The 57671-nt window shown below is 34.8% G+C and carries 54 protein-coding genes and 1 pseudogene (2 of these 55 cut by a window edge); 24 read left to right on the top strand and 31 right to left on the bottom strand.

Going from position 1 to position 57671, the window contains the following annotated elements; all coding sequences use genetic code 11:
* From QMG60_RS14770 to QMG60_RS14760, 3 genes are all read right to left on the bottom strand, one after another.
* Positions 1–943 carry the 5' portion of a RagB/SusD family nutrient uptake outer membrane protein gene (locus tag QMG60_RS14770; protein WP_281865432.1) on the bottom strand. The gene continues 998 nt to the left of window position 1, outside the view, so the window shows 943 of its 1941 coding nt (coding positions 1–943); the start codon lies at positions 941–943; its stop codon lies beyond the left edge, outside the window.
* 12 nt (positions 944–955) lie between these two features.
* The gene (locus QMG60_RS14765; protein WP_281865431.1) at positions 956–4045 is read right to left on the bottom strand and encodes a TonB-dependent receptor; all 3090 of its coding nucleotides are present in this window, start codon (positions 4043–4045) and stop codon (positions 956–958) included.
* Between the two features lie 680 nt (positions 4046–4725).
* Positions 4726–5757, bottom strand: a complete 1032-nt coding sequence (locus tag QMG60_RS14760; protein ID WP_281865430.1) for a LacI family DNA-binding transcriptional regulator — start codon at positions 5755–5757, stop codon at positions 4726–4728.
* A gap of 189 nt (positions 5758–5946) precedes the next feature.
* On the opposite strand from QMG60_RS14760, the gene QMG60_RS14755 reads away from it, so the two are divergent.
* Both QMG60_RS14755 and QMG60_RS14750 read left to right on the top strand, forming a co-directional pair.
* Positions 5947–6534 (top strand): TetR/AcrR family transcriptional regulator, encoded by a 588-nt coding sequence (locus tag QMG60_RS14755; RefSeq protein WP_281865429.1) that lies wholly within the window; start codon positions 5947–5949, stop codon positions 6532–6534.
* 91 nt (positions 6535–6625) lie between these two features.
* A complete protein-coding gene (locus tag QMG60_RS14750) occupies positions 6626–7372 on the top strand; it encodes an SDR family oxidoreductase (protein WP_281865428.1) in 747 nt (248 codons plus the stop codon).
* A 108-nt stretch (positions 7373–7480) separates the two neighbouring features.
* Here the strand turns inward: QMG60_RS14750 and QMG60_RS14745 are convergent, their stop codons facing one another.
* A complete protein-coding gene (locus tag QMG60_RS14745) occupies positions 7481–8269 on the bottom strand; it encodes a polysaccharide lyase (RefSeq protein WP_134141455.1) in 789 nt (262 codons plus the stop codon).
* Between the two features lie 462 nt (positions 8270–8731).
* Between QMG60_RS14745 and QMG60_RS14740 the strand changes: the two genes are divergently transcribed.
* On the top strand, positions 8732–8923 hold the full coding sequence (locus QMG60_RS14740) for a cold-shock protein (RefSeq protein ID WP_057118174.1): 192 nt from the start codon (positions 8732–8734) through the stop codon (positions 8921–8923).
* Positions 8924–9010: 87 nt separating this feature from the next.
* Here the strand turns inward: QMG60_RS14740 and QMG60_RS14735 are convergent, their stop codons facing one another.
* The 4 genes from QMG60_RS14735 to QMG60_RS14720 form a co-directional block, all read right to left on the bottom strand.
* Positions 9011–10423, bottom strand: coding sequence for an SDR family oxidoreductase (locus QMG60_RS14735; protein WP_281865427.1), 1413 nt, complete (start codon positions 10421–10423; stop codon positions 9011–9013).
* Positions 10424–10437: 14 nt separating this feature from the next.
* Complete coding sequence (locus tag QMG60_RS14730; protein WP_281865426.1) at positions 10438–11121, bottom strand: SDR family oxidoreductase; 684 nt, start codon at positions 11119–11121, stop codon at positions 10438–10440.
* Positions 11122–11358: 237 nt separating this feature from the next.
* Positions 11359–11535 (bottom strand): hypothetical protein, encoded by a 177-nt coding sequence (locus tag QMG60_RS14725; protein WP_281865425.1) that lies wholly within the window; start codon positions 11533–11535, stop codon positions 11359–11361.
* 60 nt (positions 11536–11595) lie between these two features.
* Positions 11596–12255 carry a LysR family transcriptional regulator gene (locus tag QMG60_RS14720; RefSeq protein WP_281865424.1) on the bottom strand — a complete coding sequence of 220 codons (660 nt, stop codon included), beginning with the start codon at positions 12253–12255 and terminating at the stop codon, positions 11596–11598.
* 129 nt (positions 12256–12384) lie between these two features.
* On the opposite strand from QMG60_RS14720, the gene QMG60_RS14715 reads away from it, so the two are divergent.
* Positions 12385–12942 (top strand): hypothetical protein, encoded by a 558-nt coding sequence (locus QMG60_RS14715; protein WP_134141463.1) that lies wholly within the window; start codon positions 12385–12387, stop codon positions 12940–12942.
* 12 nt (positions 12943–12954) lie between these two features.
* Complete coding sequence (locus QMG60_RS14710; RefSeq protein WP_281865423.1) at positions 12955–13929, top strand: NAD(P)H-quinone oxidoreductase; 975 nt, start codon at positions 12955–12957, stop codon at positions 13927–13929.
* A 112-nt stretch (positions 13930–14041) separates the two neighbouring features.
* Here the strand turns inward: QMG60_RS14710 and QMG60_RS14705 are convergent, their stop codons facing one another.
* Positions 14042–15760 (bottom strand): amidohydrolase, encoded by a 1719-nt coding sequence (locus QMG60_RS14705; RefSeq protein WP_281865422.1) that lies wholly within the window; start codon positions 15758–15760, stop codon positions 14042–14044.
* 368 nt (positions 15761–16128) lie between these two features.
* Between QMG60_RS14705 and QMG60_RS14700 the strand changes: the two genes are divergently transcribed.
* Entirely contained in the window at positions 16129–16416 is a 288-nt protein-coding gene (locus tag QMG60_RS14700; protein WP_057118188.1) for a hypothetical protein, read from the top strand.
* 20 nt (positions 16417–16436) lie between these two features.
* Here QMG60_RS14700 and QMG60_RS14695 read toward each other — a convergent pair whose 3' ends face one another.
* Both QMG60_RS14695 and QMG60_RS14690 read right to left on the bottom strand, forming a co-directional pair.
* Entirely contained in the window at positions 16437–17135 is a 699-nt protein-coding gene (locus tag QMG60_RS14695) for a DUF1826 domain-containing protein (RefSeq protein ID WP_281865421.1), read from the bottom strand.
* A 153-nt stretch (positions 17136–17288) separates the two neighbouring features.
* The gene (locus QMG60_RS14690) at positions 17289–18221 is read right to left on the bottom strand and encodes a bifunctional helix-turn-helix transcriptional regulator/GNAT family N-acetyltransferase (protein ID WP_281865420.1); all 933 of its coding nucleotides are present in this window, start codon (positions 18219–18221) and stop codon (positions 17289–17291) included.
* 305 nt (positions 18222–18526) lie between these two features.
* On the opposite strand from QMG60_RS14690, the gene QMG60_RS14685 reads away from it, so the two are divergent.
* The 8 genes from QMG60_RS14685 (at position 18527) to QMG60_RS14650 (ending at position 24494) form a co-directional block, all read left to right on the top strand.
* Positions 18527–18817 (top strand): GNAT family N-acetyltransferase, encoded by a 291-nt coding sequence (locus tag QMG60_RS14685; protein WP_281865419.1) that lies wholly within the window; start codon positions 18527–18529, stop codon positions 18815–18817.
* Between the two features lie 29 nt (positions 18818–18846).
* Positions 18847–19467 (top strand): dienelactone hydrolase family protein, encoded by a 621-nt coding sequence (locus tag QMG60_RS14680; protein WP_281865418.1) that lies wholly within the window; start codon positions 18847–18849, stop codon positions 19465–19467.
* Positions 19467–19817 carry a hypothetical protein gene (locus QMG60_RS14675; protein WP_134141475.1) on the top strand — a complete coding sequence of 117 codons (351 nt, stop codon included), beginning with the start codon at positions 19467–19469 and terminating at the stop codon, positions 19815–19817. Before QMG60_RS14680 ends, QMG60_RS14675 begins: the two co-directional genes overlap by 1 nt.
* Before the next feature lie 244 nt (positions 19818–20061).
* Entirely contained in the window at positions 20062–21000 is a 939-nt protein-coding gene (locus QMG60_RS14670) for a ring-cleaving dioxygenase (RefSeq protein WP_281865417.1), read from the top strand.
* A 218-nt stretch (positions 21001–21218) separates the two neighbouring features.
* Positions 21219–22052 carry an SDR family NAD(P)-dependent oxidoreductase gene (locus QMG60_RS14665; RefSeq protein ID WP_281865416.1) on the top strand — a complete coding sequence of 278 codons (834 nt, stop codon included), beginning with the start codon at positions 21219–21221 and terminating at the stop codon, positions 22050–22052.
* Between the two features lie 17 nt (positions 22053–22069).
* Positions 22070–22984: an AraC family transcriptional regulator gene (locus QMG60_RS14660; RefSeq protein ID WP_281865415.1), complete on the top strand. Its 915-nt coding sequence runs from the start codon at positions 22070–22072 to the stop codon at positions 22982–22984.
* Between the two features lie 79 nt (positions 22985–23063).
* Complete coding sequence (locus QMG60_RS14655) at positions 23064–23645, top strand: TetR/AcrR family transcriptional regulator (protein WP_281865414.1); 582 nt, start codon at positions 23064–23066, stop codon at positions 23643–23645.
* 45 nt (positions 23646–23690) lie between these two features.
* The gene (locus tag QMG60_RS14650; RefSeq protein ID WP_281865413.1) at positions 23691–24494 is read left to right on the top strand and encodes an SDR family oxidoreductase; all 804 of its coding nucleotides are present in this window, start codon (positions 23691–23693) and stop codon (positions 24492–24494) included.
* Positions 24495–24566: 72 nt separating this feature from the next.
* Here the strand turns inward: QMG60_RS14650 and QMG60_RS14645 are convergent, their stop codons facing one another.
* The 7 genes and pseudogenes from QMG60_RS14645 to QMG60_RS14615 all read right to left on the bottom strand — a co-directional run bounded on the left by QMG60_RS14645 (position 24567) and on the right by QMG60_RS14615 (position 31715).
* The gene (locus QMG60_RS14645) at positions 24567–25556 is read right to left on the bottom strand and encodes a VOC family protein (RefSeq protein WP_281865412.1); all 990 of its coding nucleotides are present in this window, start codon (positions 25554–25556) and stop codon (positions 24567–24569) included.
* A 46-nt stretch (positions 25557–25602) separates the two neighbouring features.
* Positions 25603–26460, bottom strand: coding sequence for an SDR family oxidoreductase (locus QMG60_RS14640; RefSeq protein ID WP_281865411.1), 858 nt, complete (start codon positions 26458–26460; stop codon positions 25603–25605).
* Between the two features lie 166 nt (positions 26461–26626).
* A complete protein-coding gene (locus QMG60_RS14635; protein ID WP_057118204.1) occupies positions 26627–27205 on the bottom strand; it encodes a Crp/Fnr family transcriptional regulator in 579 nt (192 codons plus the stop codon).
* 178 nt (positions 27206–27383) lie between these two features.
* Positions 27384–28406, bottom strand: a complete 1023-nt coding sequence (locus QMG60_RS14630) for an LLM class flavin-dependent oxidoreductase (RefSeq protein WP_134141481.1) — start codon at positions 28404–28406, stop codon at positions 27384–27386.
* A gap of 125 nt (positions 28407–28531) precedes the next feature.
* Positions 28532–29459 (bottom strand): annotated as a pseudogene (locus tag QMG60_RS14625) (NAD-dependent epimerase/dehydratase family protein).
* 24 nt (positions 29460–29483) lie between these two features.
* The gene (locus QMG60_RS14620; RefSeq protein WP_281865410.1) at positions 29484–30197 is read right to left on the bottom strand and encodes a type 1 glutamine amidotransferase domain-containing protein; all 714 of its coding nucleotides are present in this window, start codon (positions 30195–30197) and stop codon (positions 29484–29486) included.
* A 123-nt stretch (positions 30198–30320) separates the two neighbouring features.
* Positions 30321–31715, bottom strand: coding sequence for an MFS transporter (locus QMG60_RS14615; protein ID WP_281865409.1), 1395 nt, complete (start codon positions 31713–31715; stop codon positions 30321–30323).
* 254 nt (positions 31716–31969) lie between these two features.
* On the opposite strand from QMG60_RS14615, the gene QMG60_RS14610 reads away from it, so the two are divergent.
* The 4 genes from QMG60_RS14610 (at position 31970) to QMG60_RS14595 (ending at position 34238) form a co-directional block, all read left to right on the top strand.
* Positions 31970–32197, top strand: coding sequence for a hypothetical protein (locus QMG60_RS14610; protein WP_134141489.1), 228 nt, complete (start codon positions 31970–31972; stop codon positions 32195–32197).
* A 27-nt stretch (positions 32198–32224) separates the two neighbouring features.
* A complete protein-coding gene (locus tag QMG60_RS14605) occupies positions 32225–32611 on the top strand; it encodes a hypothetical protein (protein ID WP_281865408.1) in 387 nt (128 codons plus the stop codon).
* Between the two features lie 209 nt (positions 32612–32820).
* Positions 32821–33489 (top strand): SRPBCC family protein, encoded by a 669-nt coding sequence (locus tag QMG60_RS14600; RefSeq protein WP_057118211.1) that lies wholly within the window; start codon positions 32821–32823, stop codon positions 33487–33489.
* 8 nt (positions 33490–33497) lie between these two features.
* Positions 33498–34238, top strand: coding sequence for a transporter (locus QMG60_RS14595; RefSeq protein ID WP_281865407.1), 741 nt, complete (start codon positions 33498–33500; stop codon positions 34236–34238).
* Between the two features lie 166 nt (positions 34239–34404).
* Here the strand turns inward: QMG60_RS14595 and QMG60_RS14590 are convergent, their stop codons facing one another.
* The gene (locus tag QMG60_RS14590; protein WP_281865406.1) at positions 34405–34983 is read right to left on the bottom strand and encodes an NAD(P)H-dependent oxidoreductase; all 579 of its coding nucleotides are present in this window, start codon (positions 34981–34983) and stop codon (positions 34405–34407) included.
* Between the two features lie 298 nt (positions 34984–35281).
* Between QMG60_RS14590 and QMG60_RS14585 the strand changes: the two genes are divergently transcribed.
* The 3 genes from QMG60_RS14585 to QMG60_RS14575 all read left to right on the top strand — a co-directional run bounded on the left by QMG60_RS14585 (position 35282) and on the right by QMG60_RS14575 (position 37376).
* Positions 35282–36286, top strand: a complete 1005-nt coding sequence (locus QMG60_RS14585) for an SDR family oxidoreductase (RefSeq protein ID WP_281865405.1) — start codon at positions 35282–35284, stop codon at positions 36284–36286.
* A 136-nt stretch (positions 36287–36422) separates the two neighbouring features.
* Positions 36423–36935, top strand: a complete 513-nt coding sequence (locus tag QMG60_RS14580) for a YetF domain-containing protein (RefSeq protein ID WP_281865404.1) — start codon at positions 36423–36425, stop codon at positions 36933–36935.
* A 165-nt stretch (positions 36936–37100) separates the two neighbouring features.
* Complete coding sequence (locus tag QMG60_RS14575) at positions 37101–37376, top strand: hypothetical protein (RefSeq protein ID WP_281865403.1); 276 nt, start codon at positions 37101–37103, stop codon at positions 37374–37376.
* A gap of 79 nt (positions 37377–37455) precedes the next feature.
* Here QMG60_RS14575 and QMG60_RS14570 read toward each other — a convergent pair whose 3' ends face one another.
* From QMG60_RS14570 to QMG60_RS14555, 4 genes are all read right to left on the bottom strand, one after another.
* On the bottom strand, positions 37456–38850 hold the full coding sequence (locus QMG60_RS14570) for an aldehyde dehydrogenase family protein (RefSeq protein WP_281865402.1): 1395 nt from the start codon (positions 38848–38850) through the stop codon (positions 37456–37458).
* A 128-nt stretch (positions 38851–38978) separates the two neighbouring features.
* The gene (locus QMG60_RS14565) at positions 38979–39284 is read right to left on the bottom strand and encodes a putative quinol monooxygenase (protein ID WP_281865401.1); all 306 of its coding nucleotides are present in this window, start codon (positions 39282–39284) and stop codon (positions 38979–38981) included.
* A gap of 90 nt (positions 39285–39374) precedes the next feature.
* A complete protein-coding gene (locus tag QMG60_RS14560) occupies positions 39375–40145 on the bottom strand; it encodes a type 1 glutamine amidotransferase domain-containing protein (protein ID WP_208326197.1) in 771 nt (256 codons plus the stop codon).
* A 128-nt stretch (positions 40146–40273) separates the two neighbouring features.
* Entirely contained in the window at positions 40274–40843 is a 570-nt protein-coding gene (locus tag QMG60_RS14555) for a Crp/Fnr family transcriptional regulator (RefSeq protein WP_281865400.1), read from the bottom strand.
* 258 nt (positions 40844–41101) lie between these two features.
* On the opposite strand from QMG60_RS14555, the gene QMG60_RS14550 reads away from it, so the two are divergent.
* Positions 41102–41782, top strand: a complete 681-nt coding sequence (locus QMG60_RS14550; RefSeq protein WP_281865399.1) for a metal-dependent hydrolase — start codon at positions 41102–41104, stop codon at positions 41780–41782.
* A gap of 194 nt (positions 41783–41976) precedes the next feature.
* On the top strand, positions 41977–44754 hold the full coding sequence (gene acnA, locus QMG60_RS14545; RefSeq protein WP_281865398.1) for an aconitate hydratase AcnA: 2778 nt from the start codon (positions 41977–41979) through the stop codon (positions 44752–44754).
* Positions 44755–44866: 112 nt separating this feature from the next.
* Here acnA and QMG60_RS14540 read toward each other — a convergent pair whose 3' ends face one another.
* Both QMG60_RS14540 and QMG60_RS14535 read right to left on the bottom strand, forming a co-directional pair.
* Positions 44867–45757 (bottom strand): alpha/beta hydrolase, encoded by an 891-nt coding sequence (locus tag QMG60_RS14540; protein ID WP_281865397.1) that lies wholly within the window; start codon positions 45755–45757, stop codon positions 44867–44869.
* Positions 45758–45976: 219 nt separating this feature from the next.
* On the bottom strand, positions 45977–48436 hold the full coding sequence (locus tag QMG60_RS14535; RefSeq protein WP_281865396.1) for a sensor histidine kinase: 2460 nt from the start codon (positions 48434–48436) through the stop codon (positions 45977–45979).
* Positions 48437–48645: 209 nt separating this feature from the next.
* Between QMG60_RS14535 and QMG60_RS14530 the strand changes: the two genes are divergently transcribed.
* A complete protein-coding gene (locus QMG60_RS14530) occupies positions 48646–50622 on the top strand; it encodes a sigma 54-interacting transcriptional regulator (RefSeq protein ID WP_281865395.1) in 1977 nt (658 codons plus the stop codon).
* On the opposite strand, the gene QMG60_RS14525 is transcribed toward QMG60_RS14530, so the two are convergent.
* The 6 genes from QMG60_RS14525 to QMG60_RS14500 form a co-directional block, all read right to left on the bottom strand.
* Positions 50619–51404: an alpha/beta hydrolase gene (locus QMG60_RS14525; RefSeq protein WP_281865394.1), complete on the bottom strand. Its 786-nt coding sequence runs from the start codon at positions 51402–51404 to the stop codon at positions 50619–50621. The two genes, QMG60_RS14530 and QMG60_RS14525, sit on opposite strands and share 4 nt — an antisense overlap.
* Before the next feature lie 172 nt (positions 51405–51576).
* Complete coding sequence (locus QMG60_RS14520; protein ID WP_281865393.1) at positions 51577–52107, bottom strand: hypothetical protein; 531 nt, start codon at positions 52105–52107, stop codon at positions 51577–51579.
* 4 nt (positions 52108–52111) lie between these two features.
* Entirely contained in the window at positions 52112–52729 is a 618-nt protein-coding gene (locus QMG60_RS14515) for an isochorismatase family cysteine hydrolase (protein WP_134141525.1), read from the bottom strand.
* A 56-nt stretch (positions 52730–52785) separates the two neighbouring features.
* Positions 52786–53607 carry an alpha/beta hydrolase gene (locus tag QMG60_RS14510; RefSeq protein WP_281865392.1) on the bottom strand — a complete coding sequence of 274 codons (822 nt, stop codon included), beginning with the start codon at positions 53605–53607 and terminating at the stop codon, positions 52786–52788.
* A gap of 82 nt (positions 53608–53689) precedes the next feature.
* Positions 53690–54460 (bottom strand): alpha/beta hydrolase, encoded by a 771-nt coding sequence (locus tag QMG60_RS14505; protein WP_281865391.1) that lies wholly within the window; start codon positions 54458–54460, stop codon positions 53690–53692.
* Positions 54461–54770: 310 nt separating this feature from the next.
* A protein-coding gene (locus tag QMG60_RS14500; RefSeq protein WP_281865390.1) for an Ig-like domain-containing protein crosses the window boundary here: on the bottom strand, positions 54771–57671 show its 3' portion. Its footprint extends 51 nt past the window's final position; the window shows 2901 of its 2952 coding nt (coding positions 52–2952); its start codon lies beyond the right edge, outside the window; its stop codon occupies positions 54771–54773.

Genomic DNA, 57671 nt, shown 5'->3' with positions numbered 1-57671 from the left:
CGCTTCCATAAGTAAGACTTGCTCCATTGTAATATTCACTGCTCTCTGTATGATCAGCATACAGCATTACTTCTTTATTTCTGTCATTTGATCCCACATTAACATCATAATAAGAGTCAAGCAATCCATAAGAACCTGGATTATTTATTCCGTCAACAGCAATGTTATAAGCCTCCTGAAAGTACCATTGTGCATTATGTCCGTCAGGATCTGTTCTTGGAGTGTCTGGGTAAGTTGGAATATTATTAGGGTTCTCCAGCCACCAGCCATATGTAAGATACGCCTTTGCCAAAAATAGTCGTGCAACAGTTTTGGTTACTGTACCTGTGAGCCTTGGAGCATCAGGAAGATCATTAACGGCAGCAAGTAAATCTGGGAAAATAGCTTTTGTATACACTTCTGGAACCGTGTTACGTTTTGAATATCTTGAAGGCTTACTGTTAAACTTTAATTCTCCAGCTCCTAAATCCAATGGCACACCTCCAAAAGTCTGAACCAGCAAAAAGTAATCAAAACCTCTAAAAAATTTAGATTCTGCAATTAAGCTGCTGGCAACTCCTACGGCAGCTCCATTCTCAATAATACCACTAGCGGTATTGATATCATAATACGAATTATTCCACAAAACATCTGAACGGCTTGACGTTGGATTAATAATACCTACTCCTGATAAATCATGATCTTTAAAATTTCCGTCAGCGCTCTGAGCATATGTTGCCTCGTCTGTTCCCGTCTGACTGGAATTGTAAAAATAAGCCTGACCATAAATCCAGCGTAAATGCGCGTAATGAGAGGTTAATCCCTGCTTAACTCCCTGCTCTGTTTTAAAGTAACCCGGTTCGTAAAAATCATGAGGTTTTTCCTCTAATATATCTGAACAGCCAGCTAATGAAAGTAACACTGTTGACCCTATAATTAAATTTTTAAAAATATATCGTTTCATATCTGTATCTGATTAAAATGTTAAATTAAGTCCAAATAAATAATTTCTGGTTGTAGGTGTATTGGTACCAATAACAGAGAATCTTCTTTGATACGATGCCACTGCCTGGTTTTCATCACCTAGTGAATTAGTTTCAGGATCCATTCCAGATTTATCATGATATGGAGAAAATAAAACAAACGGATTCTGTGCTGTAAAATACAGTCTTAATTTATCTATACCCAGATTTCTTGTAAAAGTCTGATCGATAGTATATCCAAGAGTAATTGCCCTGATTTTTACATAGGATGCATCAAAATACCCCATTGTTGACATGTACTTAGGATTGTCTCCGCTTCGGATACCTCTTGGGTTAGGGAATTCTGCATCTCTGTTATCTGGAGTCCAGTAATCTACATCAACGTTGCTTCTTCGTCCGTTTAATAAGTTCAAATAACTTGCTCCACCATACAGCGTACTGATTAAGACTCCTCCGCTTTTAAATGCCCCCACTGCATTAAAATCGAATCCTTTATAGGTTACATTGGTATTGAAACCTCCTTGAAAATCTGGATCTGTTTCAATAATCTGGCGATCGCTTGCATTTATCGCACGAGCTGGTGAACCGTCTGGATTATACTCTCCAGTATATTTAACTTTAATCGATCCTACAACTGTTCCCTGCTGATTAATTCCTGTTGGGCCTGGCTCTAAAATTGACATATACGGATCGCCTTCCTGCCAGATTCCAGTCTTTTCATAATCAAAAATGGAATTAATATTATATCCAACAAACCAATTGTTTGCTTCGTCACGGCTTGCCCCTGAGGCTAAAGCAACAAGCTTATTTTCATTTTTATAAAAATTAACTCCAACAGACCATGTAACACCATTAGGATTATCAAGTATAACTCCATTCAACGAGATTTCATAACCTTTGTTCTCTGTTTCTCCCACATTTGCCACATAGCTGCTCACACCAGATGTTGCAGGCAGTCCCACTCGCTGTAATAGATTTTTGGTATTTGTTTTATAATATTCGACTGTACCGGATAAACGGTTATTAAAAAATCCGAAATCTAAACCGTAGTTCCATGTAGTTGAAAACTCCCATCCCAAATTAGGATTTGGAAGCTCAGTAACATATACTCCAGTTGAATTATTACTTCCGAAATTGTATGGTCTTGTGCTTAAAGCTCCAAGAGTTGCGTACGGAGATACTGCCTGATTGGAAGTTTCACCATACCCTGCTCTCAATTTCAATAGGCTAATGCTTTTAACATCTTTAAGGAATGACTCATTTGAAAGTGTCCATCCAGCAGAAACCGCAGGATAAGTCACCCATTTGTTTCCAGGAGATAATCTTGATGAACCATCGGAACGTACTGTTCCAGATATAAAGTAACGATTGTCATAAGAGTACATTAACCTTGCCATATACGATGTTAATCCCCATTGGGTATAATCTTGATCTGCAGGGTTAATTACAGCTTCTTCCTCGCTTTGTCCTAAATTATAAAACTGGAAGGCATCAGAGGTAATTCCGTTTCGAGTCACTCTAGAACTCTGTCCTGTATACTGCTCGTTTGAATACAATCCTACAAAATTCACGGTATGTTTCTGTGCAAAAGTTTTATCATAAGTGATTAAATTTTCCAGCAGCCATTGCGTAGACCAGCCATTTGTTATTGCAGCATTAGAAAGTGTCGTAGGGTTAACGTCAAAAACTCCCTGACCTTCATAATATCCTGCATTTGATGTACGTAAATTTAAACCAGTATTAAGTCTGTATTTCAGTCCGTCAATACCAGGAATTTTAACTTCTGCAAAAATGTTATTATAAGAACTGAAAGCTCTATTTAGATTAACATAAGAATCTCCTAAGCTTTTAATGGATTGTCTGGTGTAAACCCATTGATCATCAGCCGCCATGCTGACCGTTCTTTTCAGAGAACCATCTGCATTGTATGGATTAGCCAGCGGTGAAGTCCCTAAAATAGTTCCTGTTCCGATATTATCTCCATTTGTAATGCTGTAATTGCTATTGGTATTAAAACCTATGCGGATAGATCGGTTAATTTGCTGGTCTAAACCTGCTCTAAGACTGAAACGCTCATACTTTTGACCAGGAAGAACTGATTCTTCTTTGTAATATCCAAAACCTGCATTGTAAGCTCCCGTTTCACTTCCTCCCGAAACACTTACATCGTGACTAATCATTTCTCCAGAACCGTACAATAAATCCTGCCAGTCTGTATTTACATTTCTTTTTTCGTCAACACCATCTACATACAAGCCTGTATAATCACGAAGTGCAGCGAACTTAGAGGCATCCATCATAGGATATCTTGAAAAAACCTGTTTTATTCCGCTAAAACCGTTGTATGAAAATGTTGCTTTTTGATTTTTTTTCCCTTTTAAGGTAGTCACTAAAATTACACCATTAGCTCCACGCGAACCATAGATAGCAGTTGCAGAAGCATCTTTTAGAATATCAACCGACTTAATATCTGCAGGATTAATATCTCCTATGGAACCTGCAAAAGGAACTCCATCGAGTACAACCAACGGATCATTACTACCTGTAAGGGATCTTGTTCCTCGTATTCTGATCTGCATGGCTGCCCCAGGCTTAGAAGAAGTTTGTGTCATCTCTACCCCAGGCAGTCTTCCTTGCAAGGCTTGAGTAATATTAGCCGCAGGCACTTCATTTAATTCCTTCCCTCCCAATGAAGCAACCGATCCTGTAACAGCTTCCTTAATTTGGGTACCATATCCAATAACGACTACTTCTTTTAAGTTATTTGAGTCTTCCTCTAAAAGTACATTGATTTTAGTTTGTCCATTTACATTAATTTCTTTGCTTTTGAAGCCTATAAAACTAAAAACGAGTACACCATTTGAAGGAGCACTTATAAGATAGTTTCCATCGAAACCAGTACTCACCCCGTTTTTTGTTCCTTTTAAAGTAACATTCACTCCAGGAATTGGACCACTTGCGTCCGAAACTGTGCCTGTAACTGTTGTTTGTGCCTTCATTTGAAATGAGGCCAAAAACAACAGGATCAAAAAACCAAAGCCTTTGTAATGCTTCGATTTACTTGTAATAAAAAAATTATTCATAAAAATGGATTTAATTATTAAAATTGGTTTTTGTTAGTAAGTTTTCATTAACACTTTTAAGGTTAAAATGTAGTACTACTTATAAGTGTATTTATTACAAATGTAAAAAAATATATTTCAAACACAATCGGTTGTGTAATTATTTTTTACACACTATAAAAAAAATAGCGTCTAAAAAAATAATTATCTCATAATTAATCCCAAAATATTAATAATATATCAAAAACAACTACAACGTTGTAGCAAAATTTAATAAAAATAAGACACTACTGCTTTATTCTTAAAGAAAATATAAAAAGATAAAATTTTGGTTTTTATTTAAAAAAAATTAAGATTTACTACTTCTAGTTGTTTCAGACCATTAAAAATTACCAGTAAAATAGTACATTACAAATATAGTTCTATAATAGAGGTCAATAAAAAGATTAAATGCGACCTAAAACAATCGATTGTTTTTCAAAAAAGAAAACCTTTCGCAGTACACGAAAGGTTTTTTACAATTAAATTTGATAGAAGAGAAAGAAGATTTATTCAAAGAATAAAAATCAATTTTCGTAAATGTCGGAATATAATTAACTTTTACATGCTTTCGAAATCAGAAACCGTTTTAAACATATTGTAACGCTCTCTGACTATGATAATTTAACTACTAAAGAATAGTTTCTTTTGAGTATAAAAAATTATAATCTTTTTGAAGATTCGCGAATAAGAACCTCTGTATTAAGAAAAGTTATTTCTTTGGCTTCTTCTTCCTTGAGTGATTTAATATTATCTATAATAATATTTGCAGCTGCTTTTCCCATTTTTTCAGCAGGGTGCGTAATAGTTGAAATATTGGGCTCGATTATTTCTGAAATAGGATCATTATTAAAGCCAATTACAGCTAAATCATGAGGCACTTTAATACCTCTCTTTTTGGCTGTCTGCACAGCACTTACAGCAAGAATATCTCCTGGTGCAAAAAGCCCATCTGGCGGTGGTTTTAAACTGAACAGCTTATTACAAGCCTTTACCCCATCATCATAGGTCATTGCCTTTAGATTTATAATTAATTCCTCTTTCAATGGCAGACCATGTTCTGTTAATGCATCAATATAACCTCTTTTTCTTTCATTGTAAAGATTACCAAATTCTCCGCCTGCAGTCATATGGGCTATTCTTTTACAGCCTTGTTCAATAAGATGTTTTGTTGCCTTATAACCAGCGGTATAATTATCAATTACAACCCTAAAAGTATTATAGCCTTTGGGAACTCGGTCAACAAATACAAGAGGTATGTTATTATTTGAAAACTGCTGAAAATGAGAAGTATCTTTTGTCTCCATTGCCAGCGAACAAATAACACCGCTTACCCTGCTGCTATAAAGTGATTTTGCCATATTAACTTCCTCATCATATGAATCGTGCGACTGCATAATAATAACTGAAAAATCAGATTTTCTAGCTGTAATTTCAATCCCGCTAATTAGTGATGATAAGAAAGGCTGAGTGATAGTTGGAATTAAAACACCAATCGTTTTAGACTTGTTGCCTCTTAATCCCGCAGCCAAAGTATTAGGAACAAAGCCCATTTCTTCTGCTGTTTTTTTTACTTTTTTAATAGTCTTATCACTTATAGTATGATGGTCTTTCAAGGCTCTTGAAATAGTCGATGTGGCCAGATTGAGTCTCGCTGCAATATCGTAAATAGTTACATGTCTATGCTCTTCCATTACTATACAAGTATTAGTAAATGTAAATATAGATATAATTTTAAAACGAAAGACTGGTCGTACATAATTGGAAAATGTGATTTTGTTGTATCTTATTTTTACTTAACCACCTTAAACCAACTCCTTAAAAAAAAGTTATAATTTTCATTTTTACGCTTAAATGAATATTAATTCATTTAACTTTACTGTATGAGACCTTTAGACCCTTTTAAAAGAGAGAAAATTTTAAAATCTGTTTATGCACTTACAGGCAGACAGGGATTAGCAAGCGTTAATATTTCAGGTATAAGTAAAATAGCTGGAGTTGCTGTAGGAACCCTTTATATCTATTTCAAAAATAAAGAAGAGGTCGTACAGTCGGCCTATGCAGCGGTAGAAGATAAAATGACGCAGGCAATGTACCAGGACTTTGATATTAATCTACCTGTAAAGGAATCACTTAAGAAGATTTATATTAATATGCTGAACTATAGGTTAAAAAATTATGACGAAACTATATTTATCGATCAGTATCAACAGTCTGGATACATACAGCTGAATTTCTCCAAACAACTTGCAGAATATGAAATGCAGAATAAACCACTGTATGATCTTTTAGAAAAAGGACAGCAGGAAGGAATTATAAAAGAACTGGATGCAATTATGCTTATCAGCTTTTTTGATGGGGCGGTACGCTCCTGCTCCACAGGGATTATCCAAAAGTTGTTCCCATTAAGCCAAAAACTCGTGGATGAATACTTTGATATGATATGGAGGGGCATGAACAAACAATTTTAAACTTTAAATCACAAATTTTTCATTAATACATTTAATACTATATATCATGAGCATTTTTAAAGACAAAACAATCATAATTACAGGTGCAGCTATGGGGCTGGGACTTGCAGCAAGTAAAGCCGTAGCATTAAAAGGAGCCAACCTTTCTATAGTAGATTACAACGCCGAAGCACTCGAAAAAGCAAAAGCAGAAATCCAGTCAGCCGCACCAGCTGCAAAAATCATAACTATAGTCGCTGACGTTTCAGATGAACAGGCGGTCAAAAATTATGTAGACAAAACAGTTGAAGAGTTTGGCCGTATTGATGGATTCTACAACAATGCAGGTATTGAAGGGAAACAGGCACCACTAGTTGACTACGATATCAATATTTTTAAAAAAGTAATCGATATTAACCTTATGGGTGTCTATTACGGTCTGAAATACATAATTCCTGTAATGCAGAAACAAGGTGGAGGAAAAATTGTAAACGTAGCTTCAGTAGGTGGAATTAGAGGTGTTATTAATCAAATGCCATATGTAGCAAGTAAACATGCCGTTTCTGGTATGACGAAAAATGCAGCAATTGAATATGGTAAAGATGGAATATTTACCAATGCAATCGCACCTGGTGCTATCCTAACCCCAATGGTGGCTGAAGCTTTTAAACAGGTAAACCCAGCCGACCCTAAAGCAGCTGAAACAACATACGCACAAAGAAACCCTACAAGAAAATTAGGTAAACCTGAAGATGTGGGTAACCTCGTGGCCTTTCTTCTTAGCGATGAGTGTCAGTATGTAAACGGTCAGACCATTGCAATTGATGGTGGAGAATCAAACCTATATGGTAATTCATAAATTAACAGACTTTAATTTAAAAACGGATCATAGGTTAAGCTATGATCCGTTTTTTTATGTAATGCTGTTATATACTTTTTAACGATATTGTTTTATAGTATATAAATTCTATTGCGCATCCCAAGACGCGCTAGGATAGTAAATAGAACTTGTTACAGGGGCTGTCCAGTAATTTTGACTTCCGCCACGGAAGGTGTGCAGACTTACTGCATTCACATTTCGCTTAGCATCGTTTGTAACCCATCGAATTGTCTGATTCAATATCTCAGTACCGTTAACATAGTATTTCACATATCCGTTAGTATTTGATCCAGTATTTAACTTAACAGATATTTGACAATTATAGGTCACTCCCTCTTGTATGTAGTATTTCTTTCCAAAATCATTACCAAATTGGCCCGGCTGATCTTTGTAATAAACATAAGGCTGCAAATAAGCGCCACTTCCTTTCGCGGTGTTTGACCCACTTGGGCAATACCACATAAATCTGGCACTGCCTCCATTGCCATCCCATCCTGGGTCACCGCCGGTATTTTGATCCCCAATTAGAATTCCATATCCACATTTACCACCTCTGCTCCAATAAAATCCAGAATTAAATCTCATCTGGAACCAAACGGTGTAAACCCCTGTTGACCAAACACCATAAGAGGTGCACAAACCACCAGGACATGACAATGTATTTGTCTGCAATGTAATCGTTCTTGATCCAGCAGTACCTTTTGCAGTAGTACTGCCTGCTGGAGCATCATTACCCGCTACGCTGCCGTTTTCAACAACCTGCAATTCATCCTTTTGAACGCTTTGCGGCTCATTCAAATCTTGCTCCTTTTCACAGGAACTAAACACTAATGCCATAATAACCAGCAAACTTGAAAATTTTAAGGCTTTTTTCATTTTAAAAAAATTAATAGTTAGTAAATAATTAATCTTATCACAGCATTTGAAACTGAACAGAAGCTTACTCTAATCCTTAAAATGAGCATCAATGGTTACGCAAACAAAAACAAGGTTTTTATTTTGATACGATCATAAAACTGATCCTGAACTTGAAAAATTTGTTTGAATTTTTATTGTTCAGTACGATAAGCATCTATGGCGTTAGTCCTGTTGTAATAGATAATGTAAAGTTGAATAATTACTATTAATTTCAGGAGTAAGAAAGTACGTATTTAGATACAAAAAAATCCAGTAAATCTGTTTTTGTATTTATTTTGCAAAAGAATGCACAAGTAGATTTTATCCACTAAGTATTAATCCAAACACTTGCGGCTAAAAGTTAATAAAAACATAATTAAAAATTTTAAAGGCACTTTCCAATATTTAATACGTTACATTTGAACAAATTAAATATTTAATATGCAAGAAGGTACAGTAAAATTCTTCAATGAAGAAAAAGGTTTCGGATTTATAACACCTAATAATGGCGGAAACGAAGTTTTTGTTCATGTATCTGGTTTATCAGAAAACATTCGTGAAAACGATTCAGTTCGATACGACATAGAAGAAGGCCGTAGAGGTCCAAACGCAGTAAACGTAGTGATAGCATAACATACTATAGAACAAGTTTATAAAAAGCACCTGCCTAAAACAGGTGCTTTTTCATTTTAACCAGTTCAACAAATCATTCGTACTTAACTAAATTAATTTTTTAAGCATGCCGTCAAAAATAAAACCGTGAAACGGCAGAACGGAATACCAGTATATTTTTCCCATAAGACCTTCCGGCCTAAAAGTGGCAGCTTGGTATAAAGTATTATTGATTATTTTAAATTCAAGCCAGGCTTCACCAGGCAGTTTCATCTCGGCGTATAAAATCAATTTTCCTTCAGATTTATTGGCATATACAACCCGCCAGAAATCCAGTGCATCTCCTGCATGTATTTCATTTTTATTAGTCCTTCCTCTTCGAGTACCGACACCTCCAAAAATTTTATCGATGAATCCACGTAACTCCCAGAGCCAATCGGCATAATACCATCCGGTTTCGCCGCCTATAGACCAAATTCGTGCAATTGTATATTCCCTATTTATTATGGTTCTTTTCCTTCTATCAATATAACAGTCCTTTTTTGGAACTTTAAGATATTGAGAAACAGCACCCTTAAACCGTCCGCTAACCTGCGAATCTTTCCAGCTCGAAATGATATCATCTTCACTAATCTTTTTCAAAGCTCTTTCTAATGCCTGGCGGTAAGTAATAGGTTTAACTCCCAGTATACTATTAATATTATTATCGCGGCAGATTACCTCTACTTTCATACTGCTAACCAGCGCAGAGGCAAGTTTAAAAGAAGTTGAGGTTACAAAATAAAGCCAGTACGAAGATAATTTTGGAGTCATGACCGGTACCGTAAAAATATACCTCTTTAGTTTTTTTGCTTTGGCAAACTCCAAGAGCATTTCTTTATATGCCAATACATCAGGTCCTCCAATGTCAAAACTTTGATTATAAGTTAATGGATTTAAGAGTGCCCGAATTAAGAATTCTAAAACATCGCTGATTGCAATTGGCTGGCATTTAGTATTGAGCCATTTTGGGGTAATCATAATCGGCAGTTTATCTACCAGATCCCGTATTATTTCAAAAGATGCACTTCCTGATCCTACTATAATTCCCGCTCTGAGCACAGTCGATGGTACTGAAGCAGTTTTTAAAATTTCTTCAACTGCCTTTCTTGATGATAAATGCTTGGATAATGATTGGTCATTTACAATTCCGCTAAGGTAAATGATCTGTTTTGCATTTGTCTGGTTTATTTTTTCAATGAAATAATTTGCCGAAATACTTTCGAGTTCATCATAATTAGAAGCACCGGACATGGAATGTATGAGGTAATAAGCCGCATCAATATCATCGGGAATATTTTTAATGCTTTCAGGATCCAGAAAATCAACTTCGACAACCTCTATTTTATTTATAAAGTTTTCAGGAAAATGAAACCTGCTTTTATCTCTTACACAGCAAACTACCTCATTTCCATGACTTAACAACAAGGGCAAAAGCCTCTTGCCAATATAACCTGTAGCGCCTGTTAAAAGAATTTTCATTTCTTAAGTTATCTTTATAATTTAAAGCTTACCAGTCCATAGTCCATCGGGAAAATCTGTCCCGAAATTGAAGCGGCATCTTCAGATATCAGATAATCTGCCATACGAGCAACTTCCTGTGGTTTTAGGTAATTTTTCATAGGATGCCGTTCCATCATATTTTCCTTCATGCGATCGTTTCTTAAAATAGAAGCAGATAACGAAGTCTCCGTGATTGTGGGAGCAATAGCATTGATCCGAATCAAAGGAGCAAGTTCCGCACCTAGTGATTTAGTAAGTCCCTCTACTCCTGATTTTGATGCCGCAATACTGGAATGAAAAGGCATTCCGAGTTTTGCCGCAACGGTACTAAATAAAACAATAGAAGGATTTTTCCCTTTCTTTAATGCAGGCAGAAAATGCTGAATTACTTTAACGGCACCTATCACATTAATTTCAAAATCGTTTCTAAAATCGTCAATGCTTAAACTCAAAATAGGTTTGAGATTTATTGATCCTGGACAATATACTAAAGCATCAATAATTTCAATATCAGGCAATTCATCCTGCAGCACATCAACTGAAAAATGAATCAAATTAGGATGGGAAAAATCTGGAATAGTCCGACTGATATTATACACTAAATGTTTTTCAAGCTGCTGCTGCAAAATAGCATTGCCAATTCCTCTGCTTCCTCCGATGATGACAATTTTTTTCATTTTTCTTATTGAGCTACTTATTTTTTAATGTAAAAACAATTTATTCTTCTTTTATTAATTGCGATAACGTTCGATATTCATGTTAAAGATAAGAATTTGTTTAATTATTTTCGAAAAATATTAAACAAAATAATATTTGTGACATTAAATTAGAATGGATTGATTTTCAAAGTCAGCCAATAAGTTAAAAGCTATTTTCTTTTTATTTACTAAGTGCTAAAAGCAAATCATATGAATTTACGCCTTTTTTAAATTCATCACAGCAATCTTTTTCTTTAATAAGTCATTAAAAAGTGAGAGTGAAGCTTTGCGGTAAATTCCCGAAGGAAATATTAAAGTTGCCTCACGGCTCATGTTTTTACCTTCAATTGGAACTGCAACAAGTTCAGAGAAATCAAATAAGGAAGAATTCATTAATACAGTAAACCATTTTTTTGTATTAACCAGTTCCAATAGACTATGAATATCATTGATCTATATTTTTGCCTTCAATTTTATGTTATTTTTTAGAAGCGTTTCATCCAGAAAATTTCTGATACTGTAAGTTGGAGATGGCAGCACTAAGTTTAATTCAGTAATTTTTTGAAGCCCTATCTTTTTAAGTTTACTCCACGGATGCGATTTATGAAGAATCAAAGAGAGAGTGGCAGAGAATAATGGCATTATATCAAGCTGTTGATCCTCACAGGAAGGCATAAAAGACAGCATACAATCAATTTCATATAAGCGTATTTTTTGAAGCAATTCTGAAGTAGAGCCCAGCACTACCTGAATCTGAATATCTGGAAATTCCTCATTAAACTCCGTAATCGTTTGAAGAAGTAAATTTACTAGTCCGTAAGTGGACCCAATAGTTATTTTACCGGTTTTTAAATTATTCAAATCCATTATAACCTGCTTTCCTTCTTCTGCCTGACGAATCGTTTTTCGGGCGTAATCCAGCATAATTTCACCCGCTTCCGTAAGTTTAACCCTCTTTCCTACTCTGTCAAAGAGAAGAACCGTTAATGAATTTTCTAATTCTTTTATTTGATGAGATAATGTACTTTGAGTAATGTATAAATCATCTGCAGCCTGTGTAAAATTTAAAAGTTCTGCCGCGCGGACAAAGTATTTCAATTGACGAAGTTCCATTTTCTTTAATTTTTTATAAAAGTACAACTCTAAATCGAAATTTTCGATCGATTACATCTAAAAATTTCATTTCCACGATTGGTTTATATTGCAGAACTTTGACATAAGTTAATTTAAAAAACAGAAAAGATGGAAATTTTACAAACACCCGAAAACGCATTATCAGCATCAATTGTTTCAGCAATAATTAATGCTCCAATTGAAAAAATTAATATTGCCGACTGGCTGCTTAACCTGCCGGATGCAGAATATCAACGTTGTTCTGTTAACCATATTGCTGCTGGAATAACTTCTAATTTTGAAGGTATACCGATGTCTATTAATGTAGAATATGTGGGAACAGCACTTGTTGTACAGCATTATATTTTTGATGAATATCGTGCTGATTACTGCCGAATGCTTTCAATTTCTGATACTATTACTGCAGGCGGAAGATCTAAAGTACAGGTTCTTTGGGAGTTGAAAGCAGAAAAAATAGATGATACAACAACAAAATTTACTAATACCATTCATGCAACCGCGACTCCTGAATTTTTAGATTTCATCAAACAACACGGAATTTCTCTAGCCGATGCTGCAAAAGCAAGACAGGATGCTTCTGACGCCCATAATCATGAAGAAACACCGCTGTTTGCAAAAAGTATTGAGAACAAAGCGCTATTTGGAAAATATAATCTACCTTTTTAAAAAAATTAGATTATGAAAGCTATTACCATCTCAAAATTTGGAGGGCCTGAAGTTTTGCAATTGGTCGAGGTTCCTGATTTAATTCGATCGCAAAATGAAGTTTTAATTCAGGTAAAAGCTTCAGGCATTAACAGAAGTGACATTTTGCAGCGCCAGGGAAAATATGCTGCTCCAAGCAGTACTTCTAATGAAATTCCAGGTCTCGAAGTATCTGGAATTATCGTAGACTGTGGTCCAGAAGTTACGCAATGGAAAAAAGGCGATCACGTTTGTGCCTTGCTTTCTGGGGGAGGTTATGCAGCATATGTTACTGTAAAAGAAGGTCAGTGTTTACCCATTCCTAAAGGCTTAAATTTTATAGAAGCAGCCAGTCTGCCTGAAACGGTATTTACAGTCTGGTCTAATATTTTTGAACGAGGAAAATTAAAACCAGACGAAACTTTATTAGTTCACGGAGGCAGCAGCGGTATAGGAATTACAGCGATTCAGATCGCTCATGCTTTTGGTTCAAAGGTCATTACGACAGTTGGTTCAGATGAAAAAGCACAATATTGTTATGAATTAGGTGCTGATCTTTCTATAAATTATAAAAAAGAAGACTTTGAAGAAATTTTAAAAACCAAAGGTGTAGATGTTATTCTTGATATGATAGCGGGAACCTATTTTCAAAAGAATCTTTCTATTTTAAACGAAGAAGGAAGGCTTATTCATATCAATGCAGAAAATGGTAAAAACGTAGAGCTTGATATTTGGCAGTTAATGCTAAAAAGAATTACGATCTCAGGAAGTACACTGCGTGCACGAAATTACGAATACAAAAAACGATTAGCCGCAGAAGTATTTAAAAATGTCTGGCCATTAATTGAAAATGGTAAATTCAGGCCTGTTATCTACAAAACGTTTTCCCATCGCGATGCTGTAAGCGCTCATGAATGTATGGAACACGGAAGCCATATTGGTAAAATAATAATCGACTGGGAATCATAATACTATTTTCATTGAATTTAACCACTAAAAAGTCCTAATAAAAATTAGGCCTTTTTAGTTAGTCATTAGAAATCTTCAATTTATATATACTTTTAGCTTTACTGTTTATTTTTTATTTGAGAGCAGTATTTTTAAACACAGTTTTTCCTTCTTTAATCGTTTCAACCACTTGAATATCTTTAATGTTTAAAGGATTTATCTTTATTGGATTTTTATCAAGGATAACCAAGTCTGCCAATTTTCCTTTCTTTAGAGATCCTTTATTATTTTCTTCAAAATATTGATAAGCCGCCCAAATCGTTATGGACCTTAAAGCGTCATAAGCGCTGATTCTTTCCTCAGGCCCAATCACATCACCACTTCTGCTTATTCTGTTTACCACAGAATACAAAATCATTATACTGTTAGGAAGAGCAACAGGCGCGTCATGATGCTGTGTAAAAATCATTCCTTTTTTAAGAGCTGTTCCAGCAGGTGAAATACGATAAGCCCTTTCTTTTCCTAATGTTTCATCTCTATGCCAATCTCCCCAATAATAGGTATGCATTCCAAAAAAAGAAGGCATAATTCCAAGAGATTTCATTGTATCTAACTGGTCTAAGCGGGCAGTTTGTGAATGTATAGCAATTGTACGCCTGTCTTTTTTTCCATATAGTCTGGTGGCATGCTTTACCGCTTTTATATACTCATCAATTGCTGCATCTCCGTTACAGTGGGCTAAAATCTGCCAGTTATTTGCATATGCTGAATCTACAAGCGCGACAGCATCGCTCTCTTTTGGAAATGCAGGATAGCCGGAATAAGTTTTCGGCTGGCCTGGCGGCGGAATAATATATGGTTTTGTAAGCCATGCAGTTTTACCCTGTGGCGAACCATCCAATGAGAGTTTCACGCCTGCAATCCTAAAATGATTTTTATATTCTTTTTGAATGCCATTTTTTTTCATATAGGCCATTTGGCTCTGTATGTCAGGATAAGCGGCAACATCGATAGTTAATTTATTTTTTGCCGCAAGTTTTAACCATGTAGTACACGCATCACTTGTTGCTCTTCCCTCCTGTGCCGTTGTAAAACCAAATCTTATATAAGATTTTAAACCTGCTTCAGCAATTTTTTCATTGGCTTCCTCGTCCAGTGTTCCCATAATTTTAAAAAGCGGGGTAAACATAGCCATCTCTTCCAGCACTCCATTAGGTTCATTAGATCCATTTTTTCTTCTAATTAAGCCACCTGCAGGATTTTTTGATGCCGCATTATAACCAGACATTTCTAATGCTTTATGATTCATTACTGCTAAATGCCCAGACTGGTGTATAATAATAACGGGGATTGTTGCAGATACCTTATCTAAATCATCTGCCGTTGGAGGAAGCTTTTCTTTCAATTGTGCATCATCATATCCAAACCCCACTATCCAGCCATATTTTCCGATAGCATTTTTGTTAGATGCTTTCCATTTATTAAGCAATGAAATAATACTTGTAATATCATTACCAGTGCCGTCAGGAGCCGGAAGTAAATTAGCTGCGACCGCTTGAAATCCGGCGTTCCAAACATGACCATGCGCATCTATGAATCCAGGAAGCATTGTTTTGCCTTTTATATCCTTCATTTCTGTTTCACCTCCTTGAAAATTTTCAGCTTCAGCTATTGAGCCTGCAAAAATAATTTTCCCGTTTTTTACCCCAACGGCTTCCACATACTGCGGCTGGCTGCCTTCCATTGTTATGATATCTCCTCCATAATAAATGGTATCTGCAGAATCTTTCACTTCTTTTTTACAACTTGTTAATGTAATTAATAACATGAATGTCCATAGTATATTTTTCATTTCAAAATTATTTAGTTGTTTTACATCTCATAAATATAGAAATAACATACTGTTTTTTAATTATTTAATAGACAGTATATTTAATTTTAAATTAATACAAGTTAATTCGATCGCGCGGATTTGTAATCCGCGCCCGCAAAGTATAGCTCAACATATTAAAAAAAATCCAGTTTTTAACTATAGGAACGAGCATGGAAAAAATTTCGAGTGATCGCTACACATTAGAGCGATCGGGATTCAATCAACAACAACTGAGAATTTTACTTTCATTTTAGTATTGGGAACCCTATAATTACAAACCAATACTTTTGCCTTAATAAAATCCATTTCCACACAGTTTTTCGTATATATAAGTAAAAGCTGTTGTCATGGAAACATTACCCATTTTTCTTGTAAAAATTCTACAGACGCTTGCCGACAGATACGGTATGAGCTGTACTTTAGAAGAACTGACAAGTCTCTTAACTCCTGTTTTTAATACTTACACATTATTGCAAGACAGTATCGCTGATGAAAAGAAAAAACAAGCGAGGGTACTAGATGCTTTAATACTTTTGAATAAAGAGGGATATATCTTTTTAAGTTCAAGTTCTGATGAAAGTACAATAAGTATAAAAGGTCTAATTTTAGTTAATAATAAAGTTATTTGCAATTAGGTTATATCATCCCAATCCCATTAACAAATCAACAACAACCGATATTCCCCTTCATTTTCTACTGGTGCTCTATGAATACAAGGCTGTACTTGTTGTTTTGGATGATCTACGGCCAATCGCCAAAGATGACCTAATCCTAAATTAATAGGCTCTGCATTGGGATGCAGCTGATAATGCAAATCAAAATAATTTTCTTTTAAAAAGTTTTCGAATTCTTCCTCTGGTCCATCGTAAAGCTCTTTTAGCTTTGTTCGAATTTCTGGAACTAGGATTTTTTGCTCTGCCTGCGAATTAGAAATTATATCACTCGAAGCGCCGTGATAGGTACATAAAAAAGTGTCTGTTGCAATGGGCGAACGATCCACATGAAACGAATACACATCTGTAGATATGAAATCAAATTCATCGTCACGGTCATAACATTTCAGTAAATTTAGAGAAGGCGAAGCGCCAAAATCAGTTAATAATTGCAAATCATTTAAGATTATTTCTCGAGCTTTATTTCCCTTTTCTGATAGTTGCAGCGCTTGTAAATCTTCTGGATAAACTTCTGTTATATTTTCTTTTAAATGCAATTGGGCTACAATTTCGTTAAAATCGCCATCCAAATTTCTGTACCAGCACAGCGCATTCATTTCTCCTTTGAAATCGGTATGTACAAGCTCAGCGAAAGTAGACACCACTCCTATTTGGCTGTTGTCAGAAAATATATTGCTCATAGTGTAATAGTAAAAGCTGGTTACTTCATGCATTGCAAAATTATGTAATAGTAGTCAGCTGCGTTATTTTATCGCTATAAACTTTTAGAGAGATTGCCCTTTTCTGCAAAAAAGTAATCTCTCTGTTCCTATCAATAGCTAATAAATTTGAGGTTACTCTAGTATTTCCATATCATAGCGTTCATCACGAAATGTCGCTCCCCATTGATTTACTTCTTGAGAATTAGTCAGCTTAAAGCCTGCGGTTTTATACATATCTAAGGCACGTTCCTGTTTATCTGTAGTAAGCAGAAAAACATTTTTATACCTTTTTTCGCGGCAGAAAGCTATGGCATCATTCAAAAGCTTTTTTCCTATTCCCAGTCCCCTGAAAGAGGGATCGGACAGAAACCATCTAAGCTGGGCTTCTTGCTCATTTTGATGAACAATGGCTATACAGCCAATAATCTGGTTGTTATATTCAGCCATCCACAAACGGTCTTTTTCTGGAGAATACTGTTCTAGGAAATGATAAAAAGTTTTCACTACATAAAATTCAAATTCATTTGAAAAACTTGATTCCTGATCATAAATTTTACTGTGCAAATAAATTATATAACCAATGTCTCCCGGTCTTAAATCATAACGATAACTGATATCACTAGCAGATATTTTCGAGCTATTTTTGCTGTCTAACATTTTCTTAATATCCCCCATTGCATTCACAAGTTTTTCCTGTTCTGCTGTGCTCAAGTTTTTCACTTTTAATTCTGACTGCTGATCTGCAATAGCATTTAATTTTTGTAAAAGTTTGTTTCCTGAAGATGTCAATTTAATATTAAAAGCACGTTTGTCTATTACGGAAGGAACTTTCTCAATTACTCCATCTTTTGTGAGCCGTTTTAATAGTCTGCTCAAATATCCCTTGTCTAAGTTGAGCGTTTCGCAGATTTCCTGTGCTGTAATATCTTGTTTTTCATTTATTTCATAGATAATACGGACTTCTGTTAATGAATAATTGCTATCAAGATAATTTTGATTTAAGATATCTAAATGTGCTGTATAAAACCTATTAAACGATCTAATTTCTGAACTTATATTTTTCATTTTTCTACTATTATGTTTTGCAAATATACAAAATAGTTGCTTTTGTCAACTTGTTTTTTAAAAAAGACATTAAATGTGCTCAATTTTTTCTTTCTTAATCTAGATTAATCGACAAACTTTTATAGCTGTAGTAAGTTTGTAAAAGATTTAACAATATCTGTTATTTCTACTACCAAGAACACTAAGTAACAAGGATTTAAAATTGCTGATTTCTAATAATATATTATCTTTAAGAATGTATTTTATCCTTTTTATTTCTGTTATAAATAGAATTAAGAATCAAAAAAATAGATAACTCAAAAAACATGGAAACAATAAAACTAGAATTAGACGAGAAAAAACACGGCGCTTTTAATCTTTATGTAGAGGATAAAAAACTGGGCGAAATGACAGTAAGTCTTAAAGATGATTTGCTAACCGTTTATCATACAGGAGTTGAACCAGAAGCGGAAGGAAAAGGTTATGCAAAAAAACTACTTGAAGAAATGGTGTCATACGTGCGTGCCAATAATTTAATGGTTTTACCGCTTTGTCCTTATGTTCACGCACAATTTAAAAGACATCCAGATGAATATCAGGACATTTGGAAAAAATAACAGCCACTTAATAATTAAAAAATAAACTCATGAATTTAGAAATTATAACAGACGGAGTTCCTCTAAATGATGCTAAAAAAGCCTTGATTCTGATTCACGGCCGTGGTGCTGGTGCTCACGATATCCTTTCGATTGCGAAACATCTTAAAGTCAGCGATTTTGCATTGGTTGCACCTGAGGCAGAAAACAGAACTTGGTATCCGTATTCATTTTTAGTTCCGCTTGAAGAAAACGAACCTTCTTTTTCAAAATCGTTAGAAGCCATACATCAGGTTGTTGTTGCAATTCAGCAAAACGGAATCGAAAAAGAGAATATTTATTTCCTTGGATTTTCTCAAGGTGCCTGTCTTGCTTTGGAATTCACAGCCAGAAATGCCGCTAAATATGGCGGTGTCGTAGCTTTTACAGGAGGACTTATTGGCGATAAAGTATATGAAAATCATTATGCAGGAAATTTCGAAAATACTCCGATTTTCATCGGAACTAGCGATCCAGATTTTCATGTTCCTGTGGAAAGAGTAAATGAATCTGAAGCGCTTCTTCAAAAATTAGGCGCATCGGTAACAAAAAAAATCTACCCAAATATGGGGCACAGCATAAGTCAGGACGAAATAGACTTGGCTAACGAACTTATTTTTACAAAAAAATAATGATACAAATAACCCGTGTTTACAGCGACGCAAATGGCGAAAGTCATTTTGAAGACTTTGAAATTCCGTTGAAAAACAATGGCGATATCGGATTTTTATCTGATGATGAACCCGTAAAATCAATTGTTTTTAGAGAAGTCAGCCCGTCTTATGATTATGATTTTCATAATGCTCCAGATCGGCAATATATTGTTTTACTGGAAGGCGGTGTAGAAATAGAAACTTCATTGGGAGAAAAAAGAACGTTTGAAACTGGTTCAATTTTATTGGTTGAAGACACAACAGGAAAAGGTCATAAAACAAAAAATATCGAACCAAAACTTCGGAAATCTATATTTATAAAACTGTAATTTAAATAGTCGAAATAAAAATTTAACTGCAAAGTTCGCAAAGCCTTAACTGATTTAGCTTTGCGAACTTTCTAATTATAACGTATTACACTATCAGATATAAAGCTTTGCGAACTTTGCGGTTAAAAATTTTTCTCAACAAAATTATGGCTTTTTATTTCTTAATCTAGGTTAATCGATCCAGAAGCATAACTGAAGTAAATTTGTATAAGAAAATCAATAACAATTTAATACATAAGATACCATGGAAAATAAAATTTTAGGCTTACACCATATTACTGCAATTGCAGGTGACGCCAAACGTAATTTCAACTTTTATTCTAACATATTAGGATTAAGATTTATTAAAAAAACAGTGAATTTTGACGATCCGGGAACATACCATTTTTACTTTGGTGACGAAGTAGGAAGCGCAGGAACAATCTTAACTTTTTTCCCTTGGGGAGAAGGAATCCAGCAAGGAAGAAAAGGTTCTGGAATGGCAACTGAAATTGGTTATTCTGTTCCAAAAGGAAGCCTTGATTTCTGGCAGGAACGTTTTGAGAAATACAATGTAATTTACAATAAACCAGCTGAAAAATTTGGCGAAAAGTATCTTACTTTCTTAGATCCAGACGGATTGAAATTAGAGTTAATCGAATCTAAAACAGAAAACAACAGAAAACCTTGGGAAACTGATGAAGTAAAAGCAGATGTGGCTACAAGAGGTTTCCACAACATTACTTTGACTTTAAACAGTATAAAAGCAACCGCTGCAATTTTAACCGAAATATTTGGTTATAAATTGATTGAGCAGAATGTAAATCGTTACCGTTATGCAACAGATGCGGTAGAAAACGCAGCAATTGTTGATTTGGTAGAGTTAGAAGAAGAAAAACGCGGTCATGTAGCAAACGGATCTGTGCATCACGTAGCTTTTCGTGTTCCAAATGACGAAGTTTTAATGCACTTCCGTGAAAAAATCGAAGACTACGGATTGTCTATTACACCGCAGATTGACAGAAATTATTTCCACTCTCTTTATTTCAGAGAACCAGGCGGAGTTTTGTTTGAAATCGCTACAGATAACCCTGGTTTTACTGTAGATGAAAGCTTAGAAGAATTAGGAAAAAACCTAAAACTTCCTGCACAATACGAATCTGATAGAGCCGCTATTGAAGCGCATTTGGTTCCAATTAATTAATTTTTTTTAAATCACATATATTTTAAAAACCTGCAAGTCAAAAGATTTGCAGGTTTTTTGTTGGAGAGTACTTTTAGTATATAATTTAAACTCTTTCTACCGAAATTATTAGTTCTTAAAGTTAAGACAACTGAATTTGAACACATAAATCCTCAATCTGAACACTTTTTAAATCCATAACTTCCTGAATTTTGCTTTATAATTAAAATCTAAAAAACATGAGCACTCAAAAAGTATGGTTTATTACCGGCGCATCAAAAGGAATGGGACTTGAAACCGTAAATGCTGTTTTAAAAAACGGTGGCAAAGTTGCAGCCACTTCCAGAAATATACAAGAATTGATTGATAATATTGGAAATCAAACTGAAAATTTCCTGCCGCTTCAGGTTGATATTACCAATGATAAAGAAGTAAAAAATGCTATTCAAAACACAATTGATACTTTCGGAAGGATTGATGTTGTGTTAAACAATGCTGGATATTATCTGGTGGGAAGTGTTGAAGAAATCAGCGATGAAGAATTCCGCAAAACGATAGATGTCAACCTATTGGGAACCGTAAACGTAATTCGCAACGCAATGCCTTTTCTGCGTCAGCAAGAATCAGGACATATTTTAAATATCGCATCCAATATGGGCTATATCGGATATGCAAATACTGGAAGTTATAACGCCGCAAAATTTGCCGTAATCGGACTTTCAGAAGCATTGGCTCAGGAAGTAAAACCTTTCCATATAAAAGTCACTGCAATCGCTCCAGGAATGTTCCGTACCAGTTTTATGAGCGACAGCACTTTGGCAGAAGCCAAAAATAAAATAGCCGTTTACAATGTAGAACAACATGTAAATATGCTGAAAAGTTTTGACGGAAACCAGCCCGGAGATCCAAAGAAACTTGCCAAAGTTCTGCTTGCTGTAACTGAATTGCCAAATCCGCCTGTACACCTTCCATTAGGAAATGATAGTTATGATTCGATTGTAGCTCATCGAAAAAATGAAGCGCAGGAAATGGAAACATGGAAACATCTTTCGTACTCAACTAATTTCGATTAATTCGTAAATTTGCTTCAATGAAAAAATCAGTTCCACATAAAATTAAAAGCATTTCAGAGCTGCATCAGTTATTTGCGCTTCCTAAACCAGATCATCCTCTGGTTAGTGTAATTGATTTTGCATTATTGAGTTATAAACACAGCGATATCTGGAAACATTTTACGAATGATTTTTACTGTATTACCTTGAAAAAAGGCGTCAACGGAAAATTTAAATACGGTCAGCGGGATTATGATTTTGATGAAGGAATGATGACATTGACAAAACCCGATCAGGTATTTTCGGTAACGCATACTAACGATAATCCAGTTACAGGTTTTATGCTAGTTTTTAAACCCGATCTAATCCGAAATTACCCTTTAGGAAAAACAATACACAATTATGGATTTTTTTCTTATTCAATTGCCGAAGCATTACATCTTTCTGACAAGGAAGATGTAATTATTTCTGGTCTTTTAAAACAAATGCAGGACGAACTGAAAAACAATATTGATCATTACAGTCAGGATTTAATTGTTTCGCATCTCGATTTACTGCTCAATTATATTAATAGATTCTACGGCCGCCAATTTATTACCAGAAAAACTTCAAATCCTGATTTATTGAGCAGAATAGATCAAACTTTACTGAACTATTTTGACAATGAGAATGGAGTTTTAAAGGGAGTTCCAACAGTTCAGTATTTATCGCAGGAATTAAATATTTCATCTAATTATTTAAGTGACTTACTCCGAAGTATTACTGGCTTAAATACTCAGCAATACATTCAGAATCACATTATTGAAAAATCAAAACAGCTGCTTGCAGGATCAAATTTAAGTGTAAATGAGATTGCTTATTCATTGGGTTTCGAGTATCCGCAGTCTTTTAGTAAACTCTTCAAAAAGAAAACCAATATAACTCCCCTGCAATTCAGACAGTCATTTAATTAAAAAGAGAAAAATTGCTTTAAAATTTGGAGTACACTTATTTTTATTTAATTTTGTACCGATCATTACAAAATTAAAAACGATGAGAGGAAGACCAACCATTTACGAAGACGAAAATATTGTCAAGAAAGCACAAGAAATATTTTGGCAGAAAGGTTATAGTGCAACCTCATTGAGTGATCTGCAAAAAGCAACCGGAGCCGGCGCTGGAAGTTTTTACAATACTTTTAAGGGAGGTAAAAAAGAGGTTTTTCAAAAAGCCATAGAAGAAAGACGACTAGCTTTTGATGCTTTTAAAACGGAATTAAACAAAAGCGAATCTCCATTAGAATTAATTAAAGACTTTTTTAGAAGTATCGCTTCCGCGGAAGAAAATGAGCATCTTAAAGGCTGTATTATTGCCAATACGGTTGTAGAAATGACTTTTATTGATGAAAATCTGGAAGCAAATGCGGTACTGATTTTAAAAGAGGTCGAACAAATGTTTACTCAGGCAATTAAAGAGGAAAAATTAAAAGGAAATTTAAAAACGCAAACAGATCCCGAAATTCTGGGCAGGTATCTAATAACATTTTGGTGCGGACTTAATACACTTAGAAGAATGTACCCGGACAAAAATGTCTTAAAAAATCAAATCGAAATGCAATTAGCTGTTATCAGCTAATTTTTTTGACTATTTATGTATCGATCATTACAAAAATAAATAAAAATGAATTTAAAATTAGAAGGGAAAAAAGCTTTTATAAGCGGTTCGACACAAGGAATTGGTTTTGCAATAGCCAAACAATTATTAAATGAAAAAGCTGAAGTTATTATTAATGGAAGGCATGAAGAAAGAACAAATCTGGCAGTACAAAAATTAAAAAATGAATTTCCAGATGCTATAGTTTCAGGAATTGTCTGTGATTTTGAGAAAAAAGAGGAAGTAACGGCTTTATTAAATAAATTAAATAAATTAAACAATATTGATATTTTAATTAATAACGTTGGCATTTTCGAATTGAAAGATTTTGAAAATCTGGAAGATGAGGATTGGTACAGAATGTTTGATATTAATGTCATGAGCAGTATAAGGCTTTCTAAAAAACTTTTACCGCAAATGCTTCAGAAAAAATCAGGAAGAATCATTTTCATCAGCAGCGAATCCGGAGTTAATATTCCTGGAAATATGATTCATTACGGAATGACAAAAGCAGCAATGACGGCAGTAAGTAATGGTTTATCTAAACTAACTGCAGGTACAGAAGTAACCGTAAACACAATTTTAGGCGGCCCAACTTATTCTGATGGAGTTGCTTCAACAATTGAACATATCGCTTCTTTACAGAATATCGAGATTGAACAAATGAAAAATGCCATCGTACAACAGACCAATCCGCATTCTTTATTGCAGCGTTTTATTGATCCTTCTGAAATTGCTTCGCTGGCAGTTTATCTTTCAAGTCCGCTTTCAATTGCAACAAACGGGGCATCGCTACGAGCAGATGGAGGTGTTTTAAAAACTATCATTTAAAAATGATATTTTCCTAATAGCAATTAAGAAGCCGGAAAAAATTCCGGCTTCTTAAAATTGATCATTTTAAAATTATTTTTTTTCATCTACAAAAACGTACAGCTTTTGCACTTTTCCGTTTTCAATAACAAACAAATCCATTCCAGTTCCTGCTGCGGGTTTGCTTTTTGTACCAAATTGCCAATAAACACGCACTATATTATGATGTGTTTCAAATGACTTAACGGTGAATGTGAAATCTTTATTTTTTTTCTGCAGCTCTGTTACAAATTTATTGATCTCACCTGTTCCTTCTGATATAAAGTGGCGGTCTATCATTTCTATATCTGCTGCATACACTTTATTCAATAATGCAGCTCGTTTAGATTCGTTTCTTTCATTCCAGATTTCAAAATGTCCCTCAATTATCGCTTTCTTTTTTTCAAGATCAAAATCATCTGCAGCAGGTTTTTTCACTGTTGTTTTTGGTGACCATAATACTGTTTTAGGATTTGATTTTTCATATCCCTTGCCATTTGGGTACGAAACAAGTTCCATTTTAGAACCCCACGGAGTTTCAAAATAAACCCATGTTTCACCAGCCGTGTCTCCTGATGGTGTCAGGAATGGTTCGCCCAGTACTTTAACACCTTTGCTTTTTAAATATTTTACTGCTGCATTGATATCTGAAGTATAAAAAGCAATATGTGAAGCTCCAATATCATCAGAATTAGGATGTGTTTTGCTTCCTTTATTATCGGCATAATAAAACACTTCGATACTGGCTCCCGTTCCAGCGTTTATCATTTTTATGGTTACGGCTCCAGTAGCGGGATTAATATGGTTGGCTTCTTTCCATCCCGCATCAAGCGGAATTGGTCCGAGTTGTGTAACTGGAGTGAACCCAAGTACATCTTGAAAAAAGGTTACTGCTTCTTTTAAGTCGGGAACGTTAATTCCAATGTGATCTATTCCCAAAATTCCTGAGTTGTTTTGCGCTGCTGCTTTTTCTGAAGCTGAGAAGAAAAAAACTAAATTTAGTAATGCAATGGCAGGAGTATGTATTTTATGAGTTGTTTTCATGATTGTATAAAGTATCTGAATTATTAAAATGTGATTATTCGAAAAATTAATTGCTGTATGCAGCTAACCATTTTGCTTTTATGGCAGCACGTGCTTCTATAAATTCTTTGTCGGTTCCCTGAGCGATAGCATCTAGTGGAAAACGAAGCGGATGCTCCCCTTTTTTCATATTAACCAATTCCAGAATTCCGTCGGCAATAGTTTGCGGGTTCATATCAAACTGAGCCATTTTACCAAATAATGCACCGCCCAAAGCATTGAATTTTTCTGTTGCAGCGTCTCCATATTGTTCTATGATTTCTTGTTTGTCGGCATGTATTCCTGCTTTTGAGCCGTTATTCATTTCGGTTGGATAAACTCCTGGCTGAATACTTACGTTTTCAATTCCGTAGTCCGCAAGTTCATCTTGCAGTCCTTCTGTAAAACTTTCGACAACTAATTTTGAAGCGATGTACGGAATCATAAAAGGAAGTGTATGTCCGCTTGCTCCAGTTGTGATATTAATTATAAGTCCGTTTTTTTCTTTTCTCATTGAAGGAAGAACGGCATGATAAGTACGAAGTACACTGTAAACGTTTACGTCAAACATTTTACGCATTTGATCGATTGAATATCCTTCCAGCAAACCAAAACCGCTTACTGCAGCATTATTAATAAGAACATCGATTTTTCCGTATTTGATAAGTACTTTTTCAAAAGCGTTGTTTACAGAAGCATCGTCTGTAATATCGATATCTACTACTTCAATGTTTGAAAGTGCTGAAAGTTCTTTTGCAACAGCTGCATTTTTGTCTTTTGTGTTGCGCATTCCTGCAATTACGGAATGACCTGCATTTGCTAAAGTGATAGCTGTAAGTTTACCAAATCCTGAACTTGTACCTGTAATGAAAATTGTTTTTGACATGATTTCTATTTTTAAATGTTTATAATGTTTGTTTCTTTTGAACATTACAAAGTTGCGTAGAATGCAAAACCTGCACATTGATTAGAAATAAGTAAAAACTTGATCTAGATCAAGAGTTGGTAATTGGCATAAAAAAAGGAGCTTAAAAGCTCCTGATTCTATAATATTATTTTTTTGCCGTTTGTTTTCGTATTCGGCTTAAGGTTTCTGGTGTCATGCCCAGATAAGAAGCAATCATGGTTTGAGGAATTCGTGATGCAAATCCCGGGTATTTCGTTATAAAATTTAGATACTTTTCTTCTGCCGTAAAACTAAGTGATGCCTGAATTCTGTTTTGTGCGGCTATAAAGCTTTTTTGTAATATGGCATTCACCATATTATTAAAGGCTGGAATTTCCCTGCAAAGCATTTCAAAATTTTCATGGGTAAACAATACGAGTTCACTGTCTTCAATGGCATCTATATTGAAACGGGACGGTTGTTGAAACATTAAACTTTCTCTATCGCCTGTCCACCAGTTCTCAATGCTGAAACTATTAATGTGTTCACTTCCTTTTTCATCAACCGAATAAGTACGAAGGCAGCCTTGTGTTATAAAAGCATCATATTTCCAGATATCTCCTTCTTGAAGCAGATATTGTCTTTTACGAAGTTTTTTAATAATGGCAAAGGATTGTATATAATCTGATTCTGATTGGGTCAGTGTGGTTTTGTCGTCCAGATATTTTTGGAATATTTCATACATAGACTGTAAATTTATATAAATAGCAGGTTATGCACAAATTTTTCCAATTTACGTTGGTAAAAATCTAACTAAAAATAATACATCGCGAGTCATGCATAGCACTTGTCACAATAAAAATAAGTTCAAAAAAAAGCCCTCTAATAATAAATTAGAGGACTTCAAATTATTTTGAAAAGATTTAACGCCAGCCGAGCGCTGGTGCAATATGTTCTAATATAGAAGACAATATATGTACATTGTAATCAACGCCTAATGTGTTGGGTATTGTGAGTAACAAGGTGTCGGCTTCTTGAATAGCTTCATCTTGAGCTAACTCGGCAATAAGTTTATCTGGTTCTGCAGCATAACTCTTTCCGAAGATTGCTCGCTTATCACTTTCGATATAACCAAAACTGTCGGCCGCTTTACCTTGATCTCCAAAGTAATATTTGTCCTGATCGTTGACCAATGCAAAAATAGAACGGCTTACGGAAACTCTTGGTTCGCGTTGATGTCCAGCTTTTTTCCAAGCTTCCTTATACAACCTGATTTGTTCTGCCTGCTGAATGTGAAAAGGTTTTCCATTCTCATCATACTTCAGAGTAGAACTTTGCAGGTGCATTCCATTTTCAGCCGCCCAAACAGCAGTTGCATTAGAGGCCGCTCCCCACCAGATACGCTCTCGTAATCCTTCAGAATGCGGTTCTAGACGTAATAATCCTGGCGGATTTGGAAACATTGGAGTTGGATTCGGATCTGCAAATCCTTCTCCGTTAAGTCTTTCTAAAAATTCCAAAGCTTTTTGGCGTCCCATATCGGCATCTGTTTCACCTGCTAAAGGTTCATAACCAAAAGCGCGCCATCCGTCAATAACTTGTTCTGGTGATCCTCTGCTTATTCCTAATTGTAAACGTCCTTCTGAAATCAAGTCTGCAGCACCGGCATCTTCCACCATATAAAGTGGATTCTCATAGCGCATGTCTATCACTCCTGTCCCAATCTCTATCTTGCTAGTTTTAGCTCCAATGGCTGCAAGTAATGGAAAAGGTGATGCTAATTGTCGTGCAAAATGATGTACCCGAAAATAAGCGCCATCTAAACCGATTTCTTCTGCAGCAACGGCCAGATCAATAGACTGAAGTAATGTATCGCTTGCCGTACGAGCTTGATAGGAAGGATGATTGGCCCAATGACCAAACGATAAAAATCCTATTTTCTTCATAGATAGCTTTACTATTAATTATAATTCCAAATATACGCATCATTATTGGAGTCACCATTATTAAAGCCAAATAAACCAATCAAAGAATTTAGCGTTTCAATTCTAAAAATGATGCAATGAAGTTATTACTGCTGTTCATTTTTTATTTGTTGAATGCCTTGTTCATAAGTCGTAACTTGAAAATCTGGGAAACGCTTTTTAAATTTAGAATCATCAAATAAATTGTCATATTTATACCTTGGAAGCAATTCCTGTAGTTCTTTCAGTCTTTTATTGAATATCGCCCCAATCTTAAAAACAAATTCTGATATAACTGAATATTTTAATTCCTTTCCGTAGATTTTTGAAGCCAGTGCAATAAATTGCTTATAGTTTAACTTATTGTCATCAATCGGTAAATGCCAGGTCTGTCCATAGGCATCTGGAGTATTGCCAATTAAAGCTGTTGCACGGCTTGCATCTGGTGTCCAGATTAAACTTCTTAATGTATTGTCTCTTAAAAGGACTTTCAATTTTTTATCTTGTTTGATATTATTAAAAATCAAAGTATTGGTTATGCTCTGTGTTTTTGCAGGTCCCGTAAAATTCAGGTGCGCGGCAAATAACGGCGGTCAATTCGCCTGATTTTATTTCATTTAAAACCATTTCGGCCATTTCTTTTCGTACTTTTCCTTTTCTTCCAACGGGATCAAAAACAGTCTCTTCAGTTAGCAGGCGATTATCCTGTGGATACATGTAAGTATTATCAAAAAAGACCAATTTTGTCTGGTTGATTTTACAAGCATCAATAACGTTTCTTGTAATAAGCAAAAATTGCTTTTCCCATAAATCAGAATTCATTGGAAGACCCAAAGTAAAATAAGCTATCTCAGTATCTTTTAAAGCTTCAACTGCCTTTTCTTTGATAGTTAAATCTGCAGAAAACACTGTATCTGTGTCATTTACTTTTTTAGCATCTCGGCTAACAATTCGAATATCTGAAGTAAAATTTCTTTTTAATTCTCTTGCCAGCTCTTCTCCTATTTGTCCGCTGGCTCCTAAAATGGTCTGCATAATTTTTGCTTATTAATTTAACCGTTAATTGCTTTTGCTTGTATTGCTTTCATTTAATTCCTGCATAACCACTTTTGCCATTTTTTTGGAACTAAAAGGATTTTGACCTGTAATTAAATTGCCATCAACAACTACCTTTGAAGTCATAGGAATAAAGGCTTTTGTATAATTGGAACCTCTTTCTTTTAAAGCGGCTTCAAGATTAAAGGGAACTTTCTTTTTTCTTCCCGCAAGACTTTCTTCAAACCAGTTAAATCCAGTTATCTTTTTACCTTTTATCAAATAATCTCCATTAGAAAGTTTAACATTCAAAAATCCGCTCACGCCATGACAAATACCTGCCACTTTTTTATTGCTTTCATAATGGCTAAGAATGATGTTCTGCAAAGTGATGTCGTTAGGGAAATCATACATTGTTCCGTGACCGCCGGCTAAATAAACACAATCAAACTGTTGATTGGCTATTTCGCTTAAGCTTTTGGTATGTTTTAATTTTTCCCTGAAAAGTGTATCTGACCAATATTTTTTTGAAATTTCATCTAAAACCAATGGTTTCAGACTTTCGGGATCTATTGGAGTATCTCCTCCTTTTGGACTTGCAATGGTAATGTCCAGACCTTTTTCTTTTGCCTGATCATAAATATGGGTAAGTTCACTGAGCCATAATCCAGTCGGCAGATTGCCTCCTTCGTACTTATTGGTCCCAGTTACAATAATTAATAACTTTAAAGTATTCATATAATATCGTTTTAAGTCATATAAAGTTCAGACATACCTTAAATTGATTGTAACTCAATCAATTTAATTTGTAACATAATCTCCTACTGGCAAAATTTAAGTTTATTATTGAAATCAATAAAATCAATTATAAGCTTCTCCGTCTGTTTTGCTCAATCTAGAGAATGTTATACTAGATAATATCGTAAAAATAGCCAAGGTTATAAAGGTATATTGAAAAGCATGAGTTGAATCCATTTCGAACATACCAGATTGAAACAAGGACAACACAAGACTTGCCACCGATACCCCAAAACTAACTGATAATTGCTGCATAATAACCAGCATGGTATTACCACCGCTGGCAGTATCCTTATCCAGATCGGCAAGGGTTATGGTATTCATTGCAGACATTTGTATAGAGGTAAAAACGCCGTAAAAAACCATTAGAATAATATAATATCCAATAGGAGTATCTTTTTCTACAAAGCCCAGTACGATTAATATAATTCCGAGCATAATTGTATTACTGATTAATACAGTTCTATATCCCATAAATTTTATAATGCGAACCATAAAAGGTTTGATTGCGACATTAGCCAAAGCTGATGGTAAAAGCAAAAGACCAGATACAGAGGCTGAATACCCAAAACTTGTCTGCAACATCAAAGGCAGTAAAAGAGGCAGTCCTCCTATTCCTAACCTTGTTATTAAACTACCTGTTAGTCCTATTTTTAGCGTTCTTATATTTAGAAGACGAAGATCAATAATTGGTTTTTCTGTTCTTTTGTAATGAATGAAATAAAATACAGAAAGCAATCCTGCAAGAAATAACAAGCCCATAATAAGCATAATGTGTATACGTCCTCTACCCAGGAGTTCTAAAACCATGGTAATCAATATCAGCGCAAGGCTGAAATAGATCAATCCTCTAAAATCAAACCTGCCCACGGCATGCTTAAAATTCGGCATAATTCGATAAGCCATTGAGATTCCAATGAGTCCGATTGGCACATTTACCAGAAATATCCAATGCCAGGAAAAATTATCAGATAGAAATCCGCCCAGACTCGGCCCCACCACCATACCCAGCAGTCCAAATATAGTTATAAAGTTCATCGTTTTTAAAAGTTCTTTCTTGGGATATTGATATAAAATGGCAAGTCGGGCTACAGGAACCATCATCGACGCGCCTATAGCCTGAACAACTCTTGAAAGATTGAAAGTCGTTAAATCAACTGATAATGCACAAAGCAGCGAACCTGTTACAAATAACCCCACAGCAATCATAAACATAGTTCGTGTTCCAAATTTATCAGCAAGCCAACCGGATAAAGGAATAAACATCGCCAATGTAAGTGTGTAAGTTACTATCACAGAATGCATTTGCGCGGGAGAATATGCCATATCGCGTGCAATAGAAGGAAGTGATGTATTTAAAATTGTACCGTCAAGGGACTGAATAAACATTGCCACAGCTGTAACCCATGGCAGAAGATGCACAGCATTCTTCTCTTTTTGCTCTGTTTTATTTATCATATCGTAAAGGAAATCCGAATTTGAATTACACTCTGTAAGTGCAGTTTTAAGTTTTATTACAATCAAATATAAGGATAACAGTTAATTTTTATCTTTCATTTAAATCATTAAATATTACAGAATTTTTAAAATTTATTTTTTCAATTTTTGTGGCCCTGCATGTTAATTTGATAACAAATCAAACTTTTCTTGTAAATAAATTTTATAGTTATGATCTAATTTTAGAATATTAAAAATTTAAAAATTAGACAGTTATGGAAACTACAAAAAATACCAACAGCGAAGATCTTCAAAAATGTCCTTACCATGCAATGTTAAATAGTCAAGGTAATGATAAAAATCCAGAAGAACATGTAAATACTGGTGATTGGGAAGATGGACGTGATGAAGACGGCACAGATCCAAATCGTTACGAAGAAGAAGGCGGAAATAACAATTCTGGCGGAGCAGGAAGTACAGGAAGTGCCGCAACAAACAGTTAATAGATTTTAAACTTAAAAAACAATATTATGATCACAGATGACAACAGAAATTATGATCAGAACAATCGTAATTTCACTTGGAATAATGAAAATACCACTGATCCATACCAACAAGAACGAATTGGTGATGAAGACTCACAGCAAGAGCAGTTTTTAGAGGCTAATCAATCTGACAATGATTATTTGGATAATGAATTCTCGAATGCACTAGAAAGAGATGATCAAGATGATCTTGACGAAGATTTCGATGACAGCGAATTAGAGGAAGATGATTTGGAAGAAGATGATTTAGACGATGAAGACGATGATATTGATCCTGATGATTTGGACGATGATCTTGTAGAAGATTATGACGAAAATGATCGTGAGCCTGAGCCTGAAACTTTTGCCGATGATAGTCTTAAAGTAGACTAACAATTTAAACTTTATTAGAGTTAAAACATGCAAAACCTCACCATTTTCATAAAAACTTAAAAGCCCTTTTTTATATAAAGGGCTTTTTTTTTATAAGCTATACTAATTCATACTCAAACAAATTGTATAAGAAAATTCGGGAATACTATAAGAAAAAACGAGCATCCGAAGCTTACTTTTATTACACTGAAAATTTAAAAATTTAAAATATGGAAACTAACGCATTAACACATAAAAAAGGAAGCTCATCAAAAGGAAATGCCAATGTATCAACAATTGAGCGTATTCTTATGATTACAAGCGGATCATATCTTTTATATAAAGGTCTTTCGCAGGAAAAGAAAAGTATTGCGCAAATTACTTCGGGCGGCGCTATGCTGGCTCGTGGAATTAGCGGGTACTGCCCAATTTACAGCGCTATTGATCATATAAAAAATGACAAAGGCTCTAATGTAAATATCAGAACAGAGGTAACGATCAATAAACCGATCAGCGAAGTTTATGCTTTTTGGCGTAATTTAGAAAATCTGCCAAAATTTATGAAGCACCTAGAATCTGTTAAAACTATTAACAGCACCCAGTCTGAGTGGACAGCAAAAGGACCTGCTGGTATTGGTTCGCTGACTTGGAAAGCCGAAATCATTAAAGATCAAAAGCAAAAACTTCTAAGCTGGCAGTCAATTGAGGGCGCGCCTGTAAAAAACTTTGGAAAAGTACTTTTTAAAGCCGTGGGAGACGCTACTCAAATTGAAATTACGATTTCTTACCGCGCCCCGCTAGGTATTGCTGGACAAGGAGCTGCAAAACTTTTAAATCCAATATTTGAGAAACTGGTGCATGACGATATCAGTGGTCTTAAAGCATATCTTGAATCATAACATTAAGGATGAAAAAAATTAAAAAATTATTGACTGCCGGTCTATTTTGTTTTACCTGCATTGCTGAAGCACAGCAAATACAAACAGACAGGCCTAATGAAACCGAAAGTCCGGCAGTCATTACAACGCGTCATATTCAGATTGAAAGCGGATTTTCTTTTGAAAAAGAAGATGATGACAAAACATTTGAAGTTCCAAATGCTATTTTTCGATACGGAGTTTTTAAAAATGCTGAAATCAGAATTGAAAGTGCTTTTAAAATAGACCATCAAGAGCAAGAACAGCACTCCGGAATAGAACCATTAATTGTGGGCGCAAAATATCACATCGCTAATCATAAAGGATTAATTCCTGATCTTGCTTTACTAGCACGAGTAAGAATTCCGTGGCTGGCTGATAATGCTTTTCAGGAACCCAAATATAGTCCTGAAATCCGTATGCTGGCGCAGCATGAACTGTCTAAATCTTCACATCTTGGTTACAATATGGGAGTAAAATGGCTGGCCGAAACTGCTCATCCAGAATACATATATACCTTATCTGCAGATCACGCGCTGACTAAAAAGATAAAACTAGTAGCAGAAGCTTATGGTTATGCCGAATCTCACCATCATGCTCAAAATACTGCCGATATTGCGGTATTATATGTCCTTCAGAAAAACATGCAGCTGGATATTATGGCTGGCTCTAACATTATGCATTCACCTCAACAAAAATTCGTAGAAATTGGATTGTCTTATAAATTATAAATCTAAAGGTTATGACAAATTTGAATCATAAAAATAACAGTTCTAGTTCCAGAACTTCTGATAAAAAATCAGCAGTAAAACCGGTATCCTTTCGTACTAATGAAAAGTTTAGCAGTGAGATCAAAAAATCTGTATTACCTGGAAATATCTCTTTGTAATTCTTTATTTATTTTACAGCTTTTGCTAAAGATTCTGCCATTGACTTCGCATCTTTTGCATAATTACGGTGATAATAATTAAGAAGCTGTGTTTTGGTCTTCTTTGTACCTTTTGCATGTCCTTCCCATATTACACCGAGAGATGAATACGGTGGAAGTGTTACACCAATGCTGCAGAAAAAATTAGCAATATTTCCCGTTACATGTTCTACTCCGTCAGAATCTCCAGTTATAACAACTCCTCCAATTTTACCATCGAGTGGTGAATCTTCTCCAGCAAGTATTTTATCATACACCTCATCTAAACGTTCTATACATCTTTGTAATTCCGAAGAATGACTATTCCACCACAGTGGAGTTGCAAAAAGCAAAATCTGTGCTTCAGTTATTTTTTGATATATTGACGGCCAGTCATCTTTTACATCCATGTGAGTGTAAGTACCCGGAACGATATGATGATCGGCAAGTTTAATTACTTCATAATCTATATTTTGTTTCTCAAGATATGTGCCGAGAAATTCGACAAGAGTTTCGGTATTTGATCTTCCTTTCTTTTTAAGTGTACCTAAGAGTATAATCGCTTTCATATAATCGTTTTTTTTAATTAAAGTTCTAATTAGCATACATAAGTAAAAATTTGTCTCTGCTGAACTTAATTAAAATTACTCATCGTTTATTTTAGACCGTTACATAATATCTGGCAACATTTACAGCATTTATTGATTTAATTTTCATTAATAAAATCATCATAACTATTAGTAAACCAGACACTAACGTATTATATATCTACAATATAATCTTAAAATTCTATAAGAGTATCCTTTCTACATTTTCTAATTTTAATTGGAATTTTAAATAAAAAGTAAATTTTTAAATCTAAATATTATGGATGTTAAAAACACAATGTCGCGCCGTTCAGCCTTAACAGGTATGGGGGCGGTACTTGCCACGGCAGCAATTAACCCTGTGCTTGCCAGCAGTCTCAATGATGCTGGTGTCCACATAGTAAACGGACCGGAAGATCCTACTACAAAATATCCGAGACCGTCATTTAAGGAACAATCGCAACCATGGCCGGGACTTGTCAGTAAAATGGATCCGAGGCCCGATCACGGCGAGAAAAGTTATAAAGGAACTGGCCGTTTAAAAGGCCGTAAAGCACTAATAACTGGAGGTGATTCTGGAATGGGAAGAGCTGCTGCAATAGCGTATGCAAGAGAAGGTGCTGATGTAGCTATAAATTATTTTCCAACTGAAGAAGAAGACGCCAGAGAAGTAATCCAGCTGATTAAGGCTGAAGGAAGAAAAGCCGTTGCAATACCTGGAGATTTACGCGATGAAGCATTTTGCAAATCACTCGTAGAAAAAGCTGTAAAAGAACTCGGCGGACTTGACATTGTAGTAAACAATGCTGCTCGTCAGCAGACAAATGCTTCAATTCTAGATATTTCTACAGAAGAATTTGACTGGACAATGAAAACTAATATTTATGCTCCATTTTGGATTATTAAAGCTGCTCTGCCTCATTTACAAGCAGGTGCTTCGATAATAGGAACAAGTTCAGTTCAGGCTTATGCGCCTAGTGAAGATTTATACGATTATGCTCAGACAAAAGCAGCTACTACCAACTATATCAAATCGCTGGCTAAACAACTTGGCCCAAAAGGCATAAGAGTTAATGGAGTTGCACCCGGACCAATATGGACACCGCTTCAAGTGAGTGGCGGCGCAACAATGGAAAAACTTAAAGAATTTGGATCACAAACTCCTATGGGAAGACCTGGACAGCCAGTTGAACTTGCTTCCATTTATGTACAGCTTGCTGCTAATGATGCTAGTTATGCAACTGGACAGATTTATGGTGCAAGCGGCGGTGAAGGAAATCCATAAATAAAAATGACGCACTAATCTTTTCAAAATGTACAGCAATAGAAAACAGATTGATTTAAAACCTCTGTAATTACCATTACGGAGGTTTCGTTTATTTGGAAAGCAACAATTATCTACAACCATTAATACTAAGAATATGGAACAAGTTTTTTTTAAAGATTGGATCAGTATAGGACATGTTATAATTGCTACTATTATTGCATTCATTACTTTATTTTTCTTCCTGAGAATTTCAGGAAAGCGAACCTTAGCAAAACTCAATGCCTTTGATTTTGTCGTTACTGTTGCTCTGGGTTCTACTCTATCGTATATGATGCTGGCAATGGTTCCACTGGTTGAAGGAGCTCTTGTCTTATTTTTGATTATCATCTTACAATATATTTTTGCACGAACAGCTCGTTCCTCAAAAAAAATGGAAAGACTTATAAATGCCGTACCCAGCTTAATATTTTATGATGGAAAATTTATAGAAAAAACTATGGAGAAAGAAGCCATAACAAAAGCGGAAATATTTTCTACAATCAGAAATTCAGGAATTGACCAGATCGAAGAAGTTAAAGCAATTGTAATGGAACTTAACGGACAGATTACTGTTGTAAGAAAATCAAATGGTAATGGAAACAGTTCGTTAGATGATATTATGTCTTAGTCGTTTTACATTTCATCATCTTGATTATTTTTCATCTCGTATATGAGAATTTGACAATGGTTTGCGCAAATTATATAAAACCTTCAGCATTTAAAAATCTTACTTTTAATAATAGTTAATTGGAAAATTAGCGAATAAGTAAGCTATTAATTTAAACTGATATATATGAAATCCGAGAATTACTTTTATGCGTCTGATGACTTTGCAGGCGATATGACATCTTATGAAGAACAATTGTTGTTAAATTATGATGATTATCTTGAAGGAGGTTTTGCAAATAACTTGACAGCCAGCGGCCATTATAATTTAGTGCTTGGAGATTTGGAAGAAGATCTTGAAGAAGATTTCGATTCAGAATATGACGAAAATGACTGGGAAGAAGAAGAACCAAATGAAGATGAGAGCGATAAAGATCCTGGAACTTTTATAATGAAAAGCTAAGACTCGATTACGATTACCCATAAAAAAAATAGTAACAGATCTAATTTTGTTACTATTTTTTTTATGAATTTATTTAAAATTATAAATATTTGCTTTTAAAAACAGTCAGTTTTTCTCTTGTCATATCATTAATAGTATAAGAGATTCCTCCCATTCCTAAACCAGAAGCATCTCTTCCGCCAAAAGGCATCCAATCTACTCTAAAAGCTGTATTGTCATTTACCATAACGGCAGTTGCATTTAATTTTTTAGCGGCATCCAAAGCAATGTCTAAGTTTTTAGTAAAAACTGCAGCTTGAAAATGTACGTCTAAAGCGTTTGCTTTTTTTATCGCCTCTTCCCTATTGGTAAAAGGATATATACATACCACTGGACCAAAGATTTCATTTGTTGAAACCTTAGAATCTTCTGATGGGTTAAATAATACTGTTGGCTCAAAACAAGTATCAGAAATACGTTTTCCTCCTGCAATTAATTTTGCGCCTTCTTGAATCGCTTCGTTAACCCATTCTTCAACACGACTAAGTTCTTTTGGAGTAATAAGTGAGCCAACATCTGTCTTTTCATTAAACGGGTTTCCAACAACTAATTTATTGGTTGCTTCAGCAAACTGTTCCACAAAACGATCGCAAATCTCCTGATTGACATATATTTTCTGAACCGATACACAAACTTGACCTGCATGGTAAAATCCTCCTTTTACCAAATCTGGAATCATTGTGCTAAAATCGGCATCACTTTCTACAATTACAGGCGCCGCTCCGCCATGCTCTAAGGCACATCTTGTTCCATGCGGTAATTTGCTTTTAAGATGCCAGCCTACTTTTGCTGAACCAATAAAGGTCAGAAAATGAACTCTAGAATCTGTAACTAACAATTCTGCTGTTTCATTATCACATAATACTACTTGAACCCATTCTTCTGGTAAACCGGCTTCTTTTAAAATATCAGCCAAGGCAAGACCAGACAAAGGTGTATTGCTTGACGGTTTAAAAATAACCGGGCAACCAGCGGCAACAGCAGTCGCAATTTGATGCACAGCCAAATTTAATGGATGATTAAAAGCACTTACTGCAGCCACAACTCCAATTGGTTCTTTAGAAGTAAAAGCAATCCTGTTTACAGAAGCTTCAGTAAGTCCCATTGGGATTTGTTCTCCTTTTATCTGCGATATGTGTTCAGTTGCTAATTTTACTCCTTTAATGGCTCTAAGTATTTCTGCTTTCGAATCTTTATAGGGTTTTCCGCCTTCGCTTATCGCCAAATGAATTAGTTCTTCGCTTCTTTCATTCATTATTGAAGCGGTTTTTTCTAATATTTCGATTCTTTTAAAAGCTGGAATCCAATTAGATTGATCATTGAATAAATTTTGAGCGGTATTCAATATCTTTTCAATATCATTTTTATTAATGAGCGGCAGTTCTTTAACCAGACTTTGATCGTAGGGAAATATTATTTTTGTGGTGTTTTCCATAATGCTTTTTTTAAATAGGTAATTTTAAAAAATCATGCTTTTATTCTAAGTCATTCTTCATGATTTGTTCCTTTAAATTTAGTCAAATTATCAGGGATTACAATACCTTTTGTTCACAATATTATAAATTAATATTGCAAAGGTGTTGCCAAAAGAATTTCTCTAGTATCTAATAAAGGGACAATTTTACCCAAGACGAAGTCTTGAAAATGAGCTGAATTTCTATGTTCTGCAACTGCAGCTTCATTAGTATATCCTTCAAATAATACGATTGTATTAGCATCTGAATTGCTTTGATGAATTTTATAAAACAAATTACCTTCTTCTTTTATACTTTCAGCATGTACCGTTTTTAGTAATTCTAAAACATTTTCAAGCTGACCTTCTTTAACTTTCCATGTAGCAAAAACATGAACTGGATTTTGATTTTCCATTTTGATATATTTTTATAATTATTTTAAAATTTTAAAAGTGAAATTATACTGACCTTCCACATTTTGAAGAAGGTCAATACAATTAAGCAATTACTTTTTAGAATTTTCTAAAATAGTAATCATTTTTTCTGCTACGCCTTTCGCGGAAGCAGGATTTTGACCAGTAACCAAATTACCATCTGCAATACTGTGAGCTGACCATACTGCTGCAGCATGGAATTTTGCTCCTTGTTTTGTTAATGCTGTTTCTAATAAAAACGGTACATCTGCAATAGCGTAACCTTTTTCTTCTTCATCTGTAAAAGAAGTGATATTTTTTCCATTTACGAGATAAGAGCCATTGCTTAGTTTTACATTTAGTAAAGATACGGGACCGTGACATACTGCTCCTACAACTGCATTGCGTTCGTAGGTTTCTTTAATCACCTTTTTTAGCAATTCGTTTTCCGGCATATCCACCATTGGAGCTAATCCGCCAGGAACAAAAACAGCGTCGTATTTACTCACCTCTACAGTAGAAAGTTTAACCGCCTTCTGCATCGTCTCCCATCCTTTTCCTGTTAGAAAAGCAAGATTATCAGGATCATTTGCCAAATTAAGAGCATCTAAATACGGAGTCTCTCCAGTTAAGCTTGCAAAATCAATTTGATAATTTGCTTTTTCAAATTCGGCATAAGGATGTGCTACTTCTGGAAGAAATGTTCCAGTTCTTCTGTTATTTGGTCCAATTGCATTGGCATTAGACACAATAATTAAAATTTTCTTGTTCATTTTTGTTTCGTTTTTAAAAGTTGTTTTTTGATTTTGTGCATAAGAAGAAAAAAAGGCAAGTGCCATTGATGCGATCATAAGTCTTTTCATTTCTATAATTTTTAGGTTGTTAATGAATTATTTATAGGGCAAATTTATGCCAGCTCTCTTCCTCAATACGAGGAGAAAAGTCACAAAAAAAGTGTGATCGAAATCACACTTTGAGAATTAAACAGCTGTTATTTGTTATTGGAGTAAAGCCTGCTGAGGGTTTCGCGGCTGACCCCGAGATATTCTGCAATATATTTTTTTGGAATTTTTTGAATGAGATTTGGATAAAGAGCCGCAAATTCTGTATATCGCTGCTGCGGATTATTAGAAAGCAATGAAATAACTCTTTGCTGTAGTGCAATATATCCTTTGGTAAGTTTTACTCTAAAAAAATGTTCCATTTTATGAAGTATGACAGAAAGTTGTTCTCTGCCTTCAAGTGTAAGGCATAAAACTTCTCCCGGCTCCATACAAACCACATACATGTTGGCCTGCTTTTGGTTGAAGTATGCAATATAATCAGACATCCACCAGTTTTCTGTTGCAAATTGTACGATGTGTTCCTTTCCATCTTCATTGAGATAAAAAACCCTGAATATGCCGCTCATAATAATATATTCATATTTTGCCTCATCTCCCTGCTGAATCAAATATTGATTTTTTAATACTCTTCTGATCGTAAAAAAGGGTTTAATTGATTCAAACTCCTCGTCAGTAATCGGAATAATTTCCTCAATATGTTTTCTCAGCTTTTCCATAGTTTGTTTTTACCTTTTCAAAGATAGAAGAAATATTTTGGTGGAAAAGAGCCACGACCTTCAAAACGGCAAAGTGTTTAGCTAGTGCTCTTTGGTAGCATATAATTTTGTAAATTTGAGATAAACCAATTTAAAAGAAAAATACTGCTGCAAAATATTTTTCGCCTTTTTCTAATTTTCTATTCGATTTAGCGGCACATTACTTGAATAATAATTTTGTCAATTATTCTAATTATCAATTTATTAATCTTATTTATTATGAAAGTAACTTACTACGGGCATTCTTGTTTTTCTGTATTCACCAATGGAAAGCATATTCTTTTTGATCCTTTTATCACACCCAATGAACTTGCTAAAGATGTAGATGTAAATGCCATAAAAGCAGATTATATATTTATTTCTCATGCACATTATTACCATATTCAAGATGTTGAACTTATTGCCAAAAATACTGGAGCCAAAGTGCTTGGTAATTTTGAAATATATAACTGGCTTTTAAAAAAAGGAATTGAAAATTCGCATCCAATTAATCCCGGAGGACAATATGATTTTGATTTTGGAACTGTAAAATGCGTAATTGCACAACACTCCAGCAGTTTTAGTGACGGCTCTTACGGCGGTATTGCCAGCGGTTTTGTACTGACTACTGCTGAAGGAAATTTTTACTATAGTGGAGATACTGCCCTGACTCTCGACATGCAGCTGATCCCTAAATTTACACCGCTTGATTTTGCTGTTTTTCCAATTGGAGATGGACTTACTATGGGCATAGAAGAAGCTGTTGAGGCTTCAAAATTAGTTGGCGTCACTAAAATTTTAGGTGTTCATTACGATACTTTCGGCTTTATTGTAATGGATCATCAAAAGGCATTTGACAAATTTAAAAATGCTGGATTACAACTTTATCTTCCAGAAATAGGCAGCACAATCGAGTTATAATTATCTATTTTCTGCGAGTGCATTTTTTATATTTCGCAAAAAACAGATTTTTTTTAGCGAAATTTAAGAAACGATTTAATAAAGCATAAACCATAGACTGTTTGGAAATAAATAATTAAATTTAATAACTGAACAAATTAGACAAAACACATCAAGACTAAGTCCAATACTTACTAATTTAAATAACATCGAGTATGCAGAACGACATTTATAATATTAAAAGGCAGTTAAAAACCCAAAGCGGTGAATTTTCATATTACAGTCTTACTGAAATGCAGCAACAAGGATTTAATATCGAAAAAATGCCTTTTTCAATTCGGATTCTTTTAGAAAATGTACTGCGAAATTTTGATGATTTTGCCATTACCAGAGAAAATATTGAAACCATTCTAAACTGGAAACCTGAAGCTTCAGACAAAGATATTCCTTTTAAACCTGCCAGGGTTTTGATGCAGGATTTTACGGGAGTTCCTGCAGTTGTTGATCTTGCATCGCTTCGTGCTGAAGCTTCTAGAAAAGGAAAAAACTCTGAAGCGATTAATCCGTTGATTCCTGTTGATCTTGTAATCGATCACTCTGTTCAGGTTGATTATTTCGGAACAGAATATTCCTATCAGCGTAATATGGATGAGGAATACAAGCGTAACAGCGAACGCTATGAGTTTTTAAAATGGGCACAGCAGTCTTTTACAAATTTTAATGTGGTTCCTCCAGGAATGGGTATCTGCCATCAGGTTAACTTGGAATATCTTTCAAAAGGTGTAATCGAACGCGATGGAGAAGTTTTTCCTGATACGCTCGTGGGAACTGACAGCCATACCCCTATGGTTAATGGAATTGGGGTTATTGCTTGGGGCGTCGGCGGTATTGAAGCTGAAGCGGCAATTCTAGGGCAGCCTGTATATTTTATTATGCCAGAAGTTATCGGACTTAAGCTTAGTGGCAAAATTCCGTTGGGATCAACTTCTACAGATATGGTTTTAACCATTGCGGAACTTCTTAGAAAATATGGCGTAGTAGGAAAATTTGTTGAGGTATTTGGACCAGGTCTTGACAGTTTGAGCGTACCAGATCGCGCAACTATCGGAAATATGTCGCCAGAATTTGGATGTACGGTTTCTTATTTTCCAATTGATCAGAAGACTTTAGAATATATGCGACTCAGTAACCGTTCAGAAGAACAGATAAGCCTAGTAGAAGACTATTGCAAAGCAAACATGCTCTGGCGAACAGGAAATGAATCTATAAATTATACTGACGTAATTGAACTCGATCTTTCTACCATAGAACCTACAATTGCAGGCCCAAAAAGACCACAGGACAAAATTTTACTTAAAAATTTACAGCCCTCTTTTGTTGATATACTTGATAAAAGTTTTGGCAGAAAATATAAAAAATCTGAAAAACAAGTTTCGAGATGGTTTGCTGAAGGAGGATCGCAGCCAACAATTACAAGCAGTGCACCTCTTCCAGATGAAACAATAATTCAAGAAAAAACAGAAAACGGAAGCATCAGTGTAGAAGTTTCTCTTGGATCTGAACAATTTACACTTTCTGATGGCGCAGTTGCCATAGCTGCAATTACTTCCTGTACCAATACATCCAATCCTTTTGTAATGATTGGAGCGGGATTGATAGCCAAAAAAGCACGTGAAAGAGGCATCGACACTAAATCTTGGGTAAAAACTTCGCTTGCACCAGGCTCTAAAGTAGTAACAGATTACTTGATAAAAGCTGACCTTTTGAAAGATCTAGAAGCTCTTAAATTTCATGTAGCAGGTTATGGCTGTACGTCTTGCATAGGGAATTCCGGTCCGCTTCCGCCTCATGTGGCAAAAGCGGCAGAAGATTATGATCTTGTACTTGCTTCTGTTCTTTCTGGAAATAGAAACTTTGAAGCGAGAATACATCCGCAGGTCAAAATGAACTTTTTAATGTCTCCAATGCTCGTAGTGATCTTTGCTATTGCAGGAAGAGTTGATATTGATTTGTTAAATGAGCCTATTACATATGATTCTAATCTACTGCCTGTTTACCTCAAAGATTTATGGCCTCAAGATGACGAAATTAATACAGTATTGAGAGAAGTACTGTCTCCAAAACAATTTCAGCAATGTTATGAATCAATTTTTGAAGGCAATTCAATATGGCAGCAGCTTCCTATTCCAGAACAAAAAAATTACCGCTGGGATGAGAATTCAACATACATAAAGGAAGCGCCATTCTTTAAAAATCTTCCTGAAAATCCAAAACCGCTGCAAGACATTTCAAATGCTCGAACATTGTTGGTTTTGGGAGACAGCATAACCACCGATCATATTTCTCCGGCTGGTTCCTTTAAAGAAAATTCTGCTGCAGGCGCCTACCTGGTGAGCCGCGGTGTTGAAAAAAGTGATTTTAATTCCTACGGTTCACGAAGAGGTCATGACGAAGTGATGATACGAGGAACTTTTGCCAATGTCCGTATCAAAAATGCACTTGCTGATCATGAAGGAGGTTTTACGAAATTCCTTCCCACAGGAGAAGAAATGAATATTTATGAGGCTTCTATTAAATACAGGGAAGCTCAAACACCTTTAATTATTCTTGCAGGAAAAGAATACGGAAGCGGTTCATCTAGAGATTGGGCAGCAAAAGGTACTTTCCTGCTCGGCGTAAAAGCGGTACTGGCAGAAAGTTATGAAAGAATTCATCGAAGCAATCTCGTTGGTATGGGCGTTCTTCCGCTGCAGTACAAAAATGGAGAAAACGCAGCAGTGCTTGGACTTACAGGTAAAGAATACTTTACTATAACTGGAATTGCAGAGGATATAATTCCTTTGAAAGAGCTCGACGTTACTGCTGTTAAAGAGAACGGAGAAGTATTAAATTTTAAGGTAATTGCAAGACTCGATTCAAAAATAGAAATTGAATACTATAGAAATGAGGGTATACTTCAATATGTTTTAAGACAATTTCTTCAAAAAGCGTAATTGAAAAAATTAAAGCGGGACTGCGAAAAGAGCCCGCTTTATTTTAATACAGAGAATTAACCAACTTTTGATATACCTGCATTAAGTACATTTAAAACCTTATTCATTACATTTATTGTGACAGAAAGGTATTTATATACCCAGCAGTCAATAATGGTTCTTGATGCTGCGGAGCGTGGCCAGCATGCGGAAGTATAATAATCTGCACAGTAGGAAGCTCACGAAGCAGCGGAAACCAGTTTTCTATAGCAGCGCTAATATCGTTGTCTCCCGAGATTACTAAAATTGGCACAGTGGTTTCTTTAAGTTTATCTCTAAGTCCTTCTTTATCTTCTACCGCTGCACCACCGGCTTGAAAATACAGCTGAAAAACTTCCATTGTAGAAGGAATTTTAGACACATCAAGTCTCTTGCGTATTCTCTCATAAGAAATCTTAGCGGCTTCTATTGATTTTTGAGATTTTGGCTCATAAAAAAGAATAATTTCATCATCAAAGTCATTTATTGGTTTTACCGCGGCTTCTAAAAAAGCAGATCCTATCTCCACTACTCTTTCTCCTAATGGCACCGCACCAATAACAACTGCACGAGTTATTAATTCTGGATATTCAAGTGCCGCAGCTTGTGCAATTAATCCTCCCCAAGACCAGCCTAACACAACTATTTTATCCAGTTTTAAATAGGAAGCCAAATCTTTAATATCTTTTGCGACAGAGATTACATTTGTTGGCAGTGTTCCTGTAGAATAACCGATTCCAGTGTAATCAAAAGTTATAATACGAAAGTTCTCCGCAAGTGTATCTAAAAATAATGGATCCCATGTATCCAGAGTACCTCTAAAACGGTTGCTTAAAATAATAGGTGTTCCGCTACCGATGGAGCGATACGCCAGTGTTCTTCCCGAAAGTTCGGCATATTGAGTTTCACTGCCATGCGCGGTATCTTTCTCATTTCTGCCAACTACAGTTGTCAGTATTAATGCATTTAAAGAATTTGTTTTCATAATAACTTTGTTTTTTATAATATATTGATCACTCTATTGTCTAAAAATCAGCATCTTATAAATGCTCGAAATAAACTAGAACAATTCAAGTACCAAAACATAAACAGTTGATTATAAACACTTAAAGCACTATTTTAAAATATACTTTTTTATATTTCGCCATGCTTAGTAGCAAATTTGTGAAATATGATAAAAACAAATTCAATATCATAAAGCAATTTAGATATCCAAAGTTACATCTGGTTTCTTCAAATACTTTTTATTAAGAGGATGTTCTGGCTTAAACTCCAATTTTAGAATAGTACCGTTATTGTTTTCCATAACCAATTTTCCTTCCAAGTCATCACTCAGACCTTTTATTAAACTCATACCAAAAGAATCAGATTTATTTGCGCTTAAAGCAGTATCAATTCCAATTCCATTATCTGAAATCGTCAGCAAGTATTGATCTCCTTCTGTTTTTTCAAGTATGATACTAATGATTCCACCCGCGTTATCTGGAAAAGCATATTTAATTGAATTGGTAATGGCTTCATTCAAGATAAGCCCTATCGGAATGGCCTGCGCAACATCTAACTCTAACTGCTCAACTCTAATTTCAAACCGAATTCGCTGTCCTATAGAAAAAGAATCCTTTAAATATTCAACCAATTCATTGATATAGCTGGGCATATTAATTGTTGCAATATTTTCTGACTTATAAAGTTTTTGGTGAATCAATGACATGGAGTGTATTCTGTGCTGGCTGTTTTTTATTGCAGACAAAGCCATATCATTATTTAAGTAAGCTGCTTGCGAGCTTAAAAGACTTATTACCGTTTGCAGATTGTTTTTTACCCGATGATGAATCTCTTTCAACAGCCATTCTTTTTCATCTAGTAAATGTCTAAGATTAATATTATTTTGGTTGATTTCTCTTTCTTTAATCTCCAGTTTGGCGTGATTTCGTTGTTTTAATCGATATCGGTTATACAATAACCCAATAATTATCAGCAAAAGAACTAAGCTTCCACTCGAAACATTATTAAGCAGTTTCGATTTTTGCAATTCACTTTGCTGCAGTTTAGATTGATTGTTTAAAAGTCTGATTTTCTGTTCTTTGTTTTTAGTTTCATATTCAATTTTTAGCTCTTCAATTTGTTGGTTTTTGGAAATACCGTGCACTGAATCACTAATTTTTTTATAATTTTGAAAATGTAGTAAAGCATCTTTATAATTGCCATTGATCGAATCCATTTTATAAAGCAATATGTTAAGCATTTCTGTATTAGCAGTACTAATACCTCTTTTACCAAACATTAGTATTTTATCTGTGTAGAATTGAGCTAATTTAGGTCTGTTTGTATTGATGTAGAACAAAGCCATTGTAGTATATTGATGCGCGATTTCTCTGGTTGTTTCAGGTGTATTAAGCTGTTTCGAATAAAAATCCATTTCCTTAAAATATTTTTCAGCCTGAATATTATCTTTTAAAGCTTCATAACAATTAGCTTTAATAAAGGCAACCGACATTTTATCGAAAATACTTTTTGGAGGGTATTGTGCGGTCATGGAATTAATGTAAGCAATAGCTTCTTTATTATTCCCTTTTAACGATAAAGCCGCAACAGCACTAAAAAAACTCTTATACCAAGCTCCCGTATCTAAATTATTTTTTCCTATTTTAATACTTTTTTGATATAGCTGCAATGCCTCCTGATTATGGCCGTATACATTATAAACATCACCCAGACGCATGTAAAAAATGTCTGCAAAAGTATAATCATTTTCAGTTTCCATTCTTTTCACGCTTTTTAAGGCGTAGTATAAAGCTGGTCTTATATTATGCTGATACAATTCGAGAAAGGATATAGTTGTTTCTGCAAACTGCTGATGTGCAAAATCAATTTTTCGTAAATCAACTAAATTTTGATAGAGCCTCTTTTTTGCTTCTCGTATTCTTCCTGACCAAAAATAAATAGTAGTAATCTTAGAATAATTTTCGATTCTTTTTTCCTCTAATCCTAATGAAGCATAAATTGAGATCACTTCGTTAAGTATTTTTTCTTTTTCTGGATCTTGATTAGACAAAACATCTGCTTTGGCTTCTAGACCCCGCGCTAAACCCAATTTGTCTTTACTTTTTCGGCATTCGTTTATAACCTGCGAAAAGCATTTTATACTTTGGGACTGATTATTGGCCTGAAAATAATATTTCCCCAGCAATAACATACTTTGATGCTGCCATTTTACTGTTTTGATTTGATTACTTTCTGCAATTGCACTGTCGATATAGTGTTTTGCGCTTTGAAGATCTATTGGTTTAGCACCTGATTTAAATAGATAAAAACTTCCTAATTGTAATAGCAGTTTAATCTTCTCTTCTCCTTTTAAATTTGCGAGAAGCGTTTTTGCTTTATCAATATTTCCTTTTTCGATTAAATCACTTCCAATTGATATCTTGTCACTAAAACCTTCATCATATGCCAGCATCAAAGGCAATTTATAGGCTGTAGCAGCTAAAACAACGGAGCTGTCTGCATCTATTGCCCCTTGATTAGCATTATACAAATACATTGAACAAAGCTGGAGTAATAACCTTTTTTTAGGAAGGTCATATTTGGCAACTTTTACAGGCACTTGAGCTGCTGCCGAACAAATAAATAATAAAGTTAAATAGTAACACAGCTTTCTTTTCATAATCAGCTTTAAATCAGGTTATTGTTTTATTTTGGTTTAAAAACAAATATAGAAATAAACAAGAAAGCTCTTTTAAAAATATCAAGAAAATTCACATTAAATATGATTTTATTGCTAATATTTTAAAAGAAACAACTAGATTATTTCTAAGAATTAACTATTTTTATATCAATTAATTACAAGATTTCTAATCTCAATAATAGTCTAACATGGGAATGCTCTATAACGAAACCCCACAATCTGAAAATCTAGTAAAAAAAAGTATACTTATTGTTGAAGATCAATTTGTTGAAGCACATGATCTCCAGCTAATTCTTGAAAAAGCAAATTATGAAGTGCTTGGAATTGCGCGTTCTGTAGATCAGGCTCTGGGAAAACTCCAGACTCAGACTCCAGATCTTGTATTTCTAGATATCATGCTGAAAGGTGATAAAAATGGAATAGACCTGGCTCACATTTTGAAGAATAGAAACATTGGATTTATTTTTATTTCGGCAAATTCAAGTAAATTAATTCTCAATGAAGCCAAAATAACCTGTCCTTACGGATTTATTATCAAACCCTTTAGAGAGCAGGATATTTTGACTACTCTGGAAATTGCTTTTTATAGACAGCAATACAGCTTAGAATCTCAGTTAAAACATCAATTTCAACTTAAAAATAATATCACTGATTTAATAAACTCAAATCTAAATCTTGAAGACGGTTTGATTTCGTTTGCCAAAATAATTCAGACTTTTATTTCATTTGATTATCTAGAGGCTGGATTTACTGATACTGAGCAGTATTCCAACATAGGTGTTATCCGTAAAAATATAGAAGAATATCAACTTGTTCCTGTAGCTAAACTTTCTAAAATAGCGGAGATTTCGAGTAGAGAACTAGATGAAACTTATAAAAAATCTCAGATTGATCTGCATCCTGCTATTTACAGCAGAGAATCTTTGATTAACAATTTTCAAGTTTCTCCTATAAAAGGAATAATTGCTCATAATTTCGGCATTAAATCATATTTGGTTTTCCCATTTTCAATAGGAAACTCACAAAAGTTCAGTGTTACTTTCTACAGCAGGGATTACAATGCTTACTCAGATGAGAATTTGAATTTATTAATTCCTATTGAAAGCACCATTTGCCATTTTTTTACGCAGTTATATTCGGATAAAAAAACAATTATTGAACCGAAAACAAAAGCAGTCCCTCAAAATAAAGAACTATCAGAAATTACAAAACCAGGTTTTGAAGGCATAATTGGCAGCAGCTCACAGATGGCAACGGTTTTTAACTATATCAAAAAAGTAGCTCCCTCTGAGACTTCAGTTCTAATTTTGGGTGAAAGTGGAACTGGAAAAGAAAAAATTGCGCAAAGTATTCATGCTTTATCTCCACGAAAAGAAAAACCTTTAATTATTATAAACTGTGGTGCAATCCCTGAAAATCTGGCTGAATCTATACTTTTTGGCCATGAAAAAGGCGCTTTTACAGGAGCACAGGAAAGACGTATTGGAAAATTTGAATTGGCAGACGGAGGTACAATCTTTCTAGACGAAATTGGAGAAATGCCACTGACACTTCAAGTCAAATTACTGCGTGTTCTCCAAGAAAAGAATATAGAACGTGTTGGCGGATCCGCACCTCTGAAAATTGATGTGCGAATTATAGCAGCGACAAATAAAGATCTTGAAAATGAAGTTGCTGCTGGGCGCTTTAGAATGGATTTATATTACAGATTATATGTTTTTCCTATTTTGGTGCCTTCTCTTAGAAACCGAATTGAAGATATCCCAGAATTGGCAGATCATTTTATAAAAATGTATAGTGAGAATATGAATATAAAACCTCCAACACTTTCTAAGGCCGCTTTACAACAGCTTATAAATTACAGCTGGCAAGGCAATATTAGAGAAATGGAACATGTTATACAGCGAACATTACTGCTTAATGAAGAAAATACAATCAAAACTATTGAATTTTCGCCATCATCAATACTTAAAACAGAGCAAAACACAGAATCATTTTCAATTAAAACAATGTTGGAAAATGAGCGTGATTATATTCTTTATATTCTTAAAAAATGTAATGGAAAAGTTTCTGGAGCAGGCGGGGCTGCAGAAATTCTAGATATCAATCCTTCCACTTTAACTTCAAGAATTAAAAAACTGGAAATCAATAAAAAAATAAACTAAGATATTTTATCCAGCCATTGCACGATATGCGATGCAGTTTCTTTCCAGTGAGGCTCCAATACAACAAAATGATTGCGGTCGTCGAAATTTTTGTAGCAGGTTAAAGAATGGACATTTCTGTATTTTTTAAAATTCCAATAAATTAATTTTGGACTTACAATTTTATCTTGTGAGCAGGAAATTAATAAAAGAGGAGAATGTCTTTTTTTGAAATTTATTACAGCTTTTTTTGAAAATAAATCTCTTAATACCTTTTGAGATTCTGGAATAGCGTATTTCTCATATTTAGTCGATTGTTCGTAATACGAAACATTATTAAAAAAAATATGCTGCCACTTTTTGAAAGATAATTTATGTGTTTTTTTTAAAGAAATTAAATTGGTAGAAAGGCTAAAAATGGTTTTATAAAATGTAAATTTTGCAAACGCACATCCTGATGGCGGAAAAGAATTAATGCAGATTCCAGCCGATGCTAAATCTTTCTGAATCAATAACTGTACTAAAAGACCACCATAAGAATGTCCTATTAAAATAGGCTTTTCGGGAAGTATTTCAATTATTTCTGTATAATAACAAAGAAGGTCTGATAAAGTTATAGTTCCAATTTTCTGTGTTTGATTTTGCATTCTTAGATTTTCTGTACTGTCGTTTTTATAAAGCCATGGCGGCGCAACAACTTTATAACCTCTTTCCTCCAAAAAAACAATCCACTCTTCCCAATAGTGATGACTCACAAAAACTCCAGAAATGAGCATAATGGTTTTGGTGGTGGTTGCATACATAATACCTTCTTTTAATATTTTGCCCTATTTTTTTGCAGTACAGGTGAAGTTCATTTGAAGTAAAGTATAAGAAAACGCCCAGTCAAATAACAAGACGTTTTCTTAATTTTTCTTTATAAGATTTAATAAAATTATGCAGCAACTCTAACATTTAAAGCAACTCTTGATCTCTTTACTTCCAAATTTCCAAAAGAGCTTTACTCTCAATGTCCTTTGCAAATAGTGGTGTTTCTTCTTTATTATGCATTGATACATTTTGCCCCATAAGAGATTTAACAGGATTTAAATCGGTAACACCTGCCTTTTTGAGCAATGAAGAAAATTCATCTGTAGTTAAAATTGTAACTACATTAGTAAACTCACAACTATTCTCTGTAATCTTTTTTACTTTGAGTTCCCAGACTATTCCTAATTTAGTTCTGCCTAAAGGAGAAAAAGAGTCTGATATTGAGTTTACTTTACAATAGTCTTTCTCTCCTATTTCTTCAATGTAATTTTGTATTAACAGTGTATCAGCAACCTGTTCAACATTTATAGACATTCTTTTTCCATTTACAGAAACAGATCTGCCTGCAGCAATATGTGAAGGCGAACAAGCTTGATATTCGTGGCTTTTTAAACTAAAGAGCCATTCTGTCAGATCAATCTTTTCTATAGGCGCATTAATTAAGGCTGTTGCACTGCTTTCTGAAATGATTTCCATTACTTCAAGATTTAGGACTATTTACAAATTCTTCAGTAGTCAACATCGCATGTCCATAATTTGGAAAAGTAATTTCGACAGTAACCCGAATTTCTTCCCAATTGAATGCAGCTATTGCATCTTTAACCAGCGTTACATGATAACCCAATTCTACTCCATATCTAGCTGTTGAATCAATACAGGTGTTGGCTCTCATTCCTGCAAGTATGATATGATCGATATTATGTACTCGCAATAAAAAATCCAGATCTGTATTGGCAAAACCGCTGGCTGTCCAATGATTTTGAGCTATTAAGTCACCTGGCTGTGGTTGAAGTTCAGGATGAAACTCAGCTCCCCAAGTATTTTTTTCAAACAAGACAACTTTCTGACTTCCTTCATGAGAAGGTGCTAAAAATTTCCAATTTAAATAATCAGGTTTCGTTGTGTGATGATGCGGAGCATAAATAACTTGTATTTTGCGGTCTCTTGCTCCTTCAATTAACTTTTTAAGATTTTGCACCAGCGAAATACCTTCTACTGTTTCTTTTGTAAGCGGATAAAGTTTCCCTCCCTCAGATAGAAAGTCGTTGAATGGGTCAATTAATATCAGGGCTGTTTTTGAATATTTACTTGCATCCATTTTCTTTTATTTTTATAATTCGTCTTCTAAAATGCACATAGATTTCAAAATGAACCTTAGGATTTAATGAAATTAAGTATATCTAAATTCACTTTATCAGCATCTGTTGTTGGTATTCCGTGGCAAAGTCCTGGATAAGTGATCAATTTTCCATTTTTTACAAGTTTAATAGCTCTTAGTGCTGTAACATTATGAGGAACAATTTGATCGTCTTCGCCGTGAAGTATTAGTACTGGATAATCAACGCTTTTTAAATCCTCTGTAAAATCTGTTTCAGAAAATGCTTTTATGCAGTCAAAATGTGCTTTTATGCCGCCCGCCATTCCCTGACGCCACCAGTTATCCTGAATTCCTTTTTTTATAACTGCCCCTTCTCTATTGTATCCGTAAAAAGGAAAAGTAATATCCTGATAAAACTGTTGTCTGTTATTTGCTGTATTAAAACGGATATCATCAAATACTGCTAATGGCACTCCATCAGGATTATTTTCGTTTTGAATCATATATGGTGTTACAGCACTAATCAGTATCACTTTAGACACTCGATCTTTACCATATTTTGCAGCATATCGAATGGCTTCACCGCCGCCAGTCGAATGTCCGATATGAATCGCATCTTTTAAATCTAGAAAAGCTGTAAGTTCTGCTACATCTGCTGCATAGGTATCCATCTCATTACCTGTAACTGTTTGTGTAGATCTTCCGTGCCCTCTTCTATCGTGTGCAATTACTCTAAATCCTTGGTTTAGGAAGAAAAATAATTGTGCATCCCAATCGTCTGCTGACAATGGCCAGCCATGATGAAAAAAAATTGGTGTTCCAGTTCCCCAATCTTTGTAATAAATCTCTGTTCCGTCTTTTACTGTAATCTTAGTCATATTAGTTTCTTTTTAATAGTTATTATAATTTTAAAATGAATTCTATTTCTGATCATAAATTTTAAGCTTTTGTCAAAAGCATTTATAAGTTTTCGTACCACTCGATAATATAATCAGCTACTGTTTCCCATCCAGGTTCTCCGCATATAAAGTGGCTTTTACCTGGAAAAATCTTCAAATTAACTCTGCTGTTTTTGTCTTTATATTTTTTTGCCAGCGTTGTTGTAAGAGATGCAGGAAAGATATTGTCGCTTCCCCCTCCAATAAACAAAATAGGATTATGAGCTTTGCTAAAATCAATATTAGAGAAAGAGTTCAAAACAAGTTCACGGCTTACTTTATAACTTTCGGGAACTGCAATGCTGTCAAAAGCAGCTGCCCTTTCTCTTTCGGGCAATGTGTTGAAAAAACATTTGTCGTACCAGTCGCGGCTGCCCATAAAATATTTTGAAGACGAAAAAAAACCAAAAGCCGGCAATACCGATTTTAATGTTTTAAAGGGAGGAAAAACATTCTTTGGAGGAGCTCCGTCAATACTAACTGCGGCGTCTGCCTTGCCGAGTTCCAGTAATTTCATAGCTGCCATTCCTGCCATCGAATGCCCAATTATTAATGGCTTTTCAGGCAGGCTGTCCACAAGTCTTACAATGTTGTCAACTACATCTACAAAACCTGTTTGAACAAGATCGGGATGAACCTGTTTTCTTAAATCAGAAGGATTTCCTTCGTGACCCGGATTGGCTGGCGTATAAACCTTATAGCCTTTTTCTTCATAACGTTCTTTCCACCTTGCCCAGCTTGTGTCGTTTACAAAATTCCCGTGTATGAGAATAATGGATTTAGATTTTGTCATAAGATTAATTGTTTAATTAGTAATAGCATAATCTGAAATTGATAACTGTTTGGATGACAGTTTTTTTTAATTGTATACAATTATGCCAAAACAGAGAACAACAATTATACTAAACAAATTAAGCCTTAAAAATCAAACAAATAGGCACTTTATTTGTTTTCTCACTTACTATATTTCGCAAATTAGTATCGATATTGTTAAATATAAAAACAGTATTGAAAACAAATATTTGACTTGAATCATCAAAAAACAAAAAAACAACCCGAAGGTTGTTTTGCTAAAATTAGTATTTCGTAAAATTATCTTTAAATCATTTTACAATAAGTTTTTTAGAAACATTAAACGCATCTGAATTGATGTTAACAATATAAATTCCTGATCCCAAATTATGATTGATTTTAGCAGAAGAAGTATTAACCTTTTTGATCAGGACTTCTCTTCCAGTGATATCAGTAATTGTTAATGTTGCCACATCGCCTGTTTTTAATTCTGGCAGCACAATATTAAATTCATTATTAGTAGCTGGGTTTGGGTAAATGCTAATCAAATTATTCTCAGCCATTACTTCTGGTTCATTTACGCTGGCTTTTTTTGCAGTTGAAGTTGTTTGAAACTGCCATTGTGCGCTTTCCCAATTATTTTGAGCTCCCGCATATTGAGCAGAACCATTTAGGTTTTCTATATGAATCATGCTGCCTGTCTGCCATCTATTTTTAATTCTTACCCAAGTTCCATCAACATTTTCGCTTGACCATTGCGCACTCCACCAAGAAGTCGATCCAGCAGTACATTGTACAGCTCCTGTCAGATTTTCAATATGCATGATATCTCCAGTTCCCACATTTTTTAGTATGAAATACGTTGCGTCAATAGCGACTTTTTCCCATTTGTAATTATTATTTGCTACTGTTGCACCATATCCCACATTTGCTCCTGCATCATATAAATAATTATTTGTCCACTTATTTTTAATCGTAAAATAATTTCCTGTCGGCGTATTAACCGAAATTACAGCTGTACTTGTTTTATTTCCATCTGCAGTTGTTACTGTGATTGTTGCTGTTCCGTTTGAAACTGCAGTCACTAAACCTGAATTATTTACGGTTGCTACACCTGTATTATTGGAAGCATAGCTAACTGATTTATTGGTTGCATTTGATGGTAAAACAGTCGATGTCAATTGCTGCGTAGATCCTACCGCAAGTGTTGCTGATGTTGGATTAAGACTCACACTTGTTACAGCTACATTAGATGAATTTACCGTAACTGCTACAGCTGCCGTTTTAGCTCCATCTTGTGTAGTCACCGTTATTGTTGCTGATCCCGATGCAACGGCAGTGATTAAACCAGCAGAATTTACGGTTGCTACACCCGTATTATTAGAACTATACGTTACCGTTTTGTTTGTAGCATTTGCTGGAGAAACAGTCGGTGTTAATTGCTGCGTCGCTCCAGCGCCTAGAGTTACTGCTGCAGGCGAAACGGTTACTCCTGTTACTGGAACTGATGTAGTGGAACAATTAGAGCTCTGTGTCCAAGAAAATGTACCAATAGCGCTGATTTCCTCATTAGCTGTGGCATTTCCGCCTCTGTTAGAATAATTCATGTTGCAATAAGTTCCGTTTCCACTAGGAGAACCTGCAATAAGAACAAAATAACCTCTGCCCCAATTTCTATTAAGTACATTATTATTTGGGAATTCTTTGCCTGTTCCGTTGATGGTTATGTCTTTAAACGAAAGATTATAAATACCGTCACCAGACCTTTTACTTATAGAAATAGCATCATTTCTAGAATCAAGAATATCAATATTGTAAAACTGGACATTCTTAACCTGAGTTCCCGCATTACTGGCACTAAAAATATCTACAGCCGCTACAGGATTGTTGTAAGTGTCATTAAAAGTTCCGCAGGCTGTTATTGTAATATCATGTATTTCATGCATGCCGTCGTTGTTAAATGGCGCTCCATCAAAATTATTACTTACTCGAATACCTGCTTCCAGATTGTCTTTTATAATTAAATTATAGGCTTTGTTATTTTTTCCTCCATAAATAGCTAAACCAGTGGCACGCCAGCAGTTTTCTGAGGTGTTGTATCTAAATGTATTATTGATACATTCCTGCCCATTTGCAGACCAAATTGCCTGATCATCATCTCCATTATTTCTAAAACTGCAGTGCTCCACAATTGCATTTGCGGTTCCTTTGCAAAGATTAATTCCATCGGCATAATTGTTTCTAAAACGACAATGCGATAGTGTAAAGCCATCTGCTATTGCAGGACCGCCAGTATTGTATTGTGCAATCCAGGCACCACATTCAAAATGTTCTGCCCAGATGTTTTTTATTGTAGAACCAGCTGTAAAAACACCATTTATAGCTTTATAAGAATTACTTCTGGAAGCTGAATTTGTTGTTAAATAAAGATCACTAAATGAAATATTACTTGCATTAGCGCGCAATCCACCATTTAAACTGCTAGTGTTGGTAAAATTAATTTGAGTATACCACATTCCTGCTCCTATTAAAGAAGTACTGGCAACACCAAAATACAATTCTCGATTAACGCTGTAAACACCACTTGGAATAAATATCTTTTTACCGCCGTTTGCATCAATAAAAGTTTGAAGATCGCTTCCGCTTCCAGTATAAGTTACCGAACCAGCTGGAGCTGTTACGGCAGTTGGAATTGGTTCCATCTCAGCAAAATCCAAATGCAGATTACCTGTTTCTCTAACTAGTTTTAATGTTCCAGAAGCAGGTATTTTGCTAGGAAGTTTATAACGAACTTCATCAAATCGCATCCTTGGGTTTTGGTTGGTAATTCCGTTATTATTCGGATTTCCATTGCTCCATAAATATTCCCAAGACCAGGTTGAAGTCAAAGTCAGTGTTGTAATTTTTGTATTTCCATTATATACGCCCAGAGTAGCCGTTTGTCCGTCGGGAACACTGTATCGAAGTACGAGTCCATCAGCAGCTTCTGTTAACGTCCATTGCACAGTTGCATTAGTCGCAGACATGTTTACACATTGCTGGTCTGAAGATTCTGATTGAAGATCGGCTTGATTGTATGATTTTGAAGTAGTTGTACTGCCGTTAGACAATTGTCCTAAGTTTGCTTCATATCTTTTATACGGCGCATCATAATATCCACGCTGCGCATATAAGTTTGAGTTCAAGAGGATGAAAAAGATCCACATTATAAT

This window comes from Flavobacterium sp. GSB-24 (assembly GCF_027924665.1).
In the GTDB taxonomy this organism is placed as follows: domain Bacteria; phylum Bacteroidota; class Bacteroidia; order Flavobacteriales; family Flavobacteriaceae; genus Flavobacterium.
The sequence above is the reverse complement of the archived record's forward strand: the minus strand, read 5'-3'. Positions and strand labels throughout refer to the sequence as shown.

Excerpts from the sequence above, each read along its gene's own strand:
- QMG60_RS14570 (WP_281865402.1), bottom strand. The coding sequence starts at position 38,850 with ATGGAAAACACCACAAAAATAATATTTCCCTACGATCAAAGTCTGGTT.
- QMG60_RS14610 (WP_134141489.1), top strand. The coding sequence starts at position 31,970 with ATGGAAACTACAAAAAATACCAACAGCGAAGATCTTCAAAAATGTCCT.
- QMG60_RS14755 (WP_281865429.1), top strand. The coding sequence starts at position 5,947 with ATGAGACCTTTAGACCCTTTTAAAAGAGAGAAAATTTTAAAATCTGTT.
- QMG60_RS14675 (WP_134141475.1), top strand. The coding sequence starts at position 19,467 with ATGATACAAATAACCCGTGTTTACAGCGACGCAAATGGCGAAAGTCAT.
- QMG60_RS14700 (WP_057118188.1), top strand. The coding sequence starts at position 16,129 with ATGGAAACATTACCCATTTTTCTTGTAAAAATTCTACAGACGCTTGCC.
- QMG60_RS14605 (WP_281865408.1), top strand. The coding sequence starts at position 32,225 with ATGATCACAGATGACAACAGAAATTATGATCAGAACAATCGTAATTTC.
- QMG60_RS14620 (WP_281865410.1), bottom strand. The coding sequence starts at position 30,197 with ATGAATACTTTAAAGTTATTAATTATTGTAACTGGGACCAATAAGTAC.
- QMG60_RS14505 (WP_281865391.1), bottom strand. The coding sequence starts at position 54,460 with ATGACAAAATCTAAATCCATTATTCTCATACACGGGAATTTTGTAAAC.
- QMG60_RS14585 (WP_281865405.1), top strand. The coding sequence starts at position 35,282 with ATGGATGTTAAAAACACAATGTCGCGCCGTTCAGCCTTAACAGGTATG.
- QMG60_RS14575 (WP_281865403.1), top strand. The coding sequence starts at position 37,101 with ATGAAATCCGAGAATTACTTTTATGCGTCTGATGACTTTGCAGGCGAT.
- QMG60_RS14535 (WP_281865396.1), bottom strand. The coding sequence starts at position 48,436 with ATGAAAAGAAAGCTGTGTTACTATTTAACTTTATTATTTATTTGTTCG.
- QMG60_RS14650 (WP_281865413.1), top strand. The coding sequence starts at position 23,691 with ATGAATTTAAAATTAGAAGGGAAAAAAGCTTTTATAAGCGGTTCGACA.
- QMG60_RS14600 (WP_057118211.1), top strand. The coding sequence starts at position 32,821 with ATGGAAACTAACGCATTAACACATAAAAAAGGAAGCTCATCAAAAGGA.
- acnA (WP_281865398.1), top strand. The coding sequence starts at position 41,977 with ATGCAGAACGACATTTATAATATTAAAAGGCAGTTAAAAACCCAAAGC.
- QMG60_RS14580 (WP_281865404.1), top strand. The coding sequence starts at position 36,423 with ATGGAACAAGTTTTTTTTAAAGATTGGATCAGTATAGGACATGTTATA.
- QMG60_RS14520 (WP_281865393.1), bottom strand. The coding sequence starts at position 52,107 with ATGGAAATCATTTCAGAAAGCAGTGCAACAGCCTTAATTAATGCGCCT.
- QMG60_RS14750 (WP_281865428.1), top strand. The coding sequence starts at position 6,626 with ATGGGGCTGGGACTTGCAGCAAGTAAAGCCGTAGCATTAAAAGGAGCC.
- QMG60_RS14710 (WP_281865423.1), top strand. The coding sequence starts at position 12,955 with ATGAAAGCTATTACCATCTCAAAATTTGGAGGGCCTGAAGTTTTGCAA.
- QMG60_RS14720 (WP_281865424.1), bottom strand. The coding sequence starts at position 12,255 with ATGGAACTTCGTCAATTGAAATACTTTGTCCGCGCGGCAGAACTTTTA.
- QMG60_RS14685 (WP_281865419.1), top strand. The coding sequence starts at position 18,527 with ATGGAAACAATAAAACTAGAATTAGACGAGAAAAAACACGGCGCTTTT.
- QMG60_RS14735 (WP_281865427.1), bottom strand. The coding sequence starts at position 10,423 with ATGAAAATTCTTTTAACAGGCGCTACAGGTTATATTGGCAAGAGGCTT.
- QMG60_RS14510 (WP_281865392.1), bottom strand. The coding sequence starts at position 53,607 with ATGACTAAGATTACAGTAAAAGACGGAACAGAGATTTATTACAAAGAT.
- QMG60_RS14730 (WP_281865426.1), bottom strand. The coding sequence starts at position 11,121 with ATGAAAAAAATTGTCATCATCGGAGGAAGCAGAGGAATTGGCAATGCT.
- QMG60_RS14640 (WP_281865411.1), bottom strand. The coding sequence starts at position 26,460 with ATGTCAAAAACAATTTTCATTACAGGTACAAGTTCAGGATTTGGTAAA.
- QMG60_RS14695 (WP_281865421.1), bottom strand. The coding sequence starts at position 17,135 with ATGAGCAATATATTTTCTGACAACAGCCAAATAGGAGTGGTGTCTACT.
- QMG60_RS14740 (WP_057118174.1), top strand. The coding sequence starts at position 8,732 with ATGCAAGAAGGTACAGTAAAATTCTTCAATGAAGAAAAAGGTTTCGGA.
- QMG60_RS14555 (WP_281865400.1), bottom strand. The coding sequence starts at position 40,843 with ATGGAAAAGCTGAGAAAACATATTGAGGAAATTATTCCGATTACTGAC.
- QMG60_RS14560 (WP_208326197.1), bottom strand. The coding sequence starts at position 40,145 with ATGAAAAGACTTATGATCGCATCAATGGCACTTGCCTTTTTTTCTTCT.
- QMG60_RS14530 (WP_281865395.1), top strand. The coding sequence starts at position 48,646 with ATGGGAATGCTCTATAACGAAACCCCACAATCTGAAAATCTAGTAAAA.
- QMG60_RS14715 (WP_134141463.1), top strand. The coding sequence starts at position 12,385 with ATGGAAATTTTACAAACACCCGAAAACGCATTATCAGCATCAATTGTT.
- QMG60_RS14765 (WP_281865431.1), bottom strand. The coding sequence starts at position 4,045 with ATGAATAATTTTTTTATTACAAGTAAATCGAAGCATTACAAAGGCTTT.
- QMG60_RS14550 (WP_281865399.1), top strand. The coding sequence starts at position 41,102 with ATGAAAGTAACTTACTACGGGCATTCTTGTTTTTCTGTATTCACCAAT.
- QMG60_RS14745 (WP_134141455.1), bottom strand. The coding sequence starts at position 8,269 with ATGAAAAAAGCCTTAAAATTTTCAAGTTTGCTGGTTATTATGGCATTA.
- QMG60_RS14525 (WP_281865394.1), bottom strand. The coding sequence starts at position 51,404 with ATGTATGCAACCACCACCAAAACCATTATGCTCATTTCTGGAGTTTTT.
- QMG60_RS14630 (WP_134141481.1), bottom strand. The coding sequence starts at position 28,406 with ATGAAGAAAATAGGATTTTTATCGTTTGGTCATTGGGCCAATCATCCT.
- QMG60_RS14725 (WP_281865425.1), bottom strand. The coding sequence starts at position 11,535 with ATGAATTCTTCCTTATTTGATTTCTCTGAACTTGTTGCAGTTCCAATT.
- QMG60_RS14670 (WP_281865417.1), top strand. The coding sequence starts at position 20,062 with ATGGAAAATAAAATTTTAGGCTTACACCATATTACTGCAATTGCAGGT.
- QMG60_RS14680 (WP_281865418.1), top strand. The coding sequence starts at position 18,847 with ATGAATTTAGAAATTATAACAGACGGAGTTCCTCTAAATGATGCTAAA.
- QMG60_RS14655 (WP_281865414.1), top strand. The coding sequence starts at position 23,064 with ATGAGAGGAAGACCAACCATTTACGAAGACGAAAATATTGTCAAGAAA.
- QMG60_RS14565 (WP_281865401.1), bottom strand. The coding sequence starts at position 39,284 with ATGGAAAATCAAAATCCAGTTCATGTTTTTGCTACATGGAAAGTTAAA.
- QMG60_RS14595 (WP_281865407.1), top strand. The coding sequence starts at position 33,498 with ATGAAAAAAATTAAAAAATTATTGACTGCCGGTCTATTTTGTTTTACC.
- QMG60_RS14590 (WP_281865406.1), bottom strand. The coding sequence starts at position 34,983 with ATGAAAGCGATTATACTCTTAGGTACACTTAAAAAGAAAGGAAGATCA.
- QMG60_RS14690 (WP_281865420.1), bottom strand. The coding sequence starts at position 18,221 with ATGAAAAATATAAGTTCAGAAATTAGATCGTTTAATAGGTTTTATACA.
- QMG60_RS14660 (WP_281865415.1), top strand. The coding sequence starts at position 22,070 with ATGAAAAAATCAGTTCCACATAAAATTAAAAGCATTTCAGAGCTGCAT.
- QMG60_RS14615 (WP_281865409.1), bottom strand. The coding sequence starts at position 31,715 with ATGATAAATAAAACAGAGCAAAAAGAGAAGAATGCTGTGCATCTTCTG.
- QMG60_RS14645 (WP_281865412.1), bottom strand. The coding sequence starts at position 25,556 with ATGAAAACAACTCATAAAATACATACTCCTGCCATTGCATTACTAAAT.
- QMG60_RS14705 (WP_281865422.1), bottom strand. The coding sequence starts at position 15,760 with ATGAAAAATATACTATGGACATTCATGTTATTAATTACATTAACAAGT.
- QMG60_RS14540 (WP_281865397.1), bottom strand. The coding sequence starts at position 45,757 with ATGAAAACAAATTCTTTAAATGCATTAATACTGACAACTGTAGTTGGC.
- QMG60_RS14760 (WP_281865430.1), bottom strand. The coding sequence starts at position 5,757 with ATGGAAGAGCATAGACATGTAACTATTTACGATATTGCAGCGAGACTC.
- QMG60_RS14515 (WP_134141525.1), bottom strand. The coding sequence starts at position 52,729 with ATGGATGCAAGTAAATATTCAAAAACAGCCCTGATATTAATTGACCCA.
- QMG60_RS14665 (WP_281865416.1), top strand. The coding sequence starts at position 21,219 with ATGAGCACTCAAAAAGTATGGTTTATTACCGGCGCATCAAAAGGAATG.
- QMG60_RS14635 (WP_057118204.1), bottom strand. The coding sequence starts at position 27,205 with ATGTATGAAATATTCCAAAAATATCTGGACGACAAAACCACACTGACC.